Raw genomic sequence first — 57,671 nt, 5'->3', positions numbered from 1 at the left:
CAGAACTCATCCCTGTTTATGGAATGAGTTCCAGAATCATTCCCGACTACCTTCATTTGGAAATGCCATGACTGGATCTGTACAAGTCCACGTAGTTCACGCCTTTACCCATAACAATGCAGGCGGTAACCCGGCTGGCGTCGTGCTGAATGCGGACCAATATACTGTAGAGCAGAAATTACACATCGCAAAATCAGTGGGGCTGTCAGAAACTGCCTTCGTCTCGCAATCGGACAGTGCGGCCTTCAAGCTGGAATTCTTTACCCCCAACCGGCAAATCGCCCACTGCGGCCATGCCACGGTCGCCACTTTTTCGCTGCTGCGTGCATTGGATATGGTCGGCGAAGGCATGAGCAGCAAAGAAACCATCGATGGCAATCGTGACATATTGATCAAGGCTGACATGGCCTTCATGCAACAGAAGGCACCACGCTTTCAACCCATTGCTGCCGATGACCATCAATATACCGCTGCCTATGACCGCATACTGAAAAGCATGGGCCTCAGCACCGAGGATTTAATACCCGGACAAGTCCCCACCATCGTCAATACCGGCAACAGCTTTTTGCTGATTCCCATCAACAGCCGCGAGCACCTGTCACGGATACAGCCGCAGCAGGCAATCATCAACGACATCAGCGAAGAATTTGACCTGATCGGCTTTTACCCGTTTACCCTGGAAGCGCAAGATACCGGCCACGCCGCCAGCACTCGCATGTTTGCGCCACGCTATGGCATAGACGAAGAAGCAGCAACCGGCATGGCAGCCGGCCCACTGGCCAGCCTGTTGTACACGGCTTTTCAACAAGCCGAACCTGGCTTGCAGATAGAACAGGGTTACCTGATGCAGCCTGCCTCACCGAGCCTCATCCATGTCGACCTGGACATCAGGCAGGGTGAAATCCATAGCCTGATGGCGGGCGGCAGGGCCAGGGTAGAAAAAACCCTCAACATTGATTTGTAAGCAAGTCACCTGAGTTTTGCGCCAGATCATGCCATTTTCACAAGCAAAGAACTTCGTGGCGCAAAATGTTACACTAGCGGCCTATGCAAGCAGCCATCTCGCCATCTGTTATTCCCCGCATCATCCACCGCGGCATTGAGCCTTACCAGCTCACTTTTGATGCCATGCGCGCCTTTACGGATGCCCGCACGGAAAACACGCCCAATGAATTCTGGATTGTTGAACACCCGCCCGTCTATACCCTGGGCCTGGGGGCTGACCAGTCGCACGTGCTGGCCGCCCATGACATCCCCGTGGTGCAAACTGACCGTGGTGGTGAAGTCACCTACCATGGCCCCGGTCAGGTCGTGATTTACCTGCTGATGGACTTGCGCCGCAGCCACCCCAAGGCCCGTTTATTTGCGCGTGAATTCGTCCACAAGATAGAACAGGCGGTCATCAATACCCTGGCAGCGTATAATCTGGCTGGTGAACGCAAGGAAGGCGCGCCCGGCATCTATGTCAGCAACGGCCAGTGGCAAGGCGCCAAGATCGCCGCCCTGGGCCTGAAAGTGCGTGGCAATGGCTGCACCTACCATGGCGTATCATTGAATGTGGATATGGATTTGACACCGTTTTCCTGGATTAACCCCTGCGGCTATGCAGGCCTGACGACGGTAGACATGAACACCCTGGGCGTGCCCATGCCGCTGCACCAGGTCCAGACCGCACTCGCACAGAATTTGCAAGATCTTTTGACTGCCTCCTGATTTTTCGACATCGCTTCATACCATGACAACCGAAAACACACCCGTCGCCACCGCTGCTTACGATCCTACCGAGAAACAAAAAGGAGCAAGCAAGACAGCGCGCATCCCCATCAAGATCATCCCGATGGAAAGATTGCCCAAGCCAGACTGGATACGCGTCAAAGCCGGTTCACCCACTACCCGCTTTTATGAAATCAAAGACATCCTGCGCGCCAACAAACTGGTGACAGTCTGCGAAGAAGCATCCTGCCCGAATATCGGCGAATGTTTTGGCAAAGGCACGGCCACTTTCATGATCATGGGTGACAAATGCACCCGCCGTTGCCCTTTCTGCGACGTCGGCCATGGCCGCCCGGACCCGCTGGACGTGGATGAACCAGCCAACCTCGCAAAAACCATCGCTGCCTTAAAACTCAGCTATGTCGTCATCACCTCCGTTGACCGCGATGACTTACGCGACGGTGGCGCTGCCCACTTTGCCGAGTGCATTACCCGCGTCCGCGAACTATCCCCCATGACACGCATAGAAATCCTGACCCCGGATTTCCGTGGCCGCATGGACCGCGCGCTGGAAATTTTGAACATGGCACCGCCAGACGTGATGAACCACAACCTGGAAACCGCACCGCGCCTGTACAAGGAAGCACGCCCCGGTTCCGACTATGAATATTCACTGAACCTGCTGAAACGCTTCAAGGAACAACACCCTAACACCCCGACCAAATCCGGCATCATGGTCGGCCTGGGTGAAACCGATGAAGAAGTCCTGCAAGTCATGCGCGACATGCGCGCCCACAACGTCGACATGCTGACCATAGGCCAGTACCTGGCCCCAAGTGGCCACCACTTGCCAGTACGCCGCTATGTCCACCCGGATGTCTTCAAGATGTACGAAGAAGAAGCCTACAAAATGGGCTTCGCCCATGCGGCAGTGGGAGCAATGGTAAGGTCAAGCTACCATGCAGATCAGCAGGCGCATGGAGTGGGGACGGATTTGAGGATTTAAGGATAGAAGTACAAAGAGAACGGCTCATTATTTTCAAGATAATGGGCCGCTTTTATATGTATCTCGTTTTTTAAGCCCACAAACTTAAAAACTCAGGAAAAATCGCTAATGTTTGAATAATGATTGTTCTTTTTTAAACATTTTTTGATTTGCCAATAATATAATATCGTCACTCAATCTTGTACTACCAAAGAGTTTAATCAATTCTATATGTAAGTTAAAATCATAGCCATAAGCAATAAGTTGCAACTTTGATCTCATTGTCTATCCGCATAAAATTATCACTGCAAAAAAAAGAAAAAATGCGATTCATTTCAGAAGTCGAACAAAAAACAACTGCTACGTCTCATTTTGCGGACGAAACAGTTAACTCTGACGAATATCTTGCTAAGTGCCAGGTCGACACCCCACATGAGTTTGTTGAGGCACTATGGAAAATTGTTCACACAAAAAGGAACACGATTAGCACAGTAGTCGATTTCGGAGCAGGTGACGGCAGATTCTCGTCTTATGGGACTTTTAAGAAATACGTAGGATTTGAGATCGACGAAAAGCGGTTTTCTCCAAATTCATTTGGCAAAAATGTTAAATTAAAAAATGAATGTGCTTTTGGAGTATCTGAAGGCGGATTCGACTTATGTATCGGCAATCCACCATTTGTTCGTCATCATGACATCAATAAAAATTGGTTTAAAAGAGTTGCCAATACTCTCGAAAATGATTTGCAATTTCGTGTGGACGGCCGTTCGAACGCCTTTCTGCTTTTTTTATGTAAGGCACTTGTAGCAACTCATGAGAACGGCCTAATAGCGTTAGTCATACCGTTTGAATGGGTATCTCGCCCTTCTGCGGCTCCAATTAGAAAATTTATTGAATCAAATGGATGGGATGTAGATGTCTATAGATTCACCGAGGATATATTTGATGGAGTAATGACTACCGCTTCTTTTACGATTATTGATAAATCTAAAAAAGATGGTGCATGGCGATATCACAAGATGGATCCGTCATTTCAAAGTGAACGTCAAACATACGCATCTGGCGACGCAGAAGTGTTTGAGTATGTGCGGCGCGGCGACTCTTGTTTCGCACAAAGAGGCCTAAGTCCCGGCGGGCAAAACATTTTTTGTTTAACTGAAGGACAAAGAATTCACAATCGACTTCAAATTGGAAAAGATGTTGTCCCTTGTGTTACGTCGTTAAAACACCTTCCAGAGGAATTCCAATCTTTAACGGAATTTAGATTTAACAAATACTATGTCGAGGCGGGGAAGCGTTGTTGGTTACTCAATACTTGGGATACTCCTTCTACAGCATTAATGGGGTACTTGAATTCTATCCCGGACTCCATGCGAAATAACTATACTTGCAATATTCGTGAGGTATGGTGGAAAGCGAAACCACATCAACCAGCGGATATTATTTATTCCTCCGCGTTCGTTGGAACTGGTCCAAAATTTTTTGAAAATAAAGTTTCTGCAGTCGCGGTTGGAACAGTTCAAGGCATTCACAACGTAAAAAGTAAACAACGCCCTAATCTTGTCAAAGCACTTTCAACTCTCAATTTCCAGTCTGGAGTTGTAGCACATTCAGGGCGATTGAAAAAAATAGAAGTTGGTCAGATGAATAAAATCGTCTGTGACATGGTTGAGACTCTATAGAGAGTATTTTATGGCTAAAGCTACGCTGAAAAAATTTGTGCCCGAAGATAAAGAAAAATTCGTGCAGTTTAGCATCGAGAGCCGCATCTTAAAAGAACTCGGCGAACGCCTTGTTAGCAATGCAGAAGTAGCGCTAACGGAATTAATTAAGAATGCTTACGATGCTGATGCAGGCGAATGCCGAATTACAGTCAGCGAAGATCAAATCGTAATCAAAGATACTGGTACAGGCATGTCGTACGACGCATTCAAAAACAAATGGATGCGAATAGCTACTGGAAATAAAGCAGACATGCCACATTCGGAAAAATTCGGCCGCAAATTAACCGGATCAAAAGGAGTAGGCCGCTTTGCTGTTAGATTCTTGGGCAGAAAATTAAAACTTGAGTCTGTTGCTATAAACGAACAAGGAAAAAAGGAAAAACTTACCGCTATTTTCGACTGGACAAAACTCGACGAAAGCAACAACATTTTGTCATTAAAGGTTCCCTACGAACTAAATTCGAGCAAAGAACCGATTGGGACAACATTGACCATATCTGAATTACGGGTCGCAATTGCAGACAAGGAGCTTTATGCGGTTAAAAGTGGCGTTTTAAGTATAGCTTCACCAGTATATGCTTTTATTAACGACGCCCCAGATGAAATCAAGGATTATCTCGCGCGGGATGGTAAAAGAAATGAAGATCCAGGGTTCAATGTTCTTTTTGGTGACGAACCAAATGAAGCCGAAGCTCAAGAGCCTCTTGCCGCTCTAGTACTAAGTAATTTTGTTGCCCGTACAACCGTTGATTTGAACAATGGCTACTTAACTGTGCATGTTTATCACGCTAACCGCGAGGGTGAATATATAAAAAGGCGGGTCAAAGTTTCAAACTCTATTGGATGTCGCGTATATGCGGATATAAGATACTTTCCAAAGAGAGCTGGTGTTTTTGCAAAAAAAGCAGACTTCAATGGAAAAGATGCATGGAGTTGGGTAAGAAAAAATTCTGGTATAAAAGTGTTCGATCATGGGTTTCATATTAGACCATATGGAACCGGGGATGACGATTGGCTTCAACTCGATCACGACACTGCACATAACGAAAGGAAATGGCGTTCCACGATAACGGAAAAATATTTCCCAATGGATCCGATTGATGCCAGCCAACCCAAGCGAAATCCAATGGTAAGTTTACCGACCAATTATCAAACTGTTGGCGCTGTTTTTATTGAAACGAATCCAGGCAATGTCGATGACGATGAAATATTAAGTCCTAGCATGGATAGGCAAGGGTTTAGTTCGAATAAGGGATTTCGCGGGCTTCAAAATGTTGCTCGATTCGCTGTTGAAATAATCTCTTTAGCAGATAAAAAAATTCAACTTGAAGACGAAGCACGAGCAAGAAATGAACGGTACCTAGTCAAGCAAAAAGAAATTGATGCGGTAATTAAAGAAATAAAGAGTTCTCAAAGCCTTAACAGAGAAGATAAAGAGCGAATCGTCGGCCACTATACTAAAGTCCGACGTGACATCGATAATTTAGATGAATATGACCGCTCAGCCCGCGAGGGACTTGAAACAATGAGCCTATTGGGAGTTGTAGCAGGTTTCATGACACACGAATTTCAGGCAGCATTGATGAATCTAGAGGGCGCGGCCAAAATAATTCGAGGTCTTGCTAAAAAAGACGTTGAGCTATTGGGCCATGCTAAATCGATAGACGAGTCCATACAATATTTCACAGGTTACATTGACTATACGAGATTGTTTGTAACAAACTTACATCTTGACTCAGTAAAACCCTATCGTGTTTTACCAGTACTTCAGCACGTAATTTCTACATTCAGTAAGTTCCAGAAAGAGCGCCATGTTGAAGTTGATACTTCTGAGATTAATAAAACTCTAGTAGCACCTCTTATCCCGGTCGCGATGTATCAAGGAATTGTCCACAACCTTTTTACAAATGCGTTAAAGGTCCTGCTCGTGCAACCACAAGCAGAAAAATTGATTTGTATTCAAGCTTGGAATGAGAAGGGGAAACACATACTGCAGATACTGGATAACGGCCCAGGAATTTCTCCCGACGTCGAAAACCGCATTTGGGACCCATTGTACACAACAACATCTTCAGAAAACAATCCTCTCGGCTCAGGTATGGGATTGGGCTTACCTCTAGTAAAAAAAGTGGTCGAAGCCAGGAAAGGACGCATTTTTCTAACTGAGCCGCCAGTTGGTTTCAGTACCTGTTTTCGTGTAGAACTACCATTGGAACAAAAATGAAAAAAATAATCATAATTGACGACAACCCAAGTTTGCAACTGCAATTACAAAATGCATTAACACATCTAAGCACTAATAAATATGAGATCGAAATTTGGGAAAAAGAAAAAGTTCAGGGAAAATGGCAATCTCAATTTGACGCGCAGAAACTTGTCTCAAACGCGGATGAAGATGTTTGGCGGAGAGTTATACTAGCTGAGACAAACTTGGCAATGATTGTCGCCGATCATGATCTATCTGCATTCAATGAAGTACGGGTTTCTGAAAGCACTTTGACAGAAGCATGTAAGCAATCTTCTATCCCTATATGCACGTATCATCGAAAACCTGGTACATCAACATCAGCCCAGGAACTCCGAGGTATTTATAGTCAAACTCGATCATTTGCAATTTCAATTGATATCTCCAATATTGACACCGCAGCAGCGAAAATATTAGCCGTTGCGGATGGTTTTGAAACATTGCTAACAGCATTTAACAGTGTTTCTGACGAGATAAAAAAAGCAGGCCCAGCTTCAATTGTATCCTCAGTCCTCGAACGACCAGGAATGGTTACATTTTTTTCTCGCTACGCAACCGGCCCTACGTTAGCTAGTGATGTCATAGATCATCTTGATGCAAATAATCAAAAAGAAGCATACTTGCAAATGGAAAAACGCATGCCATTTGTATTGGGCTGTTGGCTACACAATTATGTGTTGCCTTTTCCTGGTGTCCTCCTCAACGAAGTCGCATCTGCCTCATACGTAAATCTAAGTCAGGTCGATTTTACGAATCATAGCAATCATTTTTCTACTGCAAAATACATTGGACCATTTAGCGGAACAGCAGGCTATTGGTGGCGTACAGAATTAGACCAACTTCTCGTAGATGCAGATTGTGAAGACGGCGTCGAGTATCTGAGTAAGAAAAGTATTCAAGCGAATCCTTCAATTTGCTGCGTTACTAAAAATTCGCCTGCGGGCTTCTATTGCCTGGTTCGCAGAGAGCCAATTTCGCTAGCAGCCTCCGTTGGTAGGCTGAGTTGGATACCCGAGGGTGCGGACCTTAGTCGTATTGACACGGAATTATATGATTCAGTTGCGCCAATGATGGGGATCTAAATGTCTCGAGCATTCACTTCATCTTTGGAACGTCTACTAAACGAGTTCAATTCTAGCACTAAAGGGCTTCTAAAAAAAGTTTGTCCTGAAGTCGACTTTTCTGGAATATCAATATACGAAGCAAAAGAAAACGATGAATATCATCTAATGGCTAGCTTCGTAGGTATGCGGCAGATGCCAAAGTCAGCCAAAAAAACTGAAAATATTTTTGTTGTCGGGAAACTTCTAGGAGGTATGGCTGAAAAAAAACCAGTTTTACTAAAGTACAACACTGAAATAAGTTTTTGCCGTATGAAAGATATGAACAATCCAACGAAAAACTTGACCCCAATGTGTGGTTTTCATTTCGATTTTCACGACAACGAAAAGCAATTCAACCATCCCATATTTCATGCACAACCAAAACTTAAGGCGGGGGAGAGGTTCTTTTCCTGGAAAAAAGAATTCGCGCTACCAGAGTATCCAGAGCAGTATAACGAAATCAGAACACTTAGAATCCCAACCGCTCAAATGGACATTTTCTCAGCTGTTCTCATGGTAATTGCGGACCACGCAATTGATCCAAGTGATCCTGATCAACATTTTCAAAATTTTCTTAAGTTGGTCAATCGCTCGTTGATTCCAATGGACCTGAAATCTGCACCACCGACCTTTGCAGAAAAAATGATGGCCGGAAATCCGTTTCACGCTCTAGATTGGTACCCTATCACAGCAACGGTACAATCTTAGTTTAAAAATATACACACCCAATTCGATCCTTTAATTGTGACTTATTCGTGCGTGAAAACGTCAATATACATTTCTACGCTGACGGGCCAGCAAACCGAATCACTCTCTAAATTTATAAGCGAAAAGTATGGGCACCCAGCATTCATGCTTGCCCCCATCTGCAAGATACTCATATCTGCCTGCATCAAATTACGATAAATAATCACCCCGAATTTCCGCCGGACTCAAACCCAACACGCGCCGCATGCTGCGGGTAAGGTGGCTGGGGTGGGTGAAGCCTGTTTCCATGGCGATGTCTGTCATGCTTTGTTTGCCTTCCGCCATGAGCTGGCGTGCGCGGTGCAGGCTGCGTTCCATGACGTAGCGGTGTACGGGCATGCCTGTAGCCTGCCGGAACAGTGACTTGAAGTGTGACAGGCTGAAGCCAGCCACCACGGCGAGTTCGGTGAGGCTGAGGTCGCTATCCAGATGTGCCTCTACATAATCGATGACATGGCGCAGCCGCCAGGCTGGCAAGCTGCGGCCAGCTACCGGGTCGGTTGATGGCTTGCGTGACTGCACGGCAAACAGGCGGGCAGCCAGTGCGACGGCCAGGCTGTCGGCAAAAATACGGCCGCCTGGATAGGCGTCGTGGTCTTCGGCCTGCATCATCCAGCCTATGCGCTCTATCTGTGGGTCACGTATGTGTATGGCTGGCGCCAGCAGGGTATTTTGCCTGCCCAGGTTCATGGCTTCGGCGGTGTCGTTGACTATTTGCGGCGACAGGCGCAGCAGCAAGGATGTGGCGGGCCGGGTCAGTGTCCAGCGTGTGCTGGAACCACCAGGCACGACACAGAACTGGCCGTGCAGGCGCACGCCCTGGCGTTCATACCGGCCAGCGCCATAAGACACGGGCACAGGGTCCCCCAGATGCAGGCAGAGTACATGGCGGGCATCGACAGGGGAATTGAACAGGCCAACTGGTACTGGTGAAGTCAGCACATCGAGCAGCGGCAGATCATGGCTGCCGGCGCTGTTGAGCAGTGCTGGCGGTGGGTGGGGATAGCATGCAGGTCTGGTCATCGCGCCCTCTAAGTATGCATACCTAAGTGTCCTGACTAGATGCTCAGAGTCACTGATTCGCTCAATAACGCCGGGCCACTTTAGAAACACTAATGTAGCGCAAATCATCCGTCTGTGCTCAGGTTCGGCTGTTTGTGCGCGCCGTGACAAAGTAATGTTGCTAGCATCGTCTTCACTGTTACAGGCCACTAACAAACCCCATCAGGAGACTGAAATGAAAAGACGGCTTTTTTTGCAAATTACCCCTGCGCTCATCGCCAGCGGTGTTGCGACGGCATTGGCAATACCGGCGTTGGCCAGAGCGGCTGAACAGAGCAAACTGCAGCAGACGACGGACGCTGCCGCATTTGCTGCAATGCGCCGCTTTGCCAATTTGCCCTTTGGCAAAATCGCTTATGTAGAACGCGGCCAGGGTGATGCTGCGTTGTTCTTGCACGGTGCACCGCTGAATGGATTCCAGTGGCGTGGCGCGATAGACAGGCTGTCGCCTTACCGCCGCTGTATCGCGCCTGACTTCATGGGGCTGGGTTATACACAGGTACCCGCGCAACAATTGCTGGCAGCCGATGCCCAGTTGGGGATGTTGATCAGTTTGCTGGATCACCTGCAGGTCGGCGCAGTTGATATCGTGGCCAGCGACAGTGGTGGTGCAGTGGCACAACTATTTGCCGTGCACCATCCACAACGCGTGCGCAGCATGTTGCTGACAAACTGCGACGTGGAACCAGACAGCCCGCCGGCAGGTGTGCTGCCAGCCATCAATATGGCACGCGCCGGTACCCTGGCCGACGAAACCGCCAGATGGTTAATCGACGGCAAGCAGGCACGCGCCAGCTTTGGTGCTGCGGTGTTCCACAACCCGGCCGTGTTTAGCGACGCCAACATCGCTTATTACGTCACGCCGCTGGTCAGCTCGCCGCTACGTCGCCAGCAATACCATGCTTTTCACCTGGCGCTGGAACCCAACCCATTGGCGGGTGTGGAAGCAGAACTCAAGCGCAGCCGCATCCCCGTCAAGATCGTATGGGGTGGCAGCGACACGCTGTTTTCGCTGACTGATGCAGATTACCTTGACCGCTTATTTCCACAGTCACGCGGCATACGTGTGGTACCAGAAGGGAAGCTATTTTTTCAGGAAGAGTTTCCGGATGAGATTGCGGAAGAAGCAAGGCGTCTGTGGGGAGTGTGATGATTACATCCCCCGGCACTGGCACGTCGCAGTCATAAGCAGATGCCAGCAGCAATCATTGCCGGAGGCAACTGCGCAGGTGACAGGCTATACCCTAGCGCATCATCTGCGAGCGTAGCCGTCGCTGTGATGAAGCGCGTGCAATTGCCTGGCTAGCCGCCCGTGACTTTAATAACGCCACGCTTTTTGTAGCGCTAGTATCTATACAGGATTCGGGTTCGGGAAGATCTCGATGGAATCAAGCGCAATCCCGGCATCAGTCGAAATTCCAACGACAGTGGCAACAACAACTCTGTTACCAGACAATAATGCGGCCTGCTCTACGTTGCTCAAGCCAAAATTAGTCATTGCAACAACAGGGTCGGTTTTATGAAATTCCAGCATATTGGCATTTGAATCTATGCTATTCAAATACTCGATCAGCGTATTTTTCAGGGGGGGATCAGTTAGCTTAGTCATTTGAATCACCTTTCAATTAACTTATTGCACCATTTCAATTGTTCTCTTCGCGTTAGCCATCACTGGACGGATATAGCGTTGCCATGAGTACTTTTTGATAAGCTGGGGTCGGATAACCGACCCGGAATCTTGCTTTGCGACTTCGCTCCAGCGCAAAGCAAATCGATGTTATGAGGATCTTTGTAGGAACCTCATCCCATAGCGGTAAAAACCGCCTCTCATCCTGAATAGAGACTCTGTACTGTCAGTTTCTTCGTGGAGAACCAGTGAATGAGGGGGATAGTTGAGCTTCTGTAAGATATCACAAATTTTATCAATTCCCGCATGTGACACAAAGAAACTTGTCCTGCTGCAATTTTCGAGGCAAAACGCATTATCACTTCCATCACATCCTCGGGCATGTCATCCCACAGAAATAGCTCTCGCTGCCGCGACGCGATTTGAAGAGTGTGCCAATTTTGTTTATTTGCCTAAGTGCCAATAAAACCTCAATTAGCGATTAGCAGAAGTTGGCAGGCGGTTTTATAGCTACCTGCCAACAACAAACTAATGCCCGGGATGACTAATTCCCCAAATAAATCAGAACGCTGGCGATACCGCAGCAAACTCGCGTTAATACCCCCCCATCAAATCGCTGGCGACTATCGTACCGGCGCCCACCAGTTTGACGATCAGATCATTCACAGCTACTGAGCTTGAGGCGTTGGCGTGTTGGTACAGATAGGTACCAGCGGCTGCGCCATTGGCGACGGTGATGATGAATGCTTTGCCGTCGTTGGCCGTCAAACTGCCTACATTCGCCTGGATATTGGCGGCCAGACTGGCAAGGTCGGATGAGGCGATAGTCATCGTGCTCAAAGAAGTCGCTGAAGCACCCCAGTGTATTTTATCGGCACCCGAGGCTTTGAAGTTGGTTATGGTGGTCAGCCCGGTTGTGACCGATCCCAGATTGACGCCGCCACCTGAATTGAGGTGGATATCGTCCAGACCGTTGCCGGTGGCAGACAGGTTAATGCTGGTAATGTTTGATCCGCCGGCAAAGAGCAAACTATTACCGGTGGGCGCTGCGTTATAAGTGATGGTGCCAGTACCCCCGATAGAAACAAAATTGTTGACGCCACTGACCCCGTTGACGGTTGTGATATGGCTGGTATTTGTATAAATACTGACCATGCCTGTACCACCTAGCGTGAAACTTACTGCTGCGTTACCGCCAGTGCCTTCAAAATATCCGACCATATTGGTGCCTGCCGTCACCACATTCAAGCTGCCTGCCAAACCGCCGTCGATCACATTAATATTCTGGAACCCGGCGCCAATAACGGTAAAGTTACCGCTGCCTGCCAGCGTATCGGCATGGTAACCCGCAGTACCGGCGCCAACACTGGCATCAATCGTGGTGGCTACCGAACTGGTAATCGTGTGGTTGTTGGCAGTATCAATGACCTTCAAAGAACCACCCGTACCATTGGCAGTAATGGCACCAGTAGTACCGCCGGTAACGGTGTAGTTAGCAACGCCACCAAGAATAATGTCTGAAGTCGAAGCCTGATTCACTGTCACGTTTTGTGCAGTATTGACGTTCAGTGTTGCGGCGGCTGTCGCCTGGTTGACTGTCAAAGTTGCGCTTGGGCTAAGCATCAGCACTTCGCCATTACCGGCAAACAGGTTGACGGTGCCAACACCGTTCAGGGCAGCAGCAGACAAACTGGATTTGCCTGCATCGGTCAATGTAATATTGGTGCCGCCCATTGCATTTGTTCCGTTGACGGCAAGACCAACGGTATTGTTATTGCTCGTATTCACGGTCAGCGTACCGGGTGTTTTTGCTACCTGGTTCACTGTTTGACTGGTACCGCCTATTACTGCGACTTCATTGCCACTGGTGTTGTAGAAATTTAATGTCTGCGTGCCAGCGCCCAGGACTACGGTGTCACCACCCGTGGTTTTATAATTATTGGTGGTTGTGGCCAGTGCCCCGGTCGCGGCAACGCTGGTCGACGCATCGACCACACCTGCCAGCCATGTCTTGGCAAATCCAAACGATCCATTGGTGGAATTGTATGCAGCCTGGGCTTGTGCATTATTGACCATGGCGCTTGTAAACGCTGCCGCAGTCGTATTTTTGGCCTGTATCGCGATCTGGTCAGAGCCCAGTGCACCGTTCAGGATGGCGATCGCTGCTCCGCCAAAACTGACTGCACCGCTATAGATCTGGCTTTCCCAGTAGTTCAGGCCAGCAGCATCTGCACTATGGTTGAACATGTTGATATACAGGCTATTGACTATTTGCCTTGTCGTCGAGCTGGAGAAGACGCTGGCATATTCTGCTTGCTGTGAAAAACTTTGCGCAATCTGCACAAGGGACAATGAGGATGTTTGCCAGTATGCCAGGCCCGCAACGTCTGCCGGACGATTGAAATAAGCGATGTAGAGATTTTGGATATCGCTAGCCGTTGCCATATAAGATGCCTCTGATGAATGGGTATGAAAGAATTGTCGGTATCAATGAACACCAGTTACTTCAGGTTGATTGCAGAGAAAAGCAGAGCAAGCATGCCTGTATGCGCTGATATGTCAAAATGACGAGCAAATTCTCTCAAACTTCAAGCGTAAAGTATAGGATTCAGGTATAGGTGGACAGATAAGTGAATATGCCCTGATCCACGATACTGCCTATCGCTATGTTGAAGGACTTTTTTTAGAACTCATTTCATCAATAGGAATGAGTTCCAGTAACTTCGCCAGCATTGTCGAGGCGAATAACACGCTGCGTTACAATGCCCACTTGCACACCGCATTGCTTATCACCATCAGGAACCCGCATGAACACCGTATTCGCCGCCCCCGTCTTTGACAGCACCGTGATTTTTGAAGGCAATGAACTTTTCAAAGGCAGAAGCGCCGCCGAAAACTGGGCCAAAAAACTTGGCGCGGAACTCGAATGCGTAACCACGGTACAAAAGACCGGCACAGGCTGGGTCATCTGCGGTAATGTCGATGGCGAAGACTGTATCTGGGCGGTATTCGGGCAAAGGTTGAAGCGGATTAACCGGGAGTAATGCGGCAATTGCTAATTTTTAGTAGGGTGCGCTGAGCGCACCGGACTTGCCTGGCTTTACTGCTATGGTGCGCTCAGCGCACCCTACAGGTACTACGTGCGTTAACGCTCTAATCGCACAAACGGGCATTTGATCACGAAAATGCATGTATCAAAAACGGTGCGCGCAGCGCACCCTACGTGCGGCTATTTACTATCGTGCTCACAAATACTCAACCAGTTGCCCACTGACGCTGCGCAGGCGCTGGCTCATCAGCTTTGCCAGTTTCGCCAGGATGTGGACTGCCAGTAATGGTTTTTCCTTGATGATGCGTGCGTAGTTGTCTTTGGTCAGCAGCAACAAGATGCTGGTTTGTGAGGCGACGCAGGTGGCAGAACGTTTTTCGCCATCGATGATGGACATCTCACCCACGGTCTTGCCGTTACTTATCCGGACGATGCTGTGCAAGACACTGTCCTGGTCGGACTTGAGTATTTCGACCTCGCCTTTCACCAGCAAGAACATGTAGGTGCCAGAATCGCCTTCCTTGAAGACGACGGTGCCAGATGACACTTCATAGCATTGCACGTAACTTGCCAGGGCCTGGATGTCTTTCCATTCCAGGTCGGCAAACAACTGGGATTCGGCGATCATGTCGCATATGTCTGTCGACTGAAATGTCGTACCTGTACCCACGAGGCGAAAACCGTCCAAAGCATGATCTGGATTCATTGTTTACCCGTCAATTTGATATTCTTGCCTGTCATAAACCACACACGCAACTGCACGTATCAACTGTACTTATTCATCAATAGTCCGTCAACTGGGCGCAGCAGTGCCATCCCTGATGATAGAAAGTGTATCGCCGTCCGGCTGACTGTGGCAGCAGCATTCATTACCTGGCACTCAACGCCTGCAGGCGCTCTGACGCATGCCTGTTCTGTGAATCAAGCGCCAGTGACAAGCGATAATGTTTTACGGCTGATGCGGTATCGGCCTTGAACTCGTATACCTCTGCCAGGCTGTCATGGAGGTTGGCGCTGTTGGGATAAACCTGTATCCCCAGGCCAAATACCGCTACGGCCTGATCGGCCAGCTTCTTGCCAAGCAAACGATATCCCCAGGAATTGAATTCATCTTCTGATGGATCGGGCAAACCCTGGTCGGTTTTGATTTTTTTCAATTTGTCCGTCAGTCCATCGTAACCACTCTGTGCAATCTGTTCACGCAAAAGATGTACTGCGTAAGTGCCGCCGTGCGCTTTTCTTAATCCCGGCAAATAGAAGCCGGCGATATCATCGATCATCGCCTGCGGTTCGGCACCTGCCAGATTGGTCAGCGTGACAATGGCAAGATCATGATCGGGATACACATAAAACGCCGAACGCGCCCCGCCCATACCGGCAACGGCAGCATAGTCACCCTGGCGCACCACTGGCCAGCCAAGCGCCCACACAGTCGGTTTACCGTTATTGAAAGTACCGGGCGTCCAGAGTTGTTTTAAACCTGCGGCAGAAATCAGTTTGCCCTGTTGCAGCGCGATGAGCCAGTTGGCAATATCTTCAGCACTGCTGTTCATGCCCGCACCAGTGCGCAAGAAAGGAGGAAAAACCTCAACGACATGCTTCAGGTTGGTACTCTGTCCTTCATATCGGTACGATACCGCCTTGCGTGGAATGACATCGCGTGAATCACCAAAGCCAACGCTACGCATACCGGCCACGGCAAACTGGCGCTGCTGGAAAAAATCGATAAACGGCATGCCACTCAACCGGTCAATCATCTTGCCCAGCAAAATATAATTGGTCTGGTTGTAGCGATAGCGCTCACCCGTCTTGAATTCCATAGGCCAGGTTTGAATCGCTGCCCAGGCAGCGTCGACTTCTTGCGGCGTCGCCAGCGATGGTATTTTGCTGCTGATGATGTCAGGAATACCTGATGTATGCGTAAGCAACTGCCTGACAGTTACCGTCTGCCAGGCGACCGGCAAACCATCCAGATAACGCGACACCGGTGCCGACAGATCCAGTTTGCCGTCTTCCACCAATTGCATGATGGCTACGCCAGTAAACGACTTGGTTGCAGAATTGATGGAAAACACATTCTGATCATTGACTGCAACCGCGTTGGGAATCTCCGCCAGCCCATATGACTGCAACAGAACAATCTTGCCGCCCTTGACTACGGCCAATTGCATGCCCGGTATGCGTCGCTCTTGCATTTCGCTTTTCACATAACGGTCAATTTGCTGCCTGATGTCTGTGGCCGGGGACGGGTTAGACACGGTAGTATCACTGAGATTTGCAGAAAAACTATCTGTTACCGTCCCGGCCAAACTGCCGGCCAGGAAGAGTGATGCGATCAGTCTTGTCATTTACATGTGCTTTCGAGCGGAAAATATCTCTGGGAGAAAGTAAATCTGCGCATATACAGCACATACACAGATAGTACTTCAAGCTGGCACTTGTTAAATGACATGCCAGCGCTAATAACAATTCGACTTGCAAACGGTCAAATAGTTCTATGCGCATGGCCAGTCCACAAAAAAGCAGGCATCCTGATTGCTGACATGCCGGGGTCTGTTAAAACTACAATCAAATTGAGAGATACCTTGATTGACAACAGATCCCCAAGACGCCCCCATCTTATTGTCTGTCAGCGATTAACCATTTTCTGGTTGCTTTCCGAATAGCGACCACCCTGCACCGTGAAACTGGCAACAACGTTCTGGATATCTTGCAGATCGTCGGCAGTCAAAACGACATCCGTGCCGCCGATGTTTTCGACAAGGCGGTGCTGCTTGGTGGTGCCAGGGATAGGAACGATCCAGGGCTTGCGTGCCAGCAGCCAGGCGATTGCTATCTGTGCCGGTGTTGCCTGCTTGTGGTCGGCGATTTTCCTGATCAGTTCGACCAAAGCCTGATTGGCCTTGCGTGCCTCTGGCGCGAAACGGGGCAGAGTGTTTCTGAAATCTGTGCTGTCAAAGCTGGTGCTGTCGTCAATGGCACCGGTCAAAAAACCTCTTCCCAAAGGACTGAATGGAACAAAGCCGATTCCCAGCTCTTCCAGCGTTGGCAGTATCTCTTGCTCAGGCTCACGCCACCACAGGGAATATTCACTTTGAAGTGCAGCAACAGGTTGCACGGCATGGGCGCGACGTATCGTTTGTGCACCAGCTTCAGACAAACCGAAGTGCTTCACTTTACCTTCTTCGATCAGTCGCTTCACAGCGCCGGCCACGTCTTCAATAGGGACATCCGGATCAACCCGGTGTTGGTAGAATAAATCGATGCAATCTGTCCTGAGTCGTTTGAGGGCAGCTTCGGCGACTTCCCTGATATGTGCTGGCCTGCTGTCAAAACCGGCTTTTGCATCGCCATTTTTAAAGCCGAATTTGGTCGCGATCACTACCTGATCGCGTATCGGAGCCAATGCCTCGCCGACGACTTCTTCGTTGATGAACGGGCCATAGACTTCGGCAGTGTCGAATAGGGTAACGCCGCGTTCGGCGGCAGCACGTATCAGTGCAATCGCCTCTTGCCTGTCGATGGCTGGGCCATAAGCATAGCTGAGCCCCATGCAGCCAAAGCCGATTGCTGAAACCTCCAGGCCGGTATTTCCAAGTTTGCGCTTTTGCATATAATTTCCCTTTGAGTGAGAAGCAACATCAATGCAAGCCGGTTTGCTTGCATGTGTGATGACACTCACTGTACCTTGTCTGTGTTGCGCTGATTAGATGGCTAGCCCAGCATGGGCTTATGAACTGGGCTCATGAATGGTGTACTGCTTGCAGTATCAAACCACTGGAACTCATTTCGTTATTCACTCACCAACAAATGTCACCCGCTGTTCACGGGCATTTACGTCGCCAGCCTCACCCGCTTGATATCCCGCAGCGGTGGTGCGCCAAACAGTCTGGTGTATTCACGGCTGAACTGGGATGCGCTTTCATAGCCTACCCGCAAAGCGGCGCTGCTGGCGTCGATGTCTTCATTGAGCATCAGTTGCCGTGCATCTTGCAGCCGCAAGTGTTTCAGGTATTGCAAGGGGCTCATGCCTGCGACTGCACGAAAATGCTGACGGAAGGTAGATGGGCTCATGTGGGCTTTGTCTGCCAGATCGTCCATGGCAATATCTTCGGTGTAGTGCTGTTTCAGCCAGGCGATGAGCTTGGCGATTTGCTGGCCAGGTGAGCCAGCCGTCATCAACTGGCGCAATGCCGGGCCGTGTTCACCATTGAGCAGGCGCACGATGATTTCTTGCTGTATCAATGGTGCTACCAGTGGTATCAGTTGTGGTTCGTCCTGCAGGCGCACCAGGCGGGTAATGGCATCCAGCAGCCCCTCGTCCAGCGTCACGACCGACATCGCCAGTGAAGTCGATGCTTTCAGCGGTGTTGAAAAATTCATCTCGGCTGCGCATTGGGTAATGACGCGGGCGTCCAGTGCCAGGCCCATTCCCAAAAATGGCTGCGCACTGCTGGCGCGCGTGACGTAAGACACCACGGGCAGGTCCAGCGAAGTCACCAATGATTGCCCGGGTGCATAGTCAAATATCTCTTCCCCCAGCATGACGCGCTTGCCGCCCTGCACGGTCACGCCCAGGCCCAGACCATAGATGCAGGGCATGGGGTCGGTCACCCTGCTACGTCTGTATATCATCAGGCCAGGAATATGAGTGGAGTAGTCGCCGTCGGTTTGGGCAATATTGCCGACCAGTTCAGCCAGCGTGTAGCTATTCGCAGATGGTGTTGGATGTCCGGATTGCATGGCAGCGCCAGAAAATTCTTGAATAGGCATAGCCTACCATTTTCAATGCGGTGTTTTCCATTTCTGCCAATGATTCATCAAATCGGGCAAGAAATGCATCGAATCAGGCAAACGTCTTTTATGGCTGTGGGCACACAATAGCCGTCAATAAAAGTATTCCGGCATATCAACAGGATTTATCAATGAAGCACGCACTGATCATCAACGCACACCAGTTTTATGAAGGTATTTCTACCGGCAAGCTGAACCAGAGCGTGGCCGGCATCATCCAGACAGAACTGGAAAACCGCGATTACCAGGTCAGGCAAACCCGGATTGAGCAAGGCTATGACATCAACGCCGAAGTACAAAGTCATCTGTGGGCCGACCTGATCATTTTGCAGTCACCAGTGTACTGGTTTGGCATGCCATGGATATATAAAAAGTATGTGGATGAAGTCTTCACGGCGGGCATGATGCAGCAAAGTTTTCTGGATGGCGATGGCCGCACCCGTGAAGACCCCAGCAGGCAATATGGCAGCGGCGGCAAGATGCAGGGCAAGAAGTATATGTTGTCGCTGACCTGGAATGCACCGCAAGAAGCCTTTGGCGACACCGCGCAATCTTTATTTGAAGGCAGGACCGTTGACGATGTCTTCATTGCCAATACGGCCAATTACAAATTTTGCGGCTTTGATGTCTTGCCCTCTTTTTCTTGCCATGACGTGATGAAGCAGCCAGATATTGAGAATGATATGGCAAGGCTGCGCACGCATCTGGCACAGGTGATCTGATCAATTTGCATGATCAATACAACATCAACAATCCAACATCAGCAAGCGCACATCATTCCCATTCTGGAGATTTATATGATCAATACGACGATTAACGGCAAGAATACCAGCGTTGATGTCACACCCGACACACCCGTACTGTGGATGCTGCGCGATGCGTTGCAACTGACCGGCACCAAGTTTGGTTGCGGCGCTGCCTTGTGCGGCGCCTGCACCGTGCATCTGGATGGGCAAGCGATACGTTCCTGCATCACGCCTGCTTCTGCGGTGCAGGGCAAGAAACTCACCACGATAGAAGCAGCGACCGGTGGCAATGACAAGATCGGGAATGTTGTCAGCGCCGCCTGGATCAAGCATGACGTGGCGCAATGTGGTTATTGCCAAAGCGGGCAGATCATGAGTGCCACGGCGTTTTTAAAATCGCTGCCGCGTGGCAAACAGCCGACGGCTGCTGAAATTGATTCGGCCATGGCGGGCAATATCTGCCGCTGCGGTACTTACGCCCGCATCCGCGCCGCCGTTGCCGATGCAGCCAAAGCCATTATCTGAAGGAGACAGCATGTTACCGAATATTGATTACAGCGAAATGCCGCGTGCCTTGCAACACATGCTGGAGCGCGACCAGCCCGCTAAAGTTCTCCCTCTCAGCCGCCGCAGCTTTCTCAAGTTCGCAGGTATAGGCGGGCTAGCTCTGGGAGCCTTTCCCCACCTTGCACTGGCCCAGTCTGTTACTGCCTTGAAGCCGACGCAGCAACCATCTGCTTTCGTGCAAATCGCTACAAACGGTGAGGTCACGGTCATCATCAACCGGCTGGAATTTGGCCAGGGTGTGCAGACTGCCTTGCCGATGATACTGGCAGAAGAACTGGATGCAGACTGGAATCTGGTACGCAGTCGCCATGGCAGCAGTGATGCAGCTTACCATGACCCTTTCTTTGGCATCCATATCACCGGCGGTTCCAATTCCGTCAAGAACAGCTTCATGCAATATCGTGAACTGGGTGCACGCGCCCGCGCCATGTTGCTGGCTGCGGCGGCAACGCGCTGGAATGTCGATGTGGCCACGCTGCGCACGCAGGTAGGTAATGTGATTGCCGCCGATGGCCGCAAGCTGGGCTATGGCGAACTGGCCGAAGCTGCGATGGCATTGCCCGTACCAGAAAAAGTCGAGCTCAAAAATCCGAAAGACTTTCGCCTGATCGGCCAGCCAACCGGCCGCCTGGATGCCCGCGCCAAAAGTAGCGGCAAACAGGACTACGGCATCGACATGCACTTGCCCGGTCAGTTGACAGCAGTGGTGGCACGCCCACCAGTATTTGGCGCGAAACTGAAAACTGTCGATGACAGCGCAGCACGCGCCATCAAAGGTGTGAAGGCAGTTTTCCGCCTGCCGCTAGACCGTGGTGCCGAAGGCGTGGCCGTGGTAGCCGATGGCTATTGGGCAGCCAAACAGGGACGTGATGCATTAAAGCTGGAATGGGATACCGCCAGTGTAGAAAAGGTCGATAGCACACAACAACTGGCTGATTACCGCAAGCTGGCCAATGAGCCGGGCCCACGCCATTTTGATGCAGACATCGCGGCACTTAGTACAGCGCCAAAACATCTGGAAGCGGAATTCATTTTCCCTTACCTCGCACATGCCGCGATGGAACCGCTGAACTGCACCGTTGCACTGAAGGATGATGCTGCAGATATTTATACCGGTTCGCAATGCCCCGGCCTGGATGCAGCAGCCGTGGCACGTACGCTGGGTATCAAGCCCGAACAGGTAGCCATGCATGTGCAGATGGCAGGGGGTGGCTTTGGTCGTCGCTTTGCCAGCAGCAGTGATTTTGTGGTGGAAGCCTGCGAGATCGCGAAGGCTACCCGCACGGCAGGTTTGAATGTGCCAGTGCGTACCATCTGGAGCCGTGAAGATGATATGCGCGGCGGCTATTACCGGCCCATGCATTTGCACCGCGCCCGCATCGGTTTTGACGACAAGGGCAAGGTATTGGCATGGGACCATGTGATCATCGGCCAGTCCATCACTGCCGGTTCAGTGTTTGAACAATTCCAGGTCAAGAATGGCATAGACGCCACTGCCACTGAAGGTATGCGTGACCCCTACCCTTTCCCCATGCGATTGACTGTGCATCACCCAAAACTGAATGTGCCGGTGCTGTGGTGGCGCAGCGTGGGCTCTACCCATACAGCTTTTGTCATGGAAACCCTGCTGGACGACATCGCCCGCGCTACCAAACAAGACCCGGTGGCGTATCGCATGAGCCTGTTTGGCGACAAGCACCCGCGCCACCGCGCTGCCCTGCAACTGGCGGTGGATAAAAGCGGCTACGGCAAAAAGCGCCTGCCGGCAGGACGTGCCTGGGGCGTGGCGGTGCATGAATCCTTTTCTACCGTGGTGGCCTATGTGGTGGAGGCGAGCATGCAGCAAGGCCGCCCCGTACTTAAAAAGGTAACGGCTGGTGTGCATTGCAATCTGGCTGTCAACCCGCGTACGATAGAAGCACAGGTGCAGGGCGCGGCGCTGATGGGTCTGGGCATGTGTTTGCCGGGTGCAGCTATCACACTCAAGGATGGCGTCGTCGAGCAAAGCAATTTTGGTGACTATACCGTGGCACGCATCACCGACATGCCTGCCATGGAAGTGCATGTTGTACCCAGTGCAGAACCACCTACCGGCATGGGTGAACCTGGCTTGCCACCTCTGGCACCGGCATTCGCCAATGCCATCGCCAAGCTGACTGGCAAGTCTTTGCGCCAGTTGCCTTTCAATATCAGCTAGAGCAAAAACACGATGGAAGATCTCGATACCCTGGTCTTGCGTACTGCACTGGCCTGGCATGTACAGAGATTGCCGGTCATACTCGTCACGGTGGCGCGCACCTGGGGTTCTTCACCACGGCCACCCGGTTCGCTGATGGCGATCAATGAACGGGGTGAAACCGTGGGCTCGGTATCGGGTGGTTGCATAGAAGACGATCTCATCCATCGCGTCAGGGACGAAGGGGTACAGGCAGTCTGCGCAGGCGACCGGCCTGTAGTGTTGCGCTATGGGATCTCTGCCGACCAGGCACATCGCTTTGGCCTGCCCTGTGGCGGTACGGTAGAGCTGGTACTGGAACCTGTTTCTGCACATAGCCGTCTGGATGAACTGCTGCTGGCTTGTGAACAGCGGCGCAGCATACAAAGGACGCTGGATTTGCAGACCGGCCATGCAGCCCTGCAAGCAGGTCAGTTTGATGGCTTGCCACGACTGGATGAGCACAGGTTGATCACTTACCTTGGCCCACAGGCCCGCATTATTGTTATTGGTGCCAGTGACCTGTCGCGTTACTTGTGCCAGTTTGCCTTAAGCCTGGGTTTTGAAGTCATCATCTGTGATCCGCGTGAAGAATACAGGGCCAGTTGGCAATTGCCGGGTGTCATGGTCAGCGAAGAAATGCCGGACGATCTGATACTGCGACTACAGCCCGATAGCCGCACTGCCATCATCGCATTGACGCATGACCCAAAGCTGGATGACCTGGCGCTGATCGACGCCTTGCAATCACAGGCTTTTTACGTCGGTGCCATCGGCTCACGTCGTAACAGCGAACAAAGACGAGAACGCCTGCGCACGCACTTTGATATCGCCGAACCTGCTTTGCAAGCCCTGCACGGGCCAGCCGGTTTATATATCGCCAGCAAAACCCCGGTGGAAATTGCCTTGTCCATCATGGCCGAGATTGTGGCAGTGAAGAATGGCGTCAGTCAGCCATTGACCACGCCGGTGATACTTGGAAAGGCCATGCATGAAAACCCTTTATTGGCTGTGCTGCAAGCCGAAACAACTTGATTGCGGCATTTAATCCCCCGTCCATATCGCACTAAGCCAATGTGCGATGGGCAAATGATGAAAAAATCTGACAATGAACCATCCTTGTCATGAACACTATTTCTGATTTTAGAAAACCCGGATACCACGGTAGCATTTTTGTTTCCTGACAAAGTAAGGCTACAAGAGCAGATATCAGTGGACTGTTACAGTCCACTAGTTGGCACTAAAAGCAAATTACCGGTCAATTTTTTGTCATGGTTAATTCTTGTATTGTTTGCCTGGCAGATTTTGCGTTTTGATAATCCGGGTTGATATCCAGCGCTTTTTGATAAGCGAGAACCGCCTTCTTGTTCATTGTCAGTGCGGCATAAAATTCACCCAGGCTATCGTATAAATTGACATCACCAGGATGCAACTCTATCGCAGCTTGCAGAATATTCAATCCAGATTCGGATGCATTTATTTCTCTTAACCGGTAGGCTGCTCTATTGAGATTGGCGGCGCTGGCCTCGCCCTGAGGATTAAGGCTGTATGCCGTTTTGAGTGAGGCGATTCCCTTATCTTTGTCTCCTGCTGAAACTTCCAACACACCTGCAAGTGCAAGGGCAGCATCAGACATGGGGTAAAGTTCCTGTGCCAGTTTTCCGATTTTCAGTGCATGTACTGAATTGCCACTACGGATCAAATCCTGTACCAGGATATTCAAATCTACGAGGTAGTCAGGGGACACGGCCGCATTTTGATATGCCTTTTTCATATTTTGACGAAGTGTTGCCAGTGCTTTATCCAGTTTCGTCGCACTGTCGGCCATGCTTGTACCCCTGCCATTCATATATTTCTGTATATCAAAATCTTGCTTGAAGAATTTGATGCGGCTTGTTTTTTCCCACGCTGCATACAATTGCTCGACTTGATGTTCAAACGCTTCATCAAAACGAAAAGCAGCGGCAATAGCGCTGTCTTTTTTGTACAAGGCGATGTAGTCATGAAAGAAAGCAATTGCCCCGGTATTGGAATAAGCTGATAATTTGTGGTGCTTATCATGCAGCTTTTTCGCCATGTAAGAACCGACTTTACGTAATTGCAATCCCCCAGCCGGATGTTGTGCCTCGCTGATAAAAAGCTGTGTCTCTACTGCATCGCTCGTCAAATCTCCGGACTTCATATTTTGATTGAAGAGGCTGAATGCTTCGCCCAGTATTTTGCTGTCTTTAACTTCATCAGAATAGGCATACTGCGTGCGTTCAAAATAGGCATTGCCCTCAATGAACACCGTTTTCATGGCATCGTAATGCACCCGTTTCTGCGGATCATGAATATACAGCGGGGTATCCCATGTCTCGCCGGTGACGGCTTCAAATAGTTGTTCGGCAAAGACGCTGGTATCGACTCTTTGCAGATTGGCAGCGACCGCAATCGTCAACTGCCGCGAAGGGAAACAGAATAAATAGGTGGATGTTTCTGGCTGCACGCCATCGTGTGAAATGGAAAACCTGCCATTGACAGGATTGGTAAGCCAGCCAGCACTGTAATTGGTGAATTTTCCTTGATTGGTCACCATGGAGCCAAACATCATATCCTGCCCGGCTTTGGATACGATGCGTCCACGGTTGATAGCATCACCAAATTTGAGCATGTCGACGACATTGGAACGCGTTCCGCCAGCAGAAAAACGGCTGCTGATATCAATAAACTCTGCGTGTTTGATTTGCTGATTGCGCAACTGGTAGCCGCGTACCCTTTCAGGAATAAGGTCGTAGGGATCATCCAGCCTGGTTGCCATCATGCCTGAAGGACCCCAGATATTTTTTGTCATGTAATCACTGTATGACATGCCTGATGCGCCTTCGATGATGGCACCCAGCAAATTATAGCCGTAGCTGGTATAGCGAAACCGCGCGCCCGGTTCAGCGATCAGGTCAAAATTTTCAAATACCGCGATTGATTCCCGCGTATTTTTGTGGTCTTTAAAATGTTGTTCCAATTGTGGATTAACGTAAGCATTAATACCCGCCAGATGACCAAGTAACTGACGCACCGTGACGGGATAGGCCTTTCGCGGAAAATAAGGAACATAGCTTTGTACCTCGGCTTCAAGCGACACTTTTCCGTCATCCACCAATTGCAGGATTGCAGCCGCAGTCATGGGTTTGGTCACGGAAGCCAGACGATAGCTGGAGCTTGCAGTCGCAGGAATTTTGTTTTCGAGATCAGCATAGCCGTAGCCCCTGGCCCACATCACCTGACCTTGCAGATAGCCTATCGATAGCCCCGGAATTTTATCTCTCATCATTTGGGTAGCGACGAATTGTTCAAATTTTTTCAGCCGGATTTGTGTATGAGCATCGCCCGGCACTGTCGCTGCCAGGCTTTTCATGGCAGGGAAAATCAGTATGAAAAAAATGAAGGACGGAAAAGACAGGAATATTTTTCGCATGGTGATGACGTAGACGATAGACAATAGACATAAGAGATCCGGCATCTTAGTCATGCATCAGCAGGAAAAAAACAAAAACCACACGAACTGCACTTGTGCCACCTGATTTGCACTTGGTAGCCGAAAAACATGGATACAATCCCCTCATGACTTCGACTTTTACAAAATGCCTGCTATTTGTTCTTTTGCTCTTCGCGCTTGACCCCTGCCATGCACAGGTAGATTTGATGGGTCTGCGCTTTCAGCATCTGCAGGGTGATTTTTCTCAATGTGGTAAAGCGAACCTGACATCCCTGAATGAGCAATCCAGGCAGCCTGTTCAGGCAGGATTTTCTTTGCATGATCTCAAACCCATGCAGCATTACTGCCTTTCAGCGCAATTTTTGATGTCTAAGACGCCAACGCGAAATCAAGTCTTGTCTTTTTCCTTGCTGGCAGCTTCCGAGTTATTTCTTGATGGTGTGAAAGTGGGGCGCAATGGCAAACCGGCCGTCTCGGCCAAAGAGGAAATACCTGGGTATATAGAATACAGTGTCAGCCTGACGCCTGAGCAATTGCAGCAAGGTATGCACAGCCTGGTATTAAAACTTTCCAGCTATCACGGCAACAATCAGATCAAGAATCCTTTCTATGATTTGTCGATCACGGAACCGTACAGCCTGTATGTGGCCAGTAACACGGGGATTATTCTTCCCCTGTTATTGGCCGGTGCGTTATTACTGGTGGTCTTGTTATTCTCAGGTCTGACTTTGTTTTACCAGCGGCATACGCACTGGGTACTTTTTTTAATATTGTGTCTGGTGGCGAGTTGCCTACTGGTAGTTGAAGCCTGGCGCGGCCTGTTTGGCTATCTGTATCCATTTCACTTGATCAGGTTGTATCTGGTGGCCGGACTGACCTGCCTGTTCTCTGTCCTGTTGCCTGTGTATTTTCTGGCTTACTTCCGGTTCCAGCGCCTGATGTTGATTACCGGCATCCTGGCCTTATTGACTGTCACGATGACGTTCATCAGTCCTTATTTTGATCACAAGAGTGAGATGATGTTTGGCGTCGCCCTTGTAGCAAGTTTGGCCATCAGTATCATTGCGTATAAACGTCAGAAAAGCGCCAGTAAAAGAGGGCTGGTCGTCGTGATTTGTTCTTTGGGGCTTTTTTTGATACCCGCTTTCCATTTTGCAGAAACGGGTTTTGGCCTGAGTGTATGTTTTTTATTATTCAGCATCTTGCTGCAACTGCTACAGCAGTTTGTCCATGACAGGCAAAAAGCAGCGTTAGCCACTCAGTTGGAAAATCAGTTGCTGCGACGCAGTTTGCAACCGCATTTCCTCATGAATTCCTTGAGCCTGGTGGGAGAATTACTGCACCAGTCGCCACGACAGGCGGAAGAATTTATCCAGGCATTGGGCCGTGAATTCAGAATGTTGAACGAGTACGCAAGTCACACGCAGATCGCTTTGACGCAGGAACTGGAGCTGTGTAAGAATTATCTGGAGATCATGAGTGCTCGCCTGCAAAAAAAATGCACCTTGCAGATAAAAGGGGATCCGTCGGCGATCAGTATCCCGCCAGCCATCTTGTTGACTGTATTGGAAAATGCATTTTCACACAATAAATACAGGCAGGAAACGCTATTTGAGCTGCATATACATCGCAGCATGGAGTCTGTGGGCATAGTAATGAAACTGCCTGTAGTCAGCCCAAGAGCGCACACTGGTACAGGTACAGGAAATCACTATATTCATCAAAGTTTACAAGAAGTTTTTGATGGTCGCGCCAGCTATGTAACGGAGCAAGTTGGTGATTTTTGGCATGCACGATTTCAATTGCCACTGATATCTGGAACTGATTTCATCAATAGGGATGAGTTCTACATAGAATCTGTTCAGAAACAGACGAAGAAAACCCATGAAATTACTGATCGTTGAAGATGAGCCCTTGATCGCCCAACGCCTGCTGCGCGAGGTAAGGGATTATTTTGGAGAGCAGCTTGATCAATTGCATCAATGTGATGATATTGATGATGCCCTGGCCCTGCTGGATAAAACACGTTTTGATCTGTTATTGCTGGATTTGAATTTGTCAGGCCATGATGGTTTTAAAATTTTGCAATTGAATCACATGGCTGCCAAGCCGGACGCGACCAATTTGCAGACAATTATTATTTCTGCGCATACCGAGCAGGCAGTGACCGCATTTGGTTTTGGTGTTATTGACTTCGTACCTAAACCCTTTAGCCAGGAACGTCTGTTTTTGGCATTTGAACGTTATGAGAAACGCCGGCCACCAGATGATCAAAGTGCCAGCCTGGTGCTTAAAAAAATGGGGAATATAGAATTACTGGTCATTGCAGATATCGATTTTGTACAGGCTGATGGGCACTACAGCAAGATTGTATGCCGCGACGGAAAACAGCACTTCCATGAGAAATCTTTAGAGAACATGCTGGGAATTCTACCCCGGAGTTTTGTACGCATACATCGCTCGTATGTGGTGAATATGCAGCACTTCAAGCGCCTGTCTATCAGTGCAGGAGGAAAGTATTCAGTCGATACCGCATTTTCAAGCGACATTCCGGTTTCACGCTCCATGTATCCGAAAATCAAAAAAATACTTGGTGCTTCCTGATCAGTTTTCCAGCTATAGGGTGGACGCCACTATCCGGATTCCCGCCCTGCGACTGTGGAATCCCTTTCAAGCAATGCAGCCGAACTCCATTTGTGCTTTAAATAGCAAGAAATAATGGCAACTATTATTAAAACGCCTTAAACTTGATTGTCCTGTCTTGTTGCTGGAAAGTCTCGCGCTATCACTGCGAATGAATTTCTTCAGGCAGTCATAAGCGCTGATACAAAATTACCAAAATAATAACAAATACACACAGACGCACCTTGTAAGGGCTGGGGGCGTGGCTGTGTCAGCGTGCGATGTTGGAGAGTTTGGATCAGGACGGAACTGAAGCTCATTTCAAAACAATGTGATTCATTAACTGGAGAAGCAACATGTCTGGCAATCTGAGTACTTCTGCACATTCTGCCTCAGCAAGTTCCGGGGCTCTTACCGTGCGCGCCTATAGCGGTGACCAATGCGTGATGTTGGCCTTTAACGTCGATGAACACAAGAGGAAGGACCTGGCTGGTTTTTCGATACGACGACGCTTTAAAGGTGGCAGTTGGAGCCCCCTGCTCAACAGACTGTCGTTTACATCGGATTACACCAACGAGACCACTGCCAAGGACAGAAAATGGCATTCGTCGGAAGATGCCCCTTTCCAGAAGTTCTGGTGGGTAGATTTTCCGGCAAGCGATGCCTTTGGCGAGCTTGAATATGAAGTATCCGTCAAATTATTTTCAGCCGCGCATAGCGCTGCGCTGACTACGGGTGATACGGTCAGCATCAAGGCCATGTGCCAGCCATTTAAACAAAAGAATTTTGAACTGGCTTTCACAAGAGGGTATTTATCGTCTCAGGCTTATACCGACAAATTTGGAGCGAAGGCGATCAGCCCGAAGCAAAAGGCGATTGATTTCCCCACTGCCGACTATGTTGATCAATACCAATGGCTAGGGGCACATGCGCGGGAAGCAATCATTGATTTCCTGAACGAATGCTATTTGAACAAAGATGCCACGCTGGATGCCATGGTGTACGATTTCAACGAACCGGATATCGTCCGTGCGCTGGCAGTTCTGGGCAAAAAAGTACGCATCGTCATGGATAATTCTGCTACCCATGTGGGGGATAAGGCACTGGAACCACAGGCTGAGGCATTGCTGCAAAAATCGGCCGGAAAGGCAAACGTAAAAACCGGGAAATTCTCAAGGTACCAGCACAATAAAGTCTTCATCATGCGCATCAAGGGGAAACCTGCGCGTGTGCTGACCGGTTCCACCAATTTTTCGGTGACTGGCCTGTACGTTAATGCCAACCATGTTGCGATCTTTAGCGACAGTGATGTGGCCCAACTGTATGCGCAATCCTTTGAAGCCGCGTTCAATGGCGGATTGAGTACTCCCCAATTTACGGCGGACAAGATATCCCAACAAGAATATGCCATTAACAAGCCTGGTCTGCCATCCAGTGTTTTCAGTTTCGCACCGCATAAGAAAAATACGTTTTCTCTGGACAGGCTGCAAAACGAAATGAACACGGCAAACAGCTCTGTGCTGTTTGCTGTCATGGCACTGGTTGGGCAAAGTTCGGTGCTGGACACACTGCGGACAATTCACGATGAGGGGAAAATCTTCTCCTATGGCGTTACCGATAATCCTGGTGGTAAAGATGGCGAAAAAAATTCTGCTGACAATAAAAAATCCACTTCCGGCGTACAAGTCTATTCGCCCGGGAAACCTGGCGTACTGGTCACGTCAGCAGCCTTGAATAAACTGGTGCCACCACCGTTCAATAAAGAAATGCAGGAAGGCCTGGCGCATAAAATCCACCATAAATTCGTAGTGGTGGATTTCAATGACAGCAAGCCAGTGGTTTTTTTTGGTTCATCGAATCTGGCGGAAGGTGGCGAACAGGAAAACGGCGACAATCTGATTGCCATTTACGATCAGGAAGTCGCTACTGTCTTTGCGATTGAAGCAGTGCGACTGGTGGACCACTATGCATTCAGGGCCGCACTCAGCACAGCACAAAAAGCCACCCCACTCAGGCTTAAATTCAATGATGAAGACTGGTCAAAAAATTACTATACGCCAGGGCATATCAAATTCAAGGAAAGGATATTGTTCTCGAAATCTTGATATTCCAGCATCATTCTAAAGAGTCTGGCTGCTGCGCCGTGTTGCAATTACCAATACGACTACATTGCGGATGCGCAAAAGCGAGGTAGAATTTTATTTAAATATTAAATTGATATTAATTTCGTCTTTTTATCCACGATCTGCAAGCAAATGCGGCGAAATTGGTGCAAGAGAGTATAATCCGGATATAACTGAATTTCGCGCATCTGAAAAAAGCCGGTTTTCCGTATTTGCTATGCTGGCAGCAAGCTGCGAAAAATGATCAATCGCCCTTTTGCAGTACCTATCTGCCTTTGTATCTACGCACTGTGATGACCTGATGGCCACAGCCATGGGCTGCACAGCCTACTTCAACCTCGATGCACCGGCTTTCAGGCCTGATGGGCTGATAGTCCGATTACCAGCGAGTTCACCGTATTCCCTTGCAGATGATTGCGATCATCTGTTCATTTGAGACGCCGTCTGTGTGCTGTTGTCTCACCTACTATAAAGATGAAAAACCCATGGCAAAAGAAGAACTGTTGGAAATGAATGGTCAAGTTGAAGAAGTGCTGCCCGATTCACGTTTTCGTGTGAATCTTGAAAACGGTCACAAGCTGATCGCTTATACATCCGGCAAAATGCGTCAGCATCACATCCGCATACTCGCTGGCGACAAGGTGACGCTGGAATTGTCACCGTATGATTTGAGCAAGGGCAGAATTACTTTCCGCCATATTGAAACGCGCGGTCCATCAGGTGGTGGTCAGCAGCGTCGTCGTTATTGATAGCAGCTACGCTCACATAGAGCAGATGTGAAAAATATGGGGCATTGGCCCCATATTTTTTGTCTGCCCCCTGCCCCTGCCCCTTTTGCATCAAGGGGAAAAGTAAAAATCCCGCATCTCACTCTGGAAAGCGCACGAGTTTCTTGCCGTCTCTGGGCATTTGATACTGCGCTACATTCATCTGCATCGCCAGCAAGGTGTAGTAGGCATTGATGCCTGTCATATCGACGATTCCCTTGTTGCCAAAACGTTTTTCTGCCCGTGCATAGGTACGATCTGACACCCGTTTATTTTTGTGCAGCTCGGTAGAAAAATCATAGACGATTTCTTCATCTTCTGTCATGCCCACCGGGCGTCTGCCATCGGCAATGGCGGCTGTCACTTCGGCTTTGATACCGGCCTTCAGGGCAATGGGATGGTGCACATACCACTCATAATCTTGTGACCATTCACGGGCAGTAATCAGTATCACCAGTTCGCTGAGGGTAGTGCCGAGCGCAGACTGATAACGCAGATAATCGCCCATGGCACGTGCCTGTGTCATGACTTGCGGGCTATACATCAGTGGTTCGAAGGGGCCAAATACAGGAACCTTGCGCGTCGCCAGAAATTCTTCGGCAGCTTTTTTCTGTTCTTCCGTATATTGCGATGGCGGAATGGTAGGCAGACGTTCGGCAGCCTGGGCCAGGGTATTGATAGTCATGGCGAGAATAAATGGAATAAAGGTAGAGGCAAGTGTAATACGTTTCATGCTGGCTCCTGGGATGTGGAAGGTGGCTTGGATTCAAATTCAATTCTCCCGCTGGCGTTGCACCCACTGGATAACGCCTTCAAGACTGCGAAAATCTGCCACTGAACGACAGGCAATGTGTGGATGGCGTAACTGCAGCATTCTGGACAAGGCCGCGCCTGGCCCCAGTTCCAGCGCAAAGCGGATACCACTTTCTGCCATGGCATCCATACAGGCATGCCACTGTATGGTCTGTGTCATCTGGGCCAGCAAACTGCTGCGTATCGCTGCGGGTGCAGTGACCGTTTCTCCCGTGATACCGGCCAACACACCGACATCGGTATCACATATCGTAGTATCCATCAGCACTTGCGCAAAATCTGTTGCTGCCGCCTGCATCAATGGCGTATGTGAAGCGATGTGGACGGCAACTTCTGTGTAGCCAATATCATGCCCAGGCAAAAGTAATATGTCCGGAATGGCTGCGCTGATATGTGTTGCCAGGCCGGCGATGATAGCCTTGTTGTCGGCCGTGATAATGGCAATATGTAGATCATGACCGGCAACGAAATGCCGGATGTCCTCAATCGCAATGCCAGAAACAGCCAACATGCGTTGCGGTGCGTGCACACAAGCCTGCATCAACGCTGCACGTGCGGTAGCCAGTTCCAGTGCAGCCAGCACTTCCATGCTCCCACTGACGGCATGGGCTGCCACCTCACCCACGCTATAACCGGCAACCAGATCGGGCACGGGCAGGTGCTGTTTTAGTGCCAGCCAGTTGGCAAGGGTGGCGGCAACCAGCAAGGGCTGGGCATAGCGGTTTTCAAACAAAAGCGCTGTCGATGACAACACGTCTGCAAGCGCATGCTGATGAATGGTTTGCTTCAATACATCCTGCACAAAGCTGTCAGCACCGGTATGCTGGCTGGCCAGGGCAAACATCTGCGCTGACTGTGCCCCCTGTCCCGGACAAAGCAGGGCGAATTTATTCATGACCGGTACTGAGAGGAAATATCTTTGCACAATAATGCACAAAGCAGGTTGCGGCCAACATGTCTGCCGCACCGCCGGGTGACAGCCTGCGTTTGATAAACTGCTGATGCGAGTGTTCTGCCATGGCCAGCCATTGGGGATGGGCTGTGCCCCCCTGATCCAAAAACTGTTGCGCGGCATGACGTGCATAGGCAATCCCCTCGGTACCGCCACGGTGATACAGATTGGTATCGCTAATATGTGCCATCAGGCTAAAGAAACTGTCCAGCTGTGCCAGATACAGGCTGCGGCCTTCATCCAGACTTTGCTGCAATTGCGGCAATGCCAGTTCGAATACGGAAGGGAAACTCAGCGCCGCTTCTTCCCTGGCACCGCTGGCTGCATATTGCTTCGCTGCCAGCTGTCCATGACTATGCGTCTCGCTCATGGGTGGCACACTGTGCATGCGCAGTGCCTTGCCCCATTGCGTGACAATGGTTTGCCGTAAGGTCACAGCCGTCACGGTCTGGTCACGGGCAAGGCAATATCCGGCAGCCGCACTAAGCATGCCCACTGCAAAGATGGCACCGCGATGGGTATTGATGCCCCTGGTCGCCTGCAACATGCGCTGCTCTGCCACTATGCCCAGGGCTTTCAGTTCGTGAAAATCAGCACCCTGTGCACCGGCGATGGCAATTGCCTTGAAATAATGGCGCAACGAAAACAGACTGCGCATGAAGCAGGCTGCATCCATGTCATGATGACTGCCATTGTCACGCAGGGACACCAGACCCGGTTTGGGATACAGAACCAGCTCGGCGTACAGGCTGCGTACTGCCAGTCTGGCGATGTGCTGCGTATAGGGATATTGCCTGTCTGACTTTGCCACGCTTTGCCGCAAGGGGAAACCAGATTCAGCAATTGACTTTAGCTGCGTCAGCATGGCAATTCACCTTCAGGCAAATGCGCAAACAGACTCTGCCGGGTACGCAGACTGACACTGTGCATGCCTTTGACGATGACACGTTGCTGGCTGAATTCCTGTTCTGTATCGGCGGGCAAGGCCCATTCTTTCCAGGCAACTGCGGCTTCACCGGGGAATACAATTTCCCCATCCAGCGGCAATAGTTGTTGAAATTCTTGCAGCAGTGCCAGACCGGCACGCAATTGCGCCTGATGGAAAGGACGAAACAGGATGTCGATGTCGGATGTCTCACTCAGATAATTTTGTCCGGTCAAAAACTGCATCGCCAAAGAGCCATACACACGCAACTTGATACCCGCCATCAATGCCTGCTGATGCAGGTTCTGCAATGCTGCTTGCCAGATGATGGGGGCAACCGCAAGCACGCCATGCAAAGACAGGGCCGACTGATGGACTGCAATGTGTTCTGCCTTGACGATGGCGGCAAACCTTGGCTTGTTGCCATCCACAGGTGGCAAGGGAAAACCTATGCAGACTTCATCTTCTGCCACGTCGGGATGACGGCGCGTCACCACGGCTGGCCATTCCTGCTGCTGCCACTGCCTGAGCAGGTCTGGTGCTGCGGGAGTCTGCAATACAGTTGTCTGCAATACGGCGGCCCAAGCTTCATCATCAAGCCAGACCAGATCATGTCTTTGGTATTGCGGAATGCCATCCTTGCCATCCATACCTTAGCCTTCTTGTGCCTGTAGCAGTATCGCATCGATCACCTGCTGCGCCATGCGACGGCCGCCACGTTGCTGGCCCAGTTCGCTGCGCTGGTCACGTGCATCAGCCTGCGTCAGGGCCGTGCGCAGGCAGGCTGCAAGATCGCCATTCCAAATTGCCTGCACACCACCCATGCGTTCGTAATTTTGGGGGCCGGGGGCAAATACCGGATTATCTTGCGCCAGTTCAGTCAGTCTGTCTTCTGCCACTTTGGTAATGCGTGCCATGGCGGGCAAGCCCATGACGCGTATGGTCGCTTCCGGCAGGGCATAACAGGCATCGGCCATCATGCCGCTGGTGATAAAGCCGCCAGACAGTGCCTGGTCATAGACCAGGGCAATGATCTTGTGGCCAGACTGTCTTGCCAGTTCCAGGCATTTACCCAGATGTGCCATATAGCTGTTAATGCCCAGCATTTCATCACGATGACGCAGACGCTGTCCCTGGGTGTCCACCAGCAAGAGTATCGGCCTTTGCGGAAAATCCCGCACTGTCACCAGCACGGCCCTGGCCTGCGCCAATGCAATTTCCACACCTATGGGTGTATGACCACTGGTGCCGATCACACTGATGGCCTGTCCATCGATTTCTGCTGTACCAGAGATGAAATCATCCGTGACCGTGACCTGATGGCCTTGTGGAAATAATTGTCCCAGCAATTGTGTGCTATCCATTATTGCCCTCCATCCGTGTCCGCATAGTAGTGCTTGTTTTGCCTGAGCCCGGCTGTCAGTTGCAGGAAAGCCTGTGTATCGAGCATGGCCAGATCTTCTGGCTGTCTGACACCCATGGCAGACCAGATGTCCATAGGTTCTTTCTTGTCGCCAAAATCTTGCAGACGTTCGCTCAGCGTGCGCTGTTCTACTTCCAGTTCAGTCAGGCTGAGTGCGGTTTCGGTATGTGAGTATTGCTGTATAGCCTGCGCGACTGCGGCCTTGAATGCAGCATCATCGTCTGCCACCAGCATCTGGCAATCACCCAACAGGTAGCGGTGTTTGCCACCAGTGGTACGCCATACCAGGGCGCGGTCACGTGAATCAAATTCTTCTACGCCGTTGGCGGTTTCTATAACTTCGGGGCCAGACATGGCCAGCCGCGCTTCTTCCGACATGATGATGACATTCGCGCAGCGTGAAACAATGCCCATGCCACCAAAGCAGCCATTGCTGCCACCAATGACGACGATGACGGGTATGCCTGCGGCACGTACAGCCAGCAAGGCGCGCATGACTTCAGACACGGCAATCAGGCCCGCATTGGCTTCATGCAGGCGCACACCACCCGATTCTGCCAGCAACACCAGCGCCTGTGGCTTGTGGATGACAGCAGCACGCATCAGGCCCACCAGCTTGGCGCCATGTACTTCGCCGACGGCGCCGCCCATGAAGCCACCTTCCTGTGCCGCGACATAGACCTGCTTGCCATCCAGCGTGCCGCGACCGATGATGACGCCATCATCAAAAGAAACCGGTGCATTCAGTTGCGGCAGATGCGGGCTGGTCCATTGTCTGGCTGGTGGCAGAAATTCTTTAAAATCACTGATCAGGGCGGTAACTCTTTGCCTGGCGCTTGCTTCCAGATAGCTGCTCATTTGTTTTGCTCCAGACAGGCTTCTATCGCCTGATCCATACGCAGGCTGACAACAGCCGGGGTTGCGCCCATGTCGTTGATGGCAATACGGCAATCGGCCAGTTGCCAGCGCTGGTTAAAGTCGCTCATGACTGCTTGCCAGATCACGCCAAAGCCAACCGCAGCCGTGCTGATTTCTATCTCACACGCCGATTGTAAATCCAGCGACTGCACCAGCACTTCGAGGTTGCCCGAGCTGACCACGCCGACCAGTTGCGCCGGCGCCCCTAATCCCAGTTTGCGCTGCCCTTGCTCAAAGCGGTATACCAAAGTTTCCATGATGAGATCCTTACCAGTTCCTGAAACGTTTCGGCGGCTGATACAAACCTGCCGATGCGCGTACCAGGTCTTTCATATTCTTTGCGGCCAGCAGATCACGCGTGGCCATGCGCTTGTCTATGCCCATGTCTTCTGCACGTTTGATAATGCCACGGTCACGCAGGTTTTCTACCATGCGTTTGTCCCGCGCCAGCCCGACCGGTGTGTAGCCTGCGACACCACGTATGGCCTGTTCGCGTTCTTCTTCGCTACGACACAAGAGCAGGTTGGCGATACCTTCTTCGGTCAGGATATGGGTGACATCATCACCATAAATCATGACTGGTGGTATCGCCATATTGGCTTGTTCTGCCAGTTGCCAGGCATCGAGTTTTTCGACAAAGGCGGGCTGCATGTGCTCACGGAAAGTCTCTACCATCTGCACCACCAGTTTTTGCCCGCGCGGTATCTGATTGCTGCCCGCCCTTGCTTCACGGCCAGCTTTTAACCACGCCGGGCTGGCATGGCGACGGCCACGTGCATCAGCACCCATATTCGGCGCGCCACCAAAACCGGCGATACGACCCAGCGTTGCGGTCGATGAATTGCCCTGCAAATCGATTTGCAATGTAGAACCGATGAACATATCGCAGGCATAATGCCCCGCCGCCTGCGACAGCGCACGATTGCTGCGCATGGAACCGTCTGCACCGACAAAGAAAACATCAGGTCGGGCGCGGATATAGTCTTCCATGCCCAGCTCAGAACCAAAGGAATGCACGGACTCAACAAAGCCTGCTTCTATCGCGGGTATCAGTGCCGGGTGCGGGTTCAATGCCCAGTGGGTGGCAATCTTGCCTTTCAGGCCCAGTGACGCAGCATAGGTAGGCAATAACAATTCTATGGCAGCTGTGTCAAAGCCTATGCCGTGGTTGAGACGTTTCACTTCATATTCGGCATAGATGCCCTTGATGGCCATCATCGCCATCAGGACCTGTATTTCGGAAATCAAAGCCGGGTCGCGGGTGAACAATGGTTCTATGTAATGCGGTGTCGGCGCCTGCACCACAAAATCCACCCAGCCAGCGGGTATATCAACACGAGGCAGGACATCGACGATTTCATTAACCTGGGCAATCACGATGCCGGATTTGAATGCCGTGGCTTCAACTATCGTCGGTGTGTCTTCGGTATTGGGGCCGGTATATAAATTGCCAGCGCGGTCAGCTGACTGTGCTGCCACCAGGGCCACACGCGGAGTCAGGTCAACAAAGTAGCGCGCATACAATTCCAGGTAAGTATGGATGGCACCGATATTCAATTTCCCGCCAGAAGCCAGTTTGGCCAGGCGTGCTGCCTGCGGGCCGGAAAAAGAAAAATCCAGTTTGCTGGCAATGCCTTTGTCGAACACATCCAGATGTTCAGGCAAGGCCAGCACGGACAACAGCATGTGCAAATCGTGAATGCGTACCGCATCCAGTTTAGTCAGTGCCCTGGCCAGGAAATCAGCTTGTTTCTGGTTGTTCCCTTCCAGGCAAACCCGGTCGCCTGCTTCCAGTACCGCATGCAGGCAGTCGCCTATGCGCTGCTGCGGAAATAGTTTGCCCTGCAAATCATTGCCCAGTACGTCGGCAGCCCTTTGCAGACGCTGCTGGCGGTTGGTTTGCAGGGTGTTCCAGCGACCGGTTGCGGTCATCATTTTGCTCCCATCAAGGCATCAGGAAATGCGGTCGCGATATGCGGGAATACACACAATAAAATCACCGCCACCAGCATCAACAACAGAAAAGGCATGACACCCCAGACGATATCCTTCAAGGGTATGTCTGGCGCGATATTCTTGATGACAAAAATATTCAGACCCACGGGTGGATGTATCAAACCCATCTCCATGACGATGGTCATGACCACGCCAAACCAGATCAGGTCAAACCCTGCCACTTTCAATGGCGGCAAGATGATGGGGCACATCATCAGGATAATCGATACCGGCGGCAGGAAGAAACCAAACACCACCACCATCAGCAAGATCACCGTCAGCAGCATCCATTTACTCAGATGCAGATCAACCACCCACTGCGCTGCCGACTGGCTGATATGCAGATAACTCATCACGTAAGAATACAGCAGCGACATGCCTATGATAAACAAGAGCATCGTCGATTCTTTGATAGTCGAGGTGATGAAGGGTGAAATATCTTTAGGTCGCCAGACGCCGTAGACGATAGCGATCAGCACCATCGCCAGCAAGGCACCCAGACCTGCTGTTTCGGACGGTGTGGCATAGCCGCCATACAAGGCCACCATGACACCGATGAGCAGGATGACGAAGGGCAGCACACGCGGCAGCATTTCGACTTTTTGCGCGAGTGTGAAATGCTCTTCTTCCAGATAGGCTGATTTAACGCCGCCCTGCTGGTAAGCCTGATAAGCAACTGCATATTCACGGCGTGCGCGATATACGGCGTATCCAGAAAACAGAATCACCAGCAAAATACCCGGGCCTATGCCAGCCAGGAACAAGCGCCCCAGCGACTGTTCTGCAGCAACTGCATACAGGATCATGGTAATCGACGGTGGCAGCAAGATACCCAGGGTACCACCGGCAGCGATGATGCCCGCAGCAAAGCCGGGCGAATAACCACGCCTGCGCATTTCAGGGATACCGGCAGAACCAATGGCGGAACAGGTCGCAGGGGAAGAGCCAGCCATTGCCGCAAACATGGCGCAGGCGAAGACATTGGCAATACCCAGGCCACCCGGCACCTTGTGCAGCCAGGCATGGATGGCAGAATACAGGTCACGTCCGGCTGGTGACTTGCCGATGGCAGCGCCTTTTAAAATGAATAGTGGTATCGACAGCAGGGTGATCGATGCCATTTCTTCATAGACATTCTGGGTAATGGTATCGAGCGATGCTGCAGGCATGAAAAAATACATGAAGCCGGTAGCCACCACACCCAGAGCAAAAGCGATGGGCATGCCGGAAAACATCACGATCAGGGTCACGATGCCATATAAAACACCGAGGGTAAGCGGACTCATGCTGCCCTCCGTTTGGCAGTAATGGCAGCCAGCACCTGTACCACGATTTGCAGCGACAGCAGTGTCACGCCGGCAGCCATCATGGCATAGGGTATCCATAACGGTGGTGCAAATGTTGACGAGGTAGTTTGTCCATCTACCCAGGCTTCATGAAATAGCGTCCAGGATTTCCAGGAAAAAAACAGGCAAAACGCCGCGCTAATGATATCCACCAGCAACAGGCGAAAGCGGTTGATGGCTGGTGGCAAGATCGATGACAACACCTCTATGCCTATATGACCGCGATAAGACTGCACATAAGCCGCAGAAAAGAAAGTCACGCCTATCAGCATGAAGACCGAGGCTTCATCCTGCCAGTCTGTCGGTATCTTGAACAGATAGCGTGTGACGACAGAATAGGTAAGGATGAAAGCCGTCAACAGCATGGCGAACATGGATATGCGCACGATGGTTTTATTGATCCATTCCAATCCTTTAGCCAGCCTGGCGACAAAGGGATGGTCTGGTACCGGAGGCCCTTTCGGGCTTGCTATTTCAAAGCCATGACTCATAACAATTTCTCCGCCAGTTTCAGCAATTTGGCGCAGTTTTCATTTTTGTCGGCATAATCTTTCCAGGCCGTGGTGCGGGCAATTGCCTGCCATTTCTTGACGGTGGCGGCATTCAGATCAACGACTTTGGCACCTTTCTTTTCATATACGGTGGCAACGGCGATATCGTCCTGCTTGGCAGCCTTGATGGCAAAGGCTTCCAGCTCGGCGCCCACGGTCATGATGGTGTTTTGCTGGTCTTTTGTCAGCTTGTCAAAAATCGTTTTTGACATCATCAGTGGTTCAAACATATACCAGTAGCTTTGACCGCGACCGCTGGTCAGGAATTTAGACACTTCTTCGAGGCGGAAAGAGATCAGCGAAGTCGATGACGTCATGGCAGCTTCCATCGCCCCTGTCTGCATGGCAGCATAAATTTCATTCGATGGCAGGGAGACCACGGCAGCACCGGCAGCTTTCAATACCAGATCGACTTCGCGTGAACCACCGCGTATCTTCATGCCCTTGACATCGTCCGGGTCCACCACGGCCTTGGTGCGTGATGCCACACCACCAGCCTGCCAGATCCAGCTGACGACAACGATGCCCTTGTCCAGCAAGAGTTTATTGAGTTCCTTGCCGACTTCGGCATTCTTCCAGGCGGCACCGACTTCATATGATGGCACCAGGCCCGGCATAAGGCCGATATTCACTTCTGGCACTTCACCACCGGCATAAGATAAAGGCACCAGGGACAGATCCAACGCCCCCTTGCGCATGGATGAGAATTGCGCATTGGTCTTCATCAGCGAAGAACCGGGATAGATTTCAAATTTCAGACTGCCGTTGCTGCGCTTTTGTACTTCTGCGGCAAACATGCGGCACAGACGGTCACGAAAATCGCCCTCTTCCAGCGTGCCACCAGGAAATTGGTGGGAAATTTTCAGCGTCGTGGCTTGCGCCCACGCAGTCAAGGGCGACCATGCTGCAGCCAATGGGGCAAGACTCAGGGCTTGTAAGACTGTTCTTCTCTTCAGTTGCGACATGATGACTCCTAAGGTTTTGTGGATGAAACATCTCGTTTTGGCAAAGTTCTGTCCCTTGCCCTGTGTCTTGCATATTTTGCCAGAATTTCTTCCGTGTATGCTTTTTTAATCTTCTTGTATACAAGATCTTATATTTTGCATTCAAAGTCAACTTGAATATATACTAGCTACATGATTTATATTGATGTACCAAAAAAATGAAAAACCGTTCCGCCAGCCTGCGAGAAGAAATAGAAGAGTTGATAGCAACAGGACAACTCCAGCCTGGTCATCATCTCGATGAAACCGAGCTGGCAGAACGCTTTGGTGTATCCCGCACACCGATACGCGAAGCCCTGATACAACTGGCTTCCATGGGCATCATAGAAATGCGCCCAAGGCGTGGCGCCCAGGTAGCGACCATCAGCCCGCAGCAACTGGTGGAAATGTTTGAAGTCATGGCCGAATTTGAAGCCATGTGCGGACGCATGGCAGCACGCCGCATGTCAAAACAGGAACAGGCCGATTTAAAAACCGCCCATGAAGCCTGCAAGGATGCGCGTGATGCCGAAGACCCTGATGAATATTTTTACAAGAATGAAGTCTTTCACTACCTGATTTATCAGGGTAGCCACAATGACTTCCTGGCGACACAGTCCATGAACCTGCACCGTCGCCTGCGCCCTTACCGGCGCCTGCAATTGCGCGTGCGTGACCGCATCGCCAATTCTTATAATGAACATGACGGAGTAGTGCAAGCCATCCTGCAGGGTGAAGCTGAGATGACCGCAAATTTATTGCGCGGTCATATCATGATACAGGGCCAACGCTTTGCTGATCTGATCGCTTCGCTGCCGCGTGCAGCAAACTGAAACTTCAGTCGCATCTACAGGGTTTTGCCGGATCATCGCAACTGGCAGAAACTTTAGTCGACCCTCTGATGTTCAACTCGGCATTGAATTGCACCAGCTTGATGCAGAAGTATTGATCACCAGCTATTTTCCAACACATCCTTTACAAATCTTTTGCTGCAGATTGACAAGCCTGATCGGCTTGCCAGATGATTCTGAAGGCTTGCAGGCAGGATTGCCCGTCTTGCTTTATATTAGCCAGCGACTTCTTTATTCAAATTTTCACTTCTTGCTTTGATCAGGACAATCCCTATGACACGCCCACTTGGCAGTTATAAATACTATGATTTTGTAATGGCGGCCTTCGTCACGGTGTTGCTGTGTTCCAACCTGATCGGTGCGGCCAAGGCGGCCCAGGTGACCCTGCCGATACTGGGTACTGTCACTTTTGGAGCAGGTGTATTGTTTTTCCCGATATCTTATATTTTTGGCGATGTCCTGACTGAAGTATATGGCTATGGCCGCGACCGGCGCGTGATCTGGGCAGGGTTTGGAGCACTGCTGTTTGCTGCCGTGATGTCCATCGTTGTGTTGTCACTGACACCGGCAGCAGACCCGTTCAATACCGAATACCAGACGCACCTGAATGCCGTATTTGGCAATACCCCCAGAATCATCCTCGGTTCCATCACCGCATTCTGGTGCGGCAGCTTTGTGAACAGTTATGTGATGGCGAAGATGAAGCTGGCCATGCAGGGCAAGCGGTTATGGATGCGTACCATAGGTTCCACCATATGCGGAGAATTTGTCGATTCCAGTCTATTTTATGTGATTGCCTTTTACGGCATCTGGTCAAACAGCCAGTTAATCACTGTCATGGTGGCGCAATATATTTTGAAAACCGGCTGGGAAGTCGTGATGACACCGGTGACCTACAAGGTGGTAGCCTTCTTGAAGCGCATAGAGGACGAAGATTATTATGACAAGGATACCAATTTCACACCTTTCCGCCTGAAAGTATAAGGCGCAAATAATTTCGCCATGGAAAAATTGGTTTAATCACAATTAAACCAATTTAGCTGCATGTTCTAAAGTTTTACACAATTTTACCGTTCTAAGTGTGAAGAGTCATATTCCAAAGCACTTAGGCCATGTTTCCTTTAAAAGTATTCCGACTGTTTGAGCAGGCAGCAGAAACGCCGCAAAACACTACACAGCAACGTCGTCAAACAGCCGCAACTACGCAGGCGGGTGGTGGTGCGACTAGTGCGACCGATGAAAGTACCTGGCCAGACGTGGATCGTCGTCAGACCGATGGCAGACGCCGTGCGGACCGTCGCGAAAAACAGCAGGCAATTTTACTGAATACCCGTAAATTGCAAGGCAGACGCAAAGTTCCGGGACGACGCCTGGAAGACAAACTGGCAGCACCGAATTCGCGCATCCATTTTTCCATCAAGGGTTAAGACTGATTGACTCAGGCTTCAATTGCCTGAGCGTATACCCAGTCTGCGCAAAATACTTTCCATCAAGCACCACTTGCTGATGCCGCTCTGCAGTAAATTGATTCCTACAAATGCCGTGAAACCCAGCCACCACTGATTCACAAACAGTGGGCTATCGGGTATGCCCAGCGCCAGGCTCAGGAGGATGAAGCAACCTGCAACGATACGAACGATTTGCCAGCTAGTCATGATGAAGCTCCTTGTTGAAAATCAGGATGGTTTAAATCAGGGTTATTTTTATAGGCGCTGTAATACAGCAGCGGTATCACCACCAGGGTCAGCAGAGTGGATACCAGAATGCCAAAAATCAGAGAGATGGCCAGGCCATTGAAGATGGGGTCATCGAGAATGAAGAAGGCCCCCAGCATGGCTGCCAAACCGGTCAGCGCAATCGGCTGGGCGCGTGTAATGGCCGAACTGACTATGGCATCCTTAAATGCCATGCCAGCAGCCACCTGCACATGAATGAAATCCACCAGCAGGATAGAATTTCTGACGATGATGCCTGCCAGGGCGATCATGCCTATCATGCTGGTAGCCGTATATTGCGCACTCAGCAAAGCATGGCCCGGCATGACGCCGATGATGGTCAAAGGTATTGGTGCCATGATGATCAGCGGTGTCAGGTAGGAACCGAATTGCGCTACTACCAGCAGGTAAATCAATACCAGGCCCACAGCATAGGCAGCACCCATGTCACGGAAGGTTTCGTAGGTGATCTTCCATTCACCATCCCATTTCAGGCTGAAACCGCGATACGGATCAGACGGAGTATGGATAAAGAATTCCTTGAGCCTGTCACCATCGGGGGTAATGATTTTTGCGATGTCGCTTCGCATGGCAAACATGCCGTATAGCGGGCTGTCTAAGGTACCTGCCATGTCGGCAGTGACGTAATTGACGGCCAGGCCATCTTTGTGAAACAGCGCCTGCTCGCGCAGGCTGTCAGAAATAGTCACCAGCTCACGCACAGGTACCAGCTTCCCTTGCGCCGACCTGACACTCAGGCTTAACAGGCTATCCAGATTACCTTGTTCGGTCACTGGCAACTGCAACTGGATGGCAGCCGCATATCTGCTTTCATCATGCAGATAACTGACCGCATCGCCATGCAGGCCGGCGCGCAAGGTCGTGACGATTGCCGACTGACTGATACCCAGTGCTGCGGCCTTGCGCTGGTCTATCAGCAAGATTTTTCTTGGGGCATTCACGATACTGCTGTCATCAACATCGACCACACCGGCTGTCTTGTCAAATACCGCACGCACGGCCCTGCCGATTTGCTGCCGCCCCTCATCAGTGGGGCCATAAATTTCTGCAACAATAGCTGCTTGCACCGGCGGGCCGGGTGGCACTTCCACCACCTTGACATTGGCAGCATAACGCTTGCCGATGTCCTGCAAGGCCGGACGCAGCCGGCTGGCAATGACATGACTTTGTTCGCTGCGATGATGCTTGTCTACCAGGTTGACCTGCAAGTCACCGGCCTCACCGCCAGAACGCAAATAGTACTGGCGCACCAGGCCATTGAAATTGATCGGTGCGGCAACACCGGCATAAGCCTGGTAATCAGCCACCTCTGGCACTCTGGACAGATATGCGCCAAGCTCGCGCAATACCGCAGCTGTTTTTTCTACCGGCGTACCGGCCGGCATATCGACCACGACCTGGAATTCTGACTTGTTATCGAACGGCAGCATCTTCAATTGCACCAGACCGACTACCGGCAAAACAACAGAGATAGCAATCAGCGCAAGGATGAGCAACGTCAGCTTCCAGCCATTTTCCCTGCCCTTGTGTTCATCAAGGAAGGGGCGAAATGCGCGCTGGAACAAGCTGCCCAGTGTTTTCTGCAATTTACTTTCCTGCCCATCATGAGCCTGCTTCATCCAGATGCGTGCCAGCCAGGGTGTGACGATGAAGGCGATAGCCAGCGACAACAACATTCCCATGCTGGCATTGATGGGAATGGGACTCATATACGGCCCCATCAGACCACTGACGAATGCCATGGGCAGCAATGCGGCAATCACCGTCAGTGTCGCCAGTATGGTGGGGCCACCGACTTCATCGACGGCAGCAGGTATGATTTCTGTCAGCGACTTGTCTGGAAACAAAGCCTGGTGCCGGTGTATGTTTTCGACGACGACAATCGCATCGTCGACCAGTATGCCTATGGAAAAAATCAGGGCGAACAGAGATACGCGATTCAGCGTAAAGCCCCAGGCCCAGGAGGCAAACAGGGTTACGGTCAAGGTCAATATAACCGCCGTGCCGACAATCGCGGCTTCGCGCCGCCCCAATGCAATGAATACCAGTGCCACTACAGACAAAGTGGCAAACAATAATTTCTGTATGAGTTTTTTGGCCTTGTCGTCAGCCGTCTGACCATAATTGCGCGTGATGCTGACTTCCACACCTTCCGGTATGACGGTATTGCGTAACTCTGCAACGCGCTGTTTGACGGCATCAGCAACGGCGACGGCATTCTGGCCGGGCTGTTTGCTGATGGCGATGGTAAGGGCTGGATATTCTGCAGCATCTTTGCCCACCTGCCCATGCCAGACATAGGCACTGTCTGGCAAGGGACCGTCTACTACCCTGGCAACGTCATTCATGAAGACAGGCTTGCCTGCCTTGACGCCGACCACGACTTCAGACACGGCTTGCGCGTCATGCAAAAATGGTCCAGCGTCGATGGCGATGCTTTGATTCGCTTGCGTCAATTCACCGATTGGCAAACCCAGGTTGACCGCCTGCAAACTGCTTTGCAGATCTGCGACAGTCAGTCCAGTGGCAGCCAGTCTGACCGGATCAAGTTCTATATTAATGGCGCGGCCAGGGCCGCCCGTGGTGGTGATGTCACGCGTGCCTTTTACACGTTTGAGTTCAGCTTCCATGCTGTGGGCGACACGTTCCAGATCATAGGGCCCGCTATGCGGATTCTTGCTCCATAAAGTCAAGGCAACAACGGGCACATCATCAATGCCTTTAGGTTTGACGATGGCTTCCAGTACACCCAGCTTCGTCGGAAACCAGTCACGGTGGCTATGCACCACATCGTACAGACGCACCAGCGCTTCGGTGCGTGGTATGCCAACTTCAAATTGCACGGTCATGATGGCCATGCCTGGCCGGGATACCGACATCACATGTTCGACATTGGCGATTTGTCCCAGCACCTGTTCTGCCGGTATCGCCACTTGCTGCTCCACCTGCTTGACTGATGCACCGGGGAAGGCAATCAACACATTCGCCATCGTCACATTGATTTGCGGTTCTTCTTCACGTGGTGTGACAATGACGGCAAAGACGCCAAGCAAAAATGCAACCAATGCCAGCAAAGGTGTGATTTGTGCGGTCTGAAAAAACTGCGCGCTACGACCCGGCCATCCCAGTTGTTTTGGCATGGCAATCCCTTAGCGCGACTGCGCGGCAACGAGGGGATAAAGCGCCACTTTTTCACCGGCAGCAACACCGGCCAGCACCTCCTGTTCGGTGCCAACAACGGGCCCAGGCCTGATCTGCCTGAGCAAAGCCCGGCCTTGCTGATTCACTACATACACCGCATACAACTCGGCACGGCGCATTATTGCTTTGGCTGGTATATACAGACGTGCATTGTCGTCCCTGCCTACAATCTGCGCGGGCAATTGCAGGCGCGCAAACATACCCGGTGCCAGGCCATTCACAATTGGCAAATCAAGCCGCAATTGCACGGTATGCGTGCTGGCGTCGGTCACTGGCAGGGCGATGAAATGATCCACCTTGATGAGGCGCTGGCTTGGCGGCAAACCCGGTATTTCTATCCTGATCGGTTGTCCTTGCACGATACTGGCCAGTTGCGCTTGCGGCAGTGTTGCCGTCACACGCAAGGCTGCCGGATCAAATACGGACAACAGGGCCCGGCCCGGCGTCACCATATCACCCTGGCTCACATACACATCAGCAATGCGCCCGGCATACGGGGCCTGCAGCGTGTAATAAGCTGATTGCGTCTGCGCCGCGCCAGCCTGGGCAATTTGCGCGCTGGCATCGGCCTTGGCAGAGTTGAATTGCGCCTCCGCACGGTCAAGCTGGGCCTGGCTGATGTATTGACGGGCAAACAATTGCTTTTGCCGCTCGAAATCCTTGCTGGCCACCTGCAGTGTGGCCCGCGCAGCTTCAAGCTGTGCCTGGCTGGCATGGGCTTGCTGACTGGCGACACGTCCGTCCATACGCACCAACATTTGTCCGGCCTTCATGCTGTCACCTGCCTTGACCGGCAAGGTCGTAATGGCACCCGATACCTGGGCCGCAATGACGGTCTGCCGGACTGCTTCGACCACACCATCAGCGCTGATACTGCCTGCATCACGAGAGGCCCTGACCTCTGTCACTTCAAGTTCCGCAGCCACAGCCGCCGTTGTAAATGTAAATATAAAGACGGTCGCAATGATGCTAACAGCATGTATAACAAGCACAGTAAGTACTTGCTTCATCATGAATTGAGTCGGCGTTATGGTATTCATGGGTACATATCTATAGTACGGATAATAGGGATGGAATAGGGATGACATGGGTGGTATGGCTGGTGCCGATAGCGGCTTTGAAAAGATAATATTCTTATTTGCGCAATTACGCAAATAGTAAATTAAGCATGTGCAATCCCGGCCAGTCGGGGTATGATAGAAACATTCCCACTATTATCTTGATTGTTATGGACGGATTATCTGATCAGGCATTGATACAGATTGCCCATTATTTCTCAGCCCTGGCTGAACCGACCCGTTTGCGCATCCTTAACTGTCTGCGCGAAAAAGAACACAATGTCGGTGAACTGGCAGACCGTTGTTCCTGCTCACAGGCCAATGTTTCACGCCATCTGTCTACACTGGCCAAGCATGGCCTGGTTGGGCGTGAAGGACGCGGTACTTCGGTGTATTACCATATCGCTGACGAATCCATTTATGCCTTGTGTGACCTGGTATGTGGCAATGTCGCACGCCAGTTTGAATCCCAGGCCGCCTTGCTGAATGGCAGCCGCACCGGCACCAGCTAGTATTCGTTAGCCAGTATATTCATCAGACACACTCACTACAGCACACGATAAAACAGACTGGCCGCCACGCATACCAGCAAGCCGATGAAAATCTTTTGTACCTGACGTGCAGGCAGGCGTACGGCAATGCGTCGTGCTGCCAGCATGCCGCCCACGGTAGTGATTACGAAAAAGGCTGACAAGGCTGGAGGCAGGCTGGCACCGCTCAGCAAGGCAGATCCCACCCCCATGCTACCTACCAGACTGACCACCAGCAGCGAGGTCGCGACCGCCACATGCATGCTGGCATTGGTGTAATGCCTGAGCATGGGAACGATCACAAAACCACCGCCTACGCCCAGCAAACCCGTCATGAAGCCGGACACTGCGCCAATCGATGCGATCACGGCCCCCGTCTTGAAAGACCATTCAAAACGCCCGGTACTGCTATTGATATGTGCCAGTGCAGAACGCGGACCATTCACATCATCTGGCGAGCGCAGTTGTAGCACCAGGCGCACGGCAACAGCACACAATATCAGGGCAAAAACCAGCATCAGCCATTGCTGGGACAGCCGATGCGCAACTTGCACCCCCAGCAGTGTAGGCAGGCTACCAGCCACCGCCATCAGAATCGCAGCACGATAACGCACCAGCTTGCGGTACAGGCCTTCCATGGCGCCGATAGCGGCAGCCGTGCTGACTGCCAGCAAGGCAACCGGCATGGCTTGCTGCATACTCCAGCCCTGGGCATAGACCAGTGCCGGAACCGCCAGGATACCGCCACCCGCCCCGGTCAGACCCATGATCAGCCCGACCACGGCACCAATCAGGATAACGATAAAATCGGTCATTGATAGCAACATAAAGTTCAGTATTCAAGAATTGTGCAAGTGTATTCCTTAGCGTCTGACTCGTCGAGTAAGCATCACTTGAGATTGCTCACATAATGACAATATCAAATTCAGCAACATTTTTGCTATCATCAATACATCACGCAAAACCGGGCTCGCCATGACACCGCATATACAAAGCTTCTTCGATACCCAGACCTGCACTGCGACCCATGTCGTGTTTGATGAAGCCGGTGGTCATGCTGCCGTGATTGACCCTGTGCTCAATTACGAACCCAAATCTGGCCGCACCAAAACCCAGTCGGCTGATCTGGTGCTGGAATTTCTTCAGACACAGCGGTTGCAACTGCAATGGATACTGGAAACCCATGCCCATGCCGACCACCTGTCTGCGGCGCAATACACCAAACAACAGGCCGGCGGCAAGATCGCTATCGGCCAGCATATCAGCCAGGTGCAGCAGGTATTCAAATCCCTGTTCAATCTGGAACCGGCATTCGCCGTGGATGGCTCGCAATTCGACCATCTGTTTGTCGACAATGAAGAATTTTTTATCGGCACACTGAGCGCGCGTGCTTTGCTTGTGCCTGGCCATACGCCAGCAGACATGGCTTACCATATCGCCGACAACATTTTTGTCGGCGATACCCTGTTCATGCCGGACGTGGGTACGGCACGCTGTGATTTCCCTGGTGGCGATGCTACCCAGCTTTATCATTCCATACACAGGTTGTTGGCCTACCCACCAGATACACAACTGTTTTTGTGTCACGACTACCCGCCTGCCGGGCGCAGCACCTGCACCCAGACGACAGTGGCCCGACAAAAGGCGAATAACGTGCACGTACGTGATGGCATCACGGAAGCCGAATTCGTCGCCCTGCGCAACCAGCGCGACAGCGGTCTGGAAATGCCTTATCTCTTATTGCCGGCGATACAGGTGAATATCCGTGCGGGTAACTTCCCCGCACCTGAAGACAATGGCACAAGCTATCTGAAAATTCCGCTCAACAAACTGTAATAATGCCGAGAATAATGTTGAGAGTAATGCCGGGTCAATGACTGATTTGTTTTTTGACCTGTCTCACACTGTTTCTAACATACGCTTCAAACTGGTCTGCTGGCAAGGGTTTTGAATACAGGTAGCCCTGCACTTCATCACAGGCTTGCTGGCGCAAAAATTCCAGTTGCTCTGCGGTTTCCACGCCTTCGGCAATGGTCATGAGGCCCATGCTCCTGGCCATGCTGATGACCGCGCTGACGATGGCGCGGTCTTCCGGGTCGCTGGTAATGTCGCGCACGAAACTCTGGTCTATCTTCAGTTTATATACCTTGAACTGTTTCAGGTAACTGAGCGAAGAATAGCCCGTACCAAAGTCATCAATCGACATGCGTATGCCACGCTCGTGCAGATTATTCATGACTGCAATCGCACCTTGCGGATCATGCATGGCAACGCCTTCGGTCAGTTCCAGTTCCAGGCATTCTGGCGGCATTTCTGCTTCATCCAATATGCGAGTCACCAGCGCTGGCAAATCATGATGGCGGAACTGCACCGCTGACAGATTGACGGCTATCAGCAGATCCGGAAGACCATTGGCCTGCCACTGTTTCCACTGCCGCACGGCGGTACGCAACACCCATTCACCTATGGGCAAAATCAGGCCGCTTTCTTCTGCCACCGGGATAAATTCTGCCGGTGATACCGCCCCCAATACCGGATGCTGCCAGCGCAACAAGGCTTCAGCCCCCAGCACGGCACCGCTATGCATGGCGATCTGTGGCTGATAATGTAATTCGAACTGCTGCTTTTCCACTGCCTGACGCAAGGCATTCACCAGTTCCAGATGGCGGGTCGAACGTGCCTGCATTTCCTGGGTAAAGAAACGGTAGGCATTGCGTCCTTCGCGCTTGGCGCGGTACATGGCGGCATCGGCATTGCGCGACAGGGTTTCCAGGTCTTTGCCATCATTGGGGTAAATGGCAATGCCCATGGATGCCGTCACATTCAGATCATATTCACCAATACGAAATGGCGCATTCACCACCTGCATGAGTTTTTGCACGACCTGTTCTACCTTGTGTTCATCGACCCCGGTCAGCAATAAAATAAATTCATCGCCACCCAGGCGCGAAATCGTATCGTTTTCGCGCATGGAAGCAACCATGCGCTTGGCCAGTTCCACCAGCATGACATCGCCCAGGCTGTGACCCAGGGTATCGTTGATATCCTTGAAGTGATCCAGATCAAAGAAGATGACGGCCAGTGCATCATCATTTCTTTCTGCCAGGCTGAGCGCATAACGTGCCAGTTCATCCAGCAGCGTGCGGTTAGGCAAGCCTGTCAATGCATCATAGTGGGCCAGGTATTTGATGCGCTCTTCCGTGCGCTTCTTGTCGGTAATATCTTCCTGTATAGACAGAAAATGCGTCACCACACCTTCGCTGTTGCGTATCGGTGAGATATGCGCCAGGTCGGTATGATCCAGGCCATCGGCATAGCGGTTGATGAGCTCGCCTTTCCAGCTTTCACCACGTTCAAGCTGCTGCCACATGTCGGCATATATTTCTGGTGCCGTACGGCCAGAACGCATGATGCTGGGCTGGCGGCCCACCACTTCTTCCAGTCGCTTGCCGGCATTTTTCAGGTAGGCATCATTCGCATATTCGATATTGACCAGGGTATCGGTAATGACGATGGCATTCGAACTTTGTTCAAGCGCCTGCGATAACTTGCGCAAGGTTTCTTCTGCCACTTTGCGTTCTATGGCGATGGCGATCAGGTTGGCGGCCATTTCCAGCATTTGCAGGGAAAATATATCCGGGGTCAAGGGCTGCCGATGATAAATGGCGAAGGCACCGATGACTTTGCGTTCTGCAGAAAAGATCGGCTCTGACCAGCAGGAATGCAGATCAGCCTGCGCGGCCACCGCACTGTAATCGTGCCAGTATGGATGAGTGGACAAATCGGCGGCAATGGTACGGTCACCCGTAAACAGGGCATTGCCGCAAGAGCCTATGCCATCACCAATCACCATGCCTTCTATGGCGCTGGTATAAAAAGCCGGCAGGCTGGGGGCTGCACCGGTACGCACGCGCTGGCCATCCTTGTCCAGCAACATGATGGAACACAGGCAATCCGGCAGCAATGATTCCACCTTCAGCACGACATCATGAAACAATTCTTTTTGCGTCAGGGTGCCGGTAATACGTTCCAGCATGAAGCTGCGCAATTCTTCCATCTGCAAAGCATGCTGACGTTCAGTTTCATGTTCAAAACGGTTCAGTACGTGGCTGACATCGGCGGCAAATTCGATCAGCAATTCCTGTACTGCTTCATCAAATGCGTTTTCCTGATCGGAATACAGATTGAAGGTTCCCACCACTTTGCCATTGCTGAGCAAAGGCAGCGCCGCAGAAGCCTGCCATCCGTGTTCTGCACCACGTCCATGCCAGGGGGCGGTAGCCGGGTCGCTTAAAAAATGCTGACACCAGTAAGGCTGTTTCTGCCGATAAGCCAGGGCGCTGGGCCCCTGCGCAGCCGGGTCTTCCGGCTTGAGTGAGATATGCAGGTCACGCAGATACTCGGCACCGCTGCCAAATGAGGCGATCGGTTTCAGTACTTGCTGTTTTTCATCGGCCAAACCTATCCAGGCCATTTTAAGACCGCCTATACTGACCGCATCTTCACAGATGCGCGGCATCAATTCGGCTTTATTATCAATACGCAAGATGGATTGATTGCACTGTGCCAGTGCGCCGTACAACTGGCTTAAACGCGCACTTTTTTGGGCAGCCAGCAATCTTTCTTCTTCAATTACCGCCAGTCTTTGCCGGGTAACGGCCAGCCAGCCCATGATGCTTTCTTCTGCTCCTGGTCTGACGGTCACAGGTTCGGCGAAATTGCCTTTGCCCAGATTCACCAAACCGCTGTACACGTCAGAGAGAGAGCCACCCAATGTCAGGTTAAGCGCACGGTAAGAGCGCCACAGCAAGCCCACCAGCAAAACACCAACCACAATAAACAGCAAGCGCAATCGCAAGGCAAATTCTTCAGCCCCTTTGACCAGACCCAGATTACGTACCTCTATCATTTCATGGGCTTCGGCTATCGGACGCAGGATGGCGAGTTTGGCCTGCCTGTACTGTTCGTCATACAACATGGCCATCGCCCGCTGCCTGGCTGACTGTGGGTCTGCTGCCGGGTCTTCGATCAAATGCATGGCCGCCCACTCTATCTTGGTCAGGGCATCGGAATTGGCTTTGGCCAGCTCCAGGCGAGCAAATTCCTCCTTGCTGAGACCGGCATTGCCCAGCAGTTCCAGCAAGGGCACGCTGCGTCCGGCAACACTGGAATCATCATTGGCGCGCTGGCTGTTAACCGCAGGGACCAGATCCCAGAACAGGTTTTTCCCCATTGCAGGTCGTGGCGCCTTGCCATTACGTACATCGAGAATATGCTGGTAATAGCGTTTATAGTCAGCGTTGCCGGTGGCGACATAGCTGCGCACCATGCGTGTCAGGTCTTCCGAGGTTTGTTGCAATTCTGTGGACAGGACATGGGATTCAAAGCGTTGATCGTTCACCTGATCGATGGATTTTTCTGAATGTACGTACCAGACAAAAACCAGTGTAAAAATGGCGAACATGCCCAAGGTCAGCCAAAAGCTGCGGGAATAGCTGGATAAACGCTTGTGAGAAGTCATCGAAGGAAGGCTTTCAAGACCCGGGCAACAAAAACAGCCTCATAACAAGATGAAATCATAACGAGATGAAATCATAACGAGATGAAATCATAACGAGATGAAAATATGACAAGACAGCAAGACGGTCCTGTTATACCGGGGCATGTTTCTCCTGATGCAATTTTGCACATGACTATAGTGTAACGGACTCGGGCGGGACATCAAATGCTTATTTGAGTCCGGCTGCCTGACGACGGTGCCTGGCCCATGACGGGGCCGGTTTTTGCCCCTGTCATGGTGATGCGGAAGTGCATGGCGACTGAATGGTGTCTAGCTATCCGATTTGGGATGGATGCGAACCAGTATGATGCGCGGGCCATTCATTTTCTTGACCACGGCATCGAAGCGTTCAAACTCAACCTTTTGGCCTTCTACCGGCAAATCACCCAGCTTGTGCATGATCAGGCCACCTATCGATTCAACTTCATCACTGTCAACATCAAAGCCCAGTGCGCTACCGAGGGTAAACAGGGGCAGACTGCCCTTGCCTATCAGGGTACCGTCGTCCAGCAGGGTCCAGTCATTTTCATTCTGGCGGAATTCATCACGTATCTGACCGACCAGGGCACTGAGCAGGTTATCCAGCGTCAGGAAGCCCACCGGCTTGCTGCCACGGTTGCCGACAATGGCAAAGTGCGGTGCGCCCTTGCGGAAGCGGCGAAACAATTCCAGCGCCGGCATGGTAGGCGGGACAAATTCGACCTGACGCAAGTGCTTGCTCAGGTCCCCCAGCGGCTTGCCGGCCTGCTGGGCCAGGAACAGGTCTTTCAGATGCAACATGCCGAGTACGGTTTCGTCATCTTCATCAAAATAGGGATAACGGCTGAAACGGTTACGGGCAGCGGTTTCCATGTTTTCTTCGAGCGACACGCTTTTATACATGGCCACCACTTCATTGATGGGGCGCATCAGGTCAGAAATTTCCAGGCCGCCAAAATCCAGCACCTGGGCCATGATGCTCCACTCGTCGCGGGTTTCTTTTTTGCCGCCATGGCTACCGCGCAGGATCAGCTTCAGTTCTTCCGGCGAATAATGGGTATCACCGCCATGTTCAGCGCTCAGGCCTATCCATTTCAAGACCTTGTTGGAACTCCAGTTCAGGGCCCAGATGGCCGGGTACATGCTCCAGTAAAACGCATACAGTGCCGGTGCGGTCCACAGGGATACCCGTTCAGGCATCCGGATGGCCATGGATTTGGGGGCCAGTTCACCCACCACAATATGCAGGAAGGAAATGACAAAGAAGGCGAAGAAGAAGGAAATGCCGTGTATCAACTCTTCCGAATTGACGCCGACCAGAATAAAGACGGGATGCAGCAAATTGGCAAAGGCAGGCTCACCTATCCAGCCCAGCCCCAGTGAAGCGAGCGTAATGCCCAGTTGACAGGCAGACAAATAGGTATCCAGATGCTGATGGACTGTAAATAGCAAACGGCCTCGCAAACCCGAGGTCTTCGCAATACTGCGTACCCTGGTCTGACGCAACTTCACCAAACCAAACTCTGCTGCAACGAAAAAGCCGTTTAACAAGACCAGTAACAGGGCAGCAAGCACCAGCAATAAATTTTCCAACGTCTAACCTTTGTTATGTACAAGCCGACACTTTAGACTAAATTGTCCTTACTTGCATGTAAATGCTCTGGAATAAGCTGTAGCAATCCCCATTTCATGCGGACCAAACCACATTTAAGAACAAAAACTTCTGACTTGTTCACATGACAAATGGCGCAAATTGCGTTACAACTTACGCTCTATAGTATTTTGAGGAGAAACGTTTGAGCATCGATAAGGTTTTAGCCGGGATTCAACTCCGCCTGACCGAACACCCTGCACTGAACGATATCCAGCACCTGCGCAGCCTGGTCGCAGAAATAAGACCGCAGCGCCCCCATGATATCGTCCGTGCCACGGACAATGTGCGGGCACTGTGCTTTGTGTTGCGTCAGCGCCCCGCATGGCGCAGCGCGCTGCGTCACTACCTGCTGCAGGTACTGACCACGCGCAAGCTGGTGCATTTGTTCACCGATACCGGCATTACCCAGAACGTCGGTTTCTGGACCGCCGCCCGCCAGCGCCTGTTCAACAAGATTTTGCCGCCTCTGGTGAATGAAGACTACATCAAGGATGTGTTTGGGCAATTGTTTCACGAAGAGACTGATCATATCTGGGTGAATGGCATCGAAGACCAGGCCTGGGTGGATTTGATCACTGCCATCGGCTTTCGCTCGCGCACGGCCCGCCTGACACATGGCACCCTGACAAGTGAAATCCTGAGTGCAGTGCAGGTGCTGTCGTATCGCATCACGAATATCGGGCTGGAAGCTGAACTAGTACGCAATCACCCGGATATAGAAAAGTTTGAATCCCCCTTCCTGCGGCAAAACGACGCCATCAATGACTATGTGCTGAGTTACAGCCAGTGGCTGATCGATCAGGACAAGTTGCGCGAAGACAGCAAGCACATCGAAGTCTTGCTGACGCAGTGTGAAGACATTACCAACCGCATACGCCGTACTGCATCTTTCCAGGGCGTTTCCATCAGCCTGACCCGCTTGTTGCTGCAACTGACGCAGAGCATTGCCCGCTTGCGCAAACTGCTGGACATGCTGGACAGCCGCGACACCAGCAACACCGCTCAGTTGGGTGTGCAATTGCTGAAAGAACTGGTCAAGGCAGACAACGAGCGCCACAGCCTGCGCAATCTGATACAGACCAGTACCGAACTGCTGTCACTGCAAGTCACGGAAAGAGCAGGCCGCAGCGGAGAGCATTACGTCACCAACAACCGCAGCGAATGGCTGAGCATGCTGCGTTCGGCCCTGGGGGCAGGCTTTATTGTCGGCTTCATGGCGCTGATCAAGATCCTGTTTGGCAGCATGGCGATGGCACCGTTTGGTTATGCCCTGCTGTACAGCCTGAATTATTCATCCGGCTTCATGCTGGTGCATGTACTGCATTTCACCATCGCTACCAAACAGCCGGCCATGACGGCCGCCCTGATAGCGCGTGCAATTGACGAAGGCAAGCAAAAACTGGATGAATTGGTGGAATTGATTGTGCGTGTCTTGCGCTCACAATTCATCGCCATTATCGGCAACGTTGGTCTGGCCATACCCACGGCCTATGCCATTGCCTGGGCCTGGGTTGAAATCACAGGCAAGCACCTGGTGTCGCCAGAAAAAGCCGGTCATTTGCTGCACGACATTGACCCATTCAACAGCCTGGCCCTGCCTCATGCGGCGATTGCCGGCGTCTGCCTGTTCTT

The 57,671-nt window shown here is 51.2% G+C and carries 48 protein-coding genes (1 of these 48 only partly in view); 23 read left to right on the top strand and 25 right to left on the bottom strand.

Annotated elements, in window-relative coordinates; translation table 11 throughout:
• The first annotated feature begins 67 nt into the window (after window positions 1-67).
• From H8L32_RS23830 to H8L32_RS23800, 7 genes are all read left to right on the top strand, one after another.
• Window positions 68-964: a PhzF family phenazine biosynthesis protein gene (locus tag H8L32_RS23830; RefSeq protein ID WP_186950122.1), complete on the top strand. Its 897-nt coding sequence runs from the start codon at window positions 68-70 to the stop codon at window positions 962-964.
• 83 nt (window positions 965-1,047) lie between these two features.
• Window positions 1,048-1,713, top strand: a complete 666-nt coding sequence (gene lipB / locus H8L32_RS23825) for a lipoyl(octanoyl) transferase LipB (RefSeq protein WP_186950120.1) — start codon at window positions 1,048-1,050, stop codon at window positions 1,711-1,713.
• 22 nt (window positions 1,714-1,735) lie between these two features.
• Window positions 1,736-2,719 carry a lipoyl synthase gene (gene lipA, locus H8L32_RS23820; RefSeq protein ID WP_186950119.1) on the top strand — a complete coding sequence of 328 codons (984 nt, stop codon included), beginning with the start codon at window positions 1,736-1,738 and terminating at the stop codon, window positions 2,717-2,719.
• A gap of 251 nt (window positions 2,720-2,970) precedes the next feature.
• The gene (locus H8L32_RS23815; RefSeq protein WP_222619474.1) at window positions 2,971-4,380 is read left to right on the top strand and encodes an Eco57I restriction-modification methylase domain-containing protein; all 1,410 of its coding nucleotides are present in this window, start codon (window positions 2,971-2,973) and stop codon (window positions 4,378-4,380) included.
• Between the two features lie 10 nt (window positions 4,381-4,390).
• On the top strand, window positions 4,391-6,646 hold the full coding sequence (locus H8L32_RS23810; protein WP_186950114.1) for a sensor histidine kinase: 2,256 nt from the start codon (window positions 4,391-4,393) through the stop codon (window positions 6,644-6,646).
• Complete coding sequence (locus H8L32_RS23805; RefSeq protein WP_186950112.1) at window positions 6,643-7,749, top strand: hypothetical protein; 1,107 nt, start codon at window positions 6,643-6,645, stop codon at window positions 7,747-7,749. The genes H8L32_RS23810 and H8L32_RS23805 overlap by 4 nt, the downstream gene beginning before the upstream one ends.
• A complete protein-coding gene (locus H8L32_RS23800) occupies window positions 7,750-8,478 on the top strand; it encodes a hypothetical protein (protein WP_186950110.1) in 729 nt (242 codons plus the stop codon).
• Between the two features lie 189 nt (window positions 8,479-8,667).
• On the opposite strand, the gene H8L32_RS23795 is transcribed toward H8L32_RS23800, so the two are convergent.
• Window positions 8,668-9,540 carry a helix-turn-helix domain-containing protein gene (locus H8L32_RS23795; protein WP_186950108.1) on the bottom strand — a complete coding sequence of 291 codons (873 nt, stop codon included), beginning with the start codon at window positions 9,538-9,540 and terminating at the stop codon, window positions 8,668-8,670.
• Window positions 9,541-9,754: 214 nt separating this feature from the next.
• Here H8L32_RS23795 and H8L32_RS23790 point away from each other — a divergent pair, with 214 nt between their 5' ends.
• Window positions 9,755-10,729: an alpha/beta fold hydrolase gene (locus tag H8L32_RS23790; protein WP_186950106.1), complete on the top strand. Its 975-nt coding sequence runs from the start codon at window positions 9,755-9,757 to the stop codon at window positions 10,727-10,729.
• A gap of 201 nt (window positions 10,730-10,930) precedes the next feature.
• On the opposite strand, the gene H8L32_RS23785 is transcribed toward H8L32_RS23790, so the two are convergent.
• Together H8L32_RS23785 and H8L32_RS23780 are read right to left on the bottom strand one after the other, a co-directional pair.
• A complete protein-coding gene (locus H8L32_RS23785; protein WP_186950104.1) occupies window positions 10,931-11,188 on the bottom strand; it encodes a hypothetical protein in 258 nt (85 codons plus the stop codon).
• Between the two features lie 612 nt (window positions 11,189-11,800).
• On the bottom strand, window positions 11,801-13,651 hold the full coding sequence (locus tag H8L32_RS23780; RefSeq protein ID WP_186950102.1) for a beta strand repeat-containing protein: 1,851 nt from the start codon (window positions 13,649-13,651) through the stop codon (window positions 11,801-11,803).
• 362 nt (window positions 13,652-14,013) lie between these two features.
• Here H8L32_RS23780 and H8L32_RS23775 point away from each other — a divergent pair, with 362 nt between their 5' ends.
• The gene (locus tag H8L32_RS23775) at window positions 14,014-14,250 is read left to right on the top strand and encodes a hypothetical protein (RefSeq protein ID WP_186950101.1); all 237 of its coding nucleotides are present in this window, start codon (window positions 14,014-14,016) and stop codon (window positions 14,248-14,250) included.
• A gap of 201 nt (window positions 14,251-14,451) precedes the next feature.
• Here H8L32_RS23775 and H8L32_RS23770 read toward each other — a convergent pair whose 3' ends face one another.
• The 4 genes from H8L32_RS23770 to H8L32_RS23755 all read right to left on the bottom strand — a co-directional run bounded on the left by H8L32_RS23770 (window position 14,452) and on the right by H8L32_RS23755 (window position 19,028).
• The gene (locus tag H8L32_RS23770; RefSeq protein ID WP_186950099.1) at window positions 14,452-14,961 is read right to left on the bottom strand and encodes a Crp/Fnr family transcriptional regulator; all 510 of its coding nucleotides are present in this window, start codon (window positions 14,959-14,961) and stop codon (window positions 14,452-14,454) included.
• Between the two features lie 163 nt (window positions 14,962-15,124).
• Window positions 15,125-16,603 (bottom strand): serine hydrolase domain-containing protein, encoded by a 1,479-nt coding sequence (locus tag H8L32_RS23765; RefSeq protein WP_186950097.1) that lies wholly within the window; start codon window positions 16,601-16,603, stop codon window positions 15,125-15,127.
• 281 nt (window positions 16,604-16,884) lie between these two features.
• Window positions 16,885-17,868: an aldo/keto reductase gene (locus tag H8L32_RS23760; protein ID WP_186950095.1), complete on the bottom strand. Its 984-nt coding sequence runs from the start codon at window positions 17,866-17,868 to the stop codon at window positions 16,885-16,887.
• A gap of 221 nt (window positions 17,869-18,089) precedes the next feature.
• Window positions 18,090-19,028, bottom strand: coding sequence for an AraC family transcriptional regulator (locus H8L32_RS23755; RefSeq protein WP_230412391.1), 939 nt, complete (start codon window positions 19,026-19,028; stop codon window positions 18,090-18,092).
• A gap of 152 nt (window positions 19,029-19,180) precedes the next feature.
• Here H8L32_RS23755 and H8L32_RS23750 point away from each other — a divergent pair, with 152 nt between their 5' ends.
• From H8L32_RS23750 to H8L32_RS23735, 4 genes are all read left to right on the top strand, one after another.
• Window positions 19,181-19,771: an NAD(P)H-dependent oxidoreductase gene (locus tag H8L32_RS23750; RefSeq protein ID WP_186950093.1), complete on the top strand. Its 591-nt coding sequence runs from the start codon at window positions 19,181-19,183 to the stop codon at window positions 19,769-19,771.
• A gap of 75 nt (window positions 19,772-19,846) precedes the next feature.
• Window positions 19,847-20,320, top strand: a complete 474-nt coding sequence (locus tag H8L32_RS23745; RefSeq protein ID WP_186950091.1) for a (2Fe-2S)-binding protein — start codon at window positions 19,847-19,849, stop codon at window positions 20,318-20,320.
• Between the two features lie 10 nt (window positions 20,321-20,330).
• Window positions 20,331-22,559 (top strand): xanthine dehydrogenase family protein molybdopterin-binding subunit, encoded by a 2,229-nt coding sequence (locus H8L32_RS23740; protein ID WP_186950088.1) that lies wholly within the window; start codon window positions 20,331-20,333, stop codon window positions 22,557-22,559.
• A 12-nt stretch (window positions 22,560-22,571) separates the two neighbouring features.
• The gene (locus tag H8L32_RS23735) at window positions 22,572-23,612 is read left to right on the top strand and encodes an XdhC family protein (RefSeq protein ID WP_186950086.1); all 1,041 of its coding nucleotides are present in this window, start codon (window positions 22,572-22,574) and stop codon (window positions 23,610-23,612) included.
• A gap of 223 nt (window positions 23,613-23,835) precedes the next feature.
• On the opposite strand, the gene H8L32_RS23730 is transcribed toward H8L32_RS23735, so the two are convergent.
• On the bottom strand, window positions 23,836-26,031 hold the full coding sequence (locus H8L32_RS23730; protein WP_186950084.1) for a serine hydrolase domain-containing protein: 2,196 nt from the start codon (window positions 26,029-26,031) through the stop codon (window positions 23,836-23,838).
• A gap of 386 nt (window positions 26,032-26,417) precedes the next feature.
• Here H8L32_RS23730 and H8L32_RS23725 point away from each other — a divergent pair, with 386 nt between their 5' ends.
• From H8L32_RS23725 to infA, 4 genes are all read left to right on the top strand, one after another.
• The gene (locus H8L32_RS23725; RefSeq protein ID WP_186950082.1) at window positions 26,418-27,956 is read left to right on the top strand and encodes a histidine kinase; all 1,539 of its coding nucleotides are present in this window, start codon (window positions 26,418-26,420) and stop codon (window positions 27,954-27,956) included.
• The gene (locus H8L32_RS23720) at window positions 27,937-28,656 is read left to right on the top strand and encodes a LytR/AlgR family response regulator transcription factor (protein ID WP_186950080.1); all 720 of its coding nucleotides are present in this window, start codon (window positions 27,937-27,939) and stop codon (window positions 28,654-28,656) included. The genes H8L32_RS23725 and H8L32_RS23720 overlap by 20 nt, the downstream gene beginning before the upstream one ends.
• A gap of 374 nt (window positions 28,657-29,030) precedes the next feature.
• Complete coding sequence (locus tag H8L32_RS23715; protein WP_186950078.1) at window positions 29,031-30,779, top strand: phospholipase D-like domain-containing protein; 1,749 nt, start codon at window positions 29,031-29,033, stop codon at window positions 30,777-30,779.
• A gap of 503 nt (window positions 30,780-31,282) precedes the next feature.
• Window positions 31,283-31,546 carry a translation initiation factor IF-1 gene (infA, locus tag H8L32_RS23710; RefSeq protein ID WP_162039515.1) on the top strand — a complete coding sequence of 88 codons (264 nt, stop codon included), beginning with the start codon at window positions 31,283-31,285 and terminating at the stop codon, window positions 31,544-31,546.
• Between the two features lie 118 nt (window positions 31,547-31,664).
• Here the strand turns inward: infA and H8L32_RS23705 are convergent, their stop codons facing one another.
• From H8L32_RS23705 to H8L32_RS23655, 11 genes are read right to left on the bottom strand one after another with little or no spacing between them, the layout of a single operon-like run.
• Entirely contained in the window at window positions 31,665-32,297 is a 633-nt protein-coding gene (locus H8L32_RS23705) for a carboxymuconolactone decarboxylase family protein (protein WP_186950076.1), read from the bottom strand.
• Between the two features lie 39 nt (window positions 32,298-32,336).
• Entirely contained in the window at window positions 32,337-33,272 is a 936-nt protein-coding gene (locus H8L32_RS23700) for an ACP S-malonyltransferase (RefSeq protein WP_186950074.1), read from the bottom strand.
• On the bottom strand, window positions 33,265-34,194 hold the full coding sequence (gene mdcB / locus H8L32_RS23695) for a triphosphoribosyl-dephospho-CoA synthase MdcB (protein WP_186950072.1): 930 nt from the start codon (window positions 34,192-34,194) through the stop codon (window positions 33,265-33,267). Before mdcB ends, H8L32_RS23700 begins: the two co-directional genes overlap by 8 nt.
• Window positions 34,188-34,904: a malonate decarboxylase holo-[acyl-carrier-protein] synthase gene (gene mdcG / locus H8L32_RS23690; RefSeq protein WP_186950070.1), complete on the bottom strand. Its 717-nt coding sequence runs from the start codon at window positions 34,902-34,904 to the stop codon at window positions 34,188-34,190. Before mdcG ends, mdcB begins: the two co-directional genes overlap by 7 nt.
• A 3-nt stretch (window positions 34,905-34,907) precedes the next feature.
• Window positions 34,908-35,618: a biotin-independent malonate decarboxylase subunit gamma gene (gene mdcE, locus H8L32_RS23685; RefSeq protein WP_186950068.1), complete on the bottom strand. Its 711-nt coding sequence runs from the start codon at window positions 35,616-35,618 to the stop codon at window positions 34,908-34,910.
• Window positions 35,618-36,535 carry a biotin-independent malonate decarboxylase subunit beta gene (locus H8L32_RS23680; protein WP_186950066.1) on the bottom strand — a complete coding sequence of 306 codons (918 nt, stop codon included), beginning with the start codon at window positions 36,533-36,535 and terminating at the stop codon, window positions 35,618-35,620. The genes mdcE and H8L32_RS23680 overlap by 1 nt, the downstream gene beginning before the upstream one ends.
• Window positions 36,532-36,852, bottom strand: a complete 321-nt coding sequence (gene mdcC, locus H8L32_RS23675) for a malonate decarboxylase acyl carrier protein (protein WP_186950064.1) — start codon at window positions 36,850-36,852, stop codon at window positions 36,532-36,534. The genes H8L32_RS23680 and mdcC overlap by 4 nt, the downstream gene beginning before the upstream one ends.
• Window positions 36,853-36,862: 10 nt before the next feature.
• Window positions 36,863-38,530, bottom strand: coding sequence for a malonate decarboxylase subunit alpha (mdcA, locus tag H8L32_RS23670; protein ID WP_186950062.1), 1,668 nt, complete (start codon window positions 38,528-38,530; stop codon window positions 36,863-36,865).
• Window positions 38,527-39,876, bottom strand: a complete 1,350-nt coding sequence (locus tag H8L32_RS23665) for a TRAP transporter large permease (RefSeq protein WP_186950060.1) — start codon at window positions 39,874-39,876, stop codon at window positions 38,527-38,529. The genes mdcA and H8L32_RS23665 overlap by 4 nt, the downstream gene beginning before the upstream one ends.
• Window positions 39,873-40,427 carry a TRAP transporter small permease gene (locus H8L32_RS23660; protein ID WP_186950058.1) on the bottom strand — a complete coding sequence of 185 codons (555 nt, stop codon included), beginning with the start codon at window positions 40,425-40,427 and terminating at the stop codon, window positions 39,873-39,875. Before H8L32_RS23660 ends, H8L32_RS23665 begins: the two co-directional genes overlap by 4 nt.
• A complete protein-coding gene (locus H8L32_RS23655; protein WP_186950056.1) occupies window positions 40,424-41,452 on the bottom strand; it encodes a TRAP transporter substrate-binding protein in 1,029 nt (342 codons plus the stop codon). The genes H8L32_RS23660 and H8L32_RS23655 overlap by 4 nt, the downstream gene beginning before the upstream one ends.
• A 197-nt stretch (window positions 41,453-41,649) precedes the next feature.
• Between H8L32_RS23655 and H8L32_RS23650 the strand changes: the two genes are divergently transcribed.
• The 3 genes from H8L32_RS23650 to H8L32_RS23640 all read left to right on the top strand — a co-directional run bounded on the left by H8L32_RS23650 (window position 41,650) and on the right by H8L32_RS23640 (window position 43,748).
• Window positions 41,650-42,303: a GntR family transcriptional regulator gene (locus H8L32_RS23650; RefSeq protein ID WP_186950054.1), complete on the top strand. Its 654-nt coding sequence runs from the start codon at window positions 41,650-41,652 to the stop codon at window positions 42,301-42,303.
• Between the two features lie 291 nt (window positions 42,304-42,594).
• Window positions 42,595-43,305 carry a queuosine precursor transporter gene (locus tag H8L32_RS23645; protein WP_186950052.1) on the top strand — a complete coding sequence of 237 codons (711 nt, stop codon included), beginning with the start codon at window positions 42,595-42,597 and terminating at the stop codon, window positions 43,303-43,305.
• Between the two features lie 128 nt (window positions 43,306-43,433).
• The gene (locus H8L32_RS23640) at window positions 43,434-43,748 is read left to right on the top strand and encodes a hypothetical protein (RefSeq protein WP_186950050.1); all 315 of its coding nucleotides are present in this window, start codon (window positions 43,434-43,436) and stop codon (window positions 43,746-43,748) included.
• Window positions 43,749-43,766: 18 nt separating this feature from the next.
• On the opposite strand, the gene H8L32_RS23635 is transcribed toward H8L32_RS23640, so the two are convergent.
• The 3 genes from H8L32_RS23635 to H8L32_RS23625 are packed head-to-tail and all read right to left on the bottom strand — an operon-like array spanning window position 43,767 to window position 48,166.
• A complete protein-coding gene (locus H8L32_RS23635) occupies window positions 43,767-43,976 on the bottom strand; it encodes a YgaP family membrane protein (RefSeq protein WP_186950048.1) in 210 nt (69 codons plus the stop codon).
• Complete coding sequence (locus tag H8L32_RS23630) at window positions 43,973-47,197, bottom strand: efflux RND transporter permease subunit (RefSeq protein ID WP_186950047.1); 3,225 nt, start codon at window positions 47,195-47,197, stop codon at window positions 43,973-43,975. Before H8L32_RS23630 ends, H8L32_RS23635 begins: the two co-directional genes overlap by 4 nt.
• Window positions 47,198-47,206: 9 nt before the next feature.
• Window positions 47,207-48,166 (bottom strand): efflux RND transporter periplasmic adaptor subunit, encoded by a 960-nt coding sequence (locus tag H8L32_RS23625; RefSeq protein WP_329605224.1) that lies wholly within the window; start codon window positions 48,164-48,166, stop codon window positions 47,207-47,209.
• A 320-nt stretch (window positions 48,167-48,486) separates the two neighbouring features.
• On the opposite strand from H8L32_RS23625, the gene H8L32_RS23620 reads away from it, so the two are divergent.
• A complete protein-coding gene (locus tag H8L32_RS23620) occupies window positions 48,487-48,828 on the top strand; it encodes an ArsR/SmtB family transcription factor (protein ID WP_186950043.1) in 342 nt (113 codons plus the stop codon).
• Between the two features lie 35 nt (window positions 48,829-48,863).
• Here the strand turns inward: H8L32_RS23620 and H8L32_RS23615 are convergent, their stop codons facing one another.
• Window positions 48,864-49,661: a sulfite exporter TauE/SafE family protein gene (locus H8L32_RS23615; protein WP_186950041.1), complete on the bottom strand. Its 798-nt coding sequence runs from the start codon at window positions 49,659-49,661 to the stop codon at window positions 48,864-48,866.
• A gap of 160 nt (window positions 49,662-49,821) precedes the next feature.
• Between H8L32_RS23615 and H8L32_RS23610 the strand changes: the two genes are divergently transcribed.
• Complete coding sequence (locus H8L32_RS23610) at window positions 49,822-50,682, top strand: MBL fold metallo-hydrolase (protein ID WP_186950039.1); 861 nt, start codon at window positions 49,822-49,824, stop codon at window positions 50,680-50,682.
• A gap of 34 nt (window positions 50,683-50,716) precedes the next feature.
• Here H8L32_RS23610 and H8L32_RS23605 read toward each other — a convergent pair whose 3' ends face one another.
• Window positions 50,717-54,367, bottom strand: coding sequence for a bifunctional diguanylate cyclase/phosphodiesterase (locus H8L32_RS23605; protein ID WP_186950037.1), 3,651 nt, complete (start codon window positions 54,365-54,367; stop codon window positions 50,717-50,719).
• A 309-nt stretch (window positions 54,368-54,676) separates the two neighbouring features.
• The gene (locus H8L32_RS23600) at window positions 54,677-55,978 is read right to left on the bottom strand and encodes a hemolysin family protein (protein WP_186950035.1); all 1,302 of its coding nucleotides are present in this window, start codon (window positions 55,976-55,978) and stop codon (window positions 54,677-54,679) included.
• Between the two features lie 203 nt (window positions 55,979-56,181).
• On the opposite strand from H8L32_RS23600, the gene H8L32_RS23595 reads away from it, so the two are divergent.
• A protein-coding gene (locus tag H8L32_RS23595) for a site-specific recombinase (protein WP_186950033.1) crosses the window boundary here: on the top strand, window positions 56,182-57,671 show its 5' portion. Its footprint extends 541 nt past the window's final position; the window shows 1,490 of its 2,031 coding nt (coding positions 1-1,490); it begins with the start codon at window positions 56,182-56,184; its stop codon lies off the right edge, out of view.

This window comes from Undibacterium hunanense (assembly GCF_014284335.1).
Lineage (GTDB): Bacteria > Pseudomonadota > Gammaproteobacteria > Burkholderiales > Burkholderiaceae_D > Undibacterium > Undibacterium hunanense.
This window is presented reverse-complemented; position numbering and strand designations above follow the sequence as displayed.

What these genes read in the sequence shown, in the direction of transcription:
- H8L32_RS23720 (WP_186950080.1), top strand. Translation starts at nt 27,937, where the DNA reads ATGAAATTACTGATCGTTGAAGATGAGCCCTTGATCGCCCAACGCCTG.
- H8L32_RS23760 (WP_186950095.1), bottom strand. Translation starts at nt 17,868, where the DNA reads ATGCAAAAGCGCAAACTTGGAAATACCGGCCTGGAGGTTTCAGCAATC.
- H8L32_RS23665 (WP_186950060.1), bottom strand. Translation starts at nt 39,876, where the DNA reads ATGAGTCCGCTTACCCTCGGTGTTTTATATGGCATCGTGACCCTGATC.
- H8L32_RS23810 (WP_186950114.1), top strand. Translation starts at nt 4,391, where the DNA reads ATGGCTAAAGCTACGCTGAAAAAATTTGTGCCCGAAGATAAAGAAAAA.
- mdcB (WP_186950072.1), bottom strand. Translation starts at nt 34,194, where the DNA reads ATGCTGACGCAGCTAAAGTCAATTGCTGAATCTGGTTTCCCCTTGCGG.
- H8L32_RS23755 (WP_230412391.1), bottom strand. Translation starts at nt 19,028, where the DNA reads ATGCCTATTCAAGAATTTTCTGGCGCTGCCATGCAATCCGGACATCCA.
- mdcC (WP_186950064.1), bottom strand. Translation starts at nt 36,852, where the DNA reads ATGGAAACTTTGGTATACCGCTTTGAGCAAGGGCAGCGCAAACTGGGA.
- mdcA (WP_186950062.1), bottom strand. Translation starts at nt 38,530, where the DNA reads ATGATGACCGCAACCGGTCGCTGGAACACCCTGCAAACCAACCGCCAG.
- H8L32_RS23800 (WP_186950110.1), top strand. Translation starts at nt 7,750, where the DNA reads ATGTCTCGAGCATTCACTTCATCTTTGGAACGTCTACTAAACGAGTTC.
- H8L32_RS23740 (WP_186950088.1), top strand. Translation starts at nt 20,331, where the DNA reads ATGTTACCGAATATTGATTACAGCGAAATGCCGCGTGCCTTGCAACAC.
- H8L32_RS23785 (WP_186950104.1), bottom strand. Translation starts at nt 11,188, where the DNA reads ATGACTAAGCTAACTGATCCCCCCCTGAAAAATACGCTGATCGAGTAT.
- lipB (WP_186950120.1), top strand. Translation starts at nt 1,048, where the DNA reads ATGCAAGCAGCCATCTCGCCATCTGTTATTCCCCGCATCATCCACCGC.
- H8L32_RS23795 (WP_186950108.1), bottom strand. Translation starts at nt 9,540, where the DNA reads ATGACCAGACCTGCATGCTATCCCCACCCACCGCCAGCACTGCTCAAC.
- H8L32_RS23630 (WP_186950047.1), bottom strand. Translation starts at nt 47,197, where the DNA reads ATGCCAAAACAACTGGGATGGCCGGGTCGTAGCGCGCAGTTTTTTCAG.
- H8L32_RS23640 (WP_186950050.1), top strand. Translation starts at nt 43,434, where the DNA reads ATGTTTCCTTTAAAAGTATTCCGACTGTTTGAGCAGGCAGCAGAAACG.
- H8L32_RS23830 (WP_186950122.1), top strand. Translation starts at nt 68, where the DNA reads ATGACTGGATCTGTACAAGTCCACGTAGTTCACGCCTTTACCCATAAC.
- H8L32_RS23650 (WP_186950054.1), top strand. Translation starts at nt 41,650, where the DNA reads ATGAAAAACCGTTCCGCCAGCCTGCGAGAAGAAATAGAAGAGTTGATA.
- H8L32_RS23635 (WP_186950048.1), bottom strand. Translation starts at nt 43,976, where the DNA reads ATGACTAGCTGGCAAATCGTTCGTATCGTTGCAGGTTGCTTCATCCTC.
- H8L32_RS23605 (WP_186950037.1), bottom strand. Translation starts at nt 54,367, where the DNA reads ATGACTTCTCACAAGCGTTTATCCAGCTATTCCCGCAGCTTTTGGCTG.
- H8L32_RS23790 (WP_186950106.1), top strand. Translation starts at nt 9,755, where the DNA reads ATGAAAAGACGGCTTTTTTTGCAAATTACCCCTGCGCTCATCGCCAGC.
- mdcG (WP_186950070.1), bottom strand. Translation starts at nt 34,904, where the DNA reads ATGGATGGCAAGGATGGCATTCCGCAATACCAAAGACATGATCTGGTC.
- H8L32_RS23655 (WP_186950056.1), bottom strand. Translation starts at nt 41,452, where the DNA reads ATGTCGCAACTGAAGAGAAGAACAGTCTTACAAGCCCTGAGTCTTGCC.
- H8L32_RS23620 (WP_186950043.1), top strand. Translation starts at nt 48,487, where the DNA reads ATGGACGGATTATCTGATCAGGCATTGATACAGATTGCCCATTATTTC.
- H8L32_RS23610 (WP_186950039.1), top strand. Translation starts at nt 49,822, where the DNA reads ATGACACCGCATATACAAAGCTTCTTCGATACCCAGACCTGCACTGCG.
- H8L32_RS23770 (WP_186950099.1), bottom strand. Translation starts at nt 14,961, where the DNA reads ATGAATCCAGATCATGCTTTGGACGGTTTTCGCCTCGTGGGTACAGGT.
- infA (WP_162039515.1), top strand. Translation starts at nt 31,283, where the DNA reads ATGGCAAAAGAAGAACTGTTGGAAATGAATGGTCAAGTTGAAGAAGTG.
- H8L32_RS23730 (WP_186950084.1), bottom strand. Translation starts at nt 26,031, where the DNA reads ATGCGAAAAATATTCCTGTCTTTTCCGTCCTTCATTTTTTTCATACTG.
- H8L32_RS23725 (WP_186950082.1), top strand. Translation starts at nt 26,418, where the DNA reads ATGTCTAAGACGCCAACGCGAAATCAAGTCTTGTCTTTTTCCTTGCTG.
- H8L32_RS23765 (WP_186950097.1), bottom strand. Translation starts at nt 16,603, where the DNA reads ATGACAAGACTGATCGCATCACTCTTCCTGGCCGGCAGTTTGGCCGGG.
- H8L32_RS23700 (WP_186950074.1), bottom strand. Translation starts at nt 33,272, where the DNA reads ATGAATAAATTCGCCCTGCTTTGTCCGGGACAGGGGGCACAGTCAGCG.
- H8L32_RS23735 (WP_186950086.1), top strand. Translation starts at nt 22,572, where the DNA reads ATGGAAGATCTCGATACCCTGGTCTTGCGTACTGCACTGGCCTGGCAT.
- H8L32_RS23615 (WP_186950041.1), bottom strand. Translation starts at nt 49,661, where the DNA reads ATGACCGATTTTATCGTTATCCTGATTGGTGCCGTGGTCGGGCTGATC.
- H8L32_RS23750 (WP_186950093.1), top strand. Translation starts at nt 19,181, where the DNA reads ATGAAGCACGCACTGATCATCAACGCACACCAGTTTTATGAAGGTATT.
- H8L32_RS23705 (WP_186950076.1), bottom strand. Translation starts at nt 32,297, where the DNA reads ATGAAACGTATTACACTTGCCTCTACCTTTATTCCATTTATTCTCGCC.
- H8L32_RS23745 (WP_186950091.1), top strand. Translation starts at nt 19,847, where the DNA reads ATGATCAATACGACGATTAACGGCAAGAATACCAGCGTTGATGTCACA.
- lipA (WP_186950119.1), top strand. Translation starts at nt 1,736, where the DNA reads ATGACAACCGAAAACACACCCGTCGCCACCGCTGCTTACGATCCTACC.
- H8L32_RS23645 (WP_186950052.1), top strand. Translation starts at nt 42,595, where the DNA reads ATGACACGCCCACTTGGCAGTTATAAATACTATGATTTTGTAATGGCG.
- H8L32_RS23680 (WP_186950066.1), bottom strand. Translation starts at nt 36,535, where the DNA reads ATGAGCAGCTATCTGGAAGCAAGCGCCAGGCAAAGAGTTACCGCCCTG.
- mdcE (WP_186950068.1), bottom strand. Translation starts at nt 35,618, where the DNA reads ATGGATAGCACACAATTGCTGGGACAATTATTTCCACAAGGCCATCAG.
- H8L32_RS23775 (WP_186950101.1), top strand. Translation starts at nt 14,014, where the DNA reads ATGAACACCGTATTCGCCGCCCCCGTCTTTGACAGCACCGTGATTTTT.
- H8L32_RS23715 (WP_186950078.1), top strand. Translation starts at nt 29,031, where the DNA reads ATGTCTGGCAATCTGAGTACTTCTGCACATTCTGCCTCAGCAAGTTCC.
- H8L32_RS23660 (WP_186950058.1), bottom strand. Translation starts at nt 40,427, where the DNA reads ATGAGTCATGGCTTTGAAATAGCAAGCCCGAAAGGGCCTCCGGTACCA.
- H8L32_RS23780 (WP_186950102.1), bottom strand. Translation starts at nt 13,651, where the DNA reads ATGGCAACGGCTAGCGATATCCAAAATCTCTACATCGCTTATTTCAAT.
- H8L32_RS23805 (WP_186950112.1), top strand. Translation starts at nt 6,643, where the DNA reads ATGAAAAAAATAATCATAATTGACGACAACCCAAGTTTGCAACTGCAA.